Annotated in this window: 60 protein-coding genes and 1 tRNA gene (1 of these 61 running past the window's edge); 42 read left to right on the forward strand and 19 right to left on the reverse strand. The window is 42.7% G+C overall.

All coding sequences use genetic code 11. The annotated features are described in order from the left end of the window. Positions 1-544 precede the first annotated feature (544 nt). The 6 genes from B2Z67_RS05515 (at position 545) to B2Z67_RS05540 (ending at position 5389) form a co-directional block, all read left to right on the forward strand. The gene (locus B2Z67_RS05515; RefSeq protein ID WP_291528817.1) at positions 545-1018 is read left to right on the forward strand and encodes an arginine repressor; all 474 of its coding nucleotides are present in this window, start codon (positions 545-547) and stop codon (positions 1016-1018) included. A gap of 102 nt (positions 1019-1120) precedes the next feature. Then, the gene (locus B2Z67_RS05520; RefSeq protein ID WP_291528818.1) at positions 1121-1678 is read left to right on the forward strand and encodes a GNAT family N-acetyltransferase; all 558 of its coding nucleotides are present in this window, start codon (positions 1121-1123) and stop codon (positions 1676-1678) included. A gap of 99 nt (positions 1679-1777) precedes the next feature. Further along, positions 1778-2983, forward strand: coding sequence for an argininosuccinate synthase (locus tag B2Z67_RS05525; protein WP_291528819.1), 1206 nt, complete (start codon positions 1778-1780; stop codon positions 2981-2983). A gap of 107 nt (positions 2984-3090) precedes the next feature. Continuing rightward, positions 3091-3285, forward strand: a complete 195-nt coding sequence (locus tag B2Z67_RS05530) for a PspC domain-containing protein (RefSeq protein ID WP_291528820.1) — start codon at positions 3091-3093, stop codon at positions 3283-3285. A 7-nt stretch (positions 3286-3292) separates the two neighbouring features. Then, positions 3293-4261 (forward strand): N-acetyl-gamma-glutamyl-phosphate reductase, encoded by a 969-nt coding sequence (gene argC / locus B2Z67_RS05535; protein ID WP_291528821.1) that lies wholly within the window; start codon positions 3293-3295, stop codon positions 4259-4261. A gap of 6 nt (positions 4262-4267) precedes the next feature. Further along, entirely contained in the window at positions 4268-5389 is a 1122-nt protein-coding gene (locus tag B2Z67_RS05540; RefSeq protein WP_291528822.1) for an aspartate aminotransferase family protein, read from the forward strand. A gap of 70 nt (positions 5390-5459) precedes the next feature. On the opposite strand, the gene B2Z67_RS05545 is transcribed toward B2Z67_RS05540, so the two are convergent. Both B2Z67_RS05545 and B2Z67_RS05550 read right to left on the reverse strand, forming a co-directional pair. Continuing rightward, the gene (locus tag B2Z67_RS05545; protein WP_291528823.1) at positions 5460-5801 is read right to left on the reverse strand and encodes a hypothetical protein; all 342 of its coding nucleotides are present in this window, start codon (positions 5799-5801) and stop codon (positions 5460-5462) included. Between the two features lie 90 nt (positions 5802-5891). Further along, positions 5892-6128, reverse strand: coding sequence for a hypothetical protein (locus B2Z67_RS05550; RefSeq protein ID WP_291528824.1), 237 nt, complete (start codon positions 6126-6128; stop codon positions 5892-5894). Between the two features lie 168 nt (positions 6129-6296). On the opposite strand from B2Z67_RS05550, the gene proC reads away from it, so the two are divergent. The 3 genes from proC to B2Z67_RS05565 are packed head-to-tail and all read left to right on the forward strand — an operon-like array spanning position 6297 to position 9329. Then, complete coding sequence (gene proC, locus B2Z67_RS05555; protein WP_291528825.1) at positions 6297-7070, forward strand: pyrroline-5-carboxylate reductase; 774 nt, start codon at positions 6297-6299, stop codon at positions 7068-7070. A gap of 33 nt (positions 7071-7103) precedes the next feature. Then, a complete protein-coding gene (locus B2Z67_RS05560) occupies positions 7104-7658 on the forward strand; it encodes a helix-turn-helix domain-containing protein (RefSeq protein ID WP_291528826.1) in 555 nt (184 codons plus the stop codon). A 15-nt stretch (positions 7659-7673) separates the two neighbouring features. After that, positions 7674-9329, forward strand: a complete 1656-nt coding sequence (locus B2Z67_RS05565; RefSeq protein WP_291528827.1) for an AMP-binding protein — start codon at positions 7674-7676, stop codon at positions 9327-9329. Between the two features lie 228 nt (positions 9330-9557). On the opposite strand, the gene B2Z67_RS05570 is transcribed toward B2Z67_RS05565, so the two are convergent. Further along, the gene (locus B2Z67_RS05570) at positions 9558-12122 is read right to left on the reverse strand and encodes a glycoside hydrolase family 9 protein (RefSeq protein ID WP_291528828.1); all 2565 of its coding nucleotides are present in this window, start codon (positions 12120-12122) and stop codon (positions 9558-9560) included. Positions 12123-12661: 539 nt separating this feature from the next. Here B2Z67_RS05570 and B2Z67_RS05575 point away from each other — a divergent pair. The 3 genes from B2Z67_RS05575 (at position 12662) to B2Z67_RS05585 (ending at position 18051) form a co-directional block, all read left to right on the forward strand. Then, positions 12662-13927 carry an AGE family epimerase/isomerase gene (locus B2Z67_RS05575; RefSeq protein WP_291528829.1) on the forward strand — a complete coding sequence of 422 codons (1266 nt, stop codon included), beginning with the start codon at positions 12662-12664 and terminating at the stop codon, positions 13925-13927. A gap of 3 nt (positions 13928-13930) precedes the next feature. Next, on the forward strand, positions 13931-16150 hold the full coding sequence (locus B2Z67_RS05580) for a glycoside hydrolase family 3 C-terminal domain-containing protein (protein WP_291528830.1): 2220 nt from the start codon (positions 13931-13933) through the stop codon (positions 16148-16150). 149 nt (positions 16151-16299) lie between these two features. Next, a complete protein-coding gene (locus B2Z67_RS05585) occupies positions 16300-18051 on the forward strand; it encodes a glycoside hydrolase family 9 protein (protein ID WP_291528831.1) in 1752 nt (583 codons plus the stop codon). Between the two features lie 165 nt (positions 18052-18216). Here B2Z67_RS05585 and B2Z67_RS05590 read toward each other — a convergent pair whose 3' ends face one another. The 4 genes from B2Z67_RS05590 to B2Z67_RS05605 all read right to left on the reverse strand — a co-directional run bounded on the left by B2Z67_RS05590 (position 18217) and on the right by B2Z67_RS05605 (position 21949). After that, a complete protein-coding gene (locus tag B2Z67_RS05590; protein WP_291528832.1) occupies positions 18217-18672 on the reverse strand; it encodes a hypothetical protein in 456 nt (151 codons plus the stop codon). Positions 18673-18678: 6 nt separating this feature from the next. Then, positions 18679-19323, reverse strand: a complete 645-nt coding sequence (locus tag B2Z67_RS05595) for a hypothetical protein (protein ID WP_291528833.1) — start codon at positions 19321-19323, stop codon at positions 18679-18681. A gap of 84 nt (positions 19324-19407) precedes the next feature. Beyond that, a complete protein-coding gene (locus B2Z67_RS05600; RefSeq protein ID WP_291528834.1) occupies positions 19408-21084 on the reverse strand; it encodes a beta-N-acetylhexosaminidase in 1677 nt (558 codons plus the stop codon). A gap of 679 nt (positions 21085-21763) precedes the next feature. Beyond that, a complete protein-coding gene (locus B2Z67_RS05605; RefSeq protein WP_291528835.1) occupies positions 21764-21949 on the reverse strand; it encodes a hypothetical protein in 186 nt (61 codons plus the stop codon). Positions 21950-22431: 482 nt separating this feature from the next. Between B2Z67_RS05605 and B2Z67_RS05615 the strand changes: the two genes are divergently transcribed. From B2Z67_RS05615 to B2Z67_RS05625, 3 genes are read left to right on the forward strand one after another with little or no spacing between them, the layout of a single operon-like run. Further along, a complete protein-coding gene (locus B2Z67_RS05615; RefSeq protein WP_291528836.1) occupies positions 22432-23763 on the forward strand; it encodes a 6-bladed beta-propeller in 1332 nt (443 codons plus the stop codon). A gap of 21 nt (positions 23764-23784) precedes the next feature. Further along, positions 23785-25101, forward strand: coding sequence for a 6-bladed beta-propeller (locus tag B2Z67_RS05620; protein ID WP_291528837.1), 1317 nt, complete (start codon positions 23785-23787; stop codon positions 25099-25101). A 6-nt stretch (positions 25102-25107) separates the two neighbouring features. After that, positions 25108-26223 (forward strand): radical SAM peptide maturase, encoded by a 1116-nt coding sequence (locus B2Z67_RS05625; RefSeq protein ID WP_291528838.1) that lies wholly within the window; start codon positions 25108-25110, stop codon positions 26221-26223. A 49-nt stretch (positions 26224-26272) separates the two neighbouring features. Here B2Z67_RS05625 and B2Z67_RS05630 read toward each other — a convergent pair whose 3' ends face one another. Further along, positions 26273-26539 carry a hypothetical protein gene (locus B2Z67_RS05630; protein WP_291528839.1) on the reverse strand — a complete coding sequence of 89 codons (267 nt, stop codon included), beginning with the start codon at positions 26537-26539 and terminating at the stop codon, positions 26273-26275. Positions 26540-26573: 34 nt separating this feature from the next. Between B2Z67_RS05630 and B2Z67_RS05635 the strand changes: the two genes are divergently transcribed. The 17 genes from B2Z67_RS05635 to B2Z67_RS05715 all read left to right on the forward strand — a co-directional run bounded on the left by B2Z67_RS05635 (position 26574) and on the right by B2Z67_RS05715 (position 44733). Next, positions 26574-27809, forward strand: coding sequence for a TIGR04150 pseudo-rSAM protein (locus tag B2Z67_RS05635; protein WP_291528840.1), 1236 nt, complete (start codon positions 26574-26576; stop codon positions 27807-27809). Positions 27810-27826: 17 nt separating this feature from the next. Further along, positions 27827-30034, forward strand: coding sequence for a peptidase domain-containing ABC transporter (locus tag B2Z67_RS05640; protein WP_291528841.1), 2208 nt, complete (start codon positions 27827-27829; stop codon positions 30032-30034). Positions 30035-30072: 38 nt separating this feature from the next. Beyond that, on the forward strand, positions 30073-31383 hold the full coding sequence (locus B2Z67_RS05645; RefSeq protein ID WP_291528842.1) for an HlyD family secretion protein: 1311 nt from the start codon (positions 30073-30075) through the stop codon (positions 31381-31383). A 168-nt stretch (positions 31384-31551) separates the two neighbouring features. Further along, positions 31552-31758, forward strand: coding sequence for a helix-turn-helix domain-containing protein (locus B2Z67_RS05650; RefSeq protein WP_291528843.1), 207 nt, complete (start codon positions 31552-31554; stop codon positions 31756-31758). An 8-nt stretch (positions 31759-31766) separates the two neighbouring features. Further along, positions 31767-32096, forward strand: a complete 330-nt coding sequence (locus B2Z67_RS05655) for a HipA N-terminal domain-containing protein (RefSeq protein WP_414630786.1) — start codon at positions 31767-31769, stop codon at positions 32094-32096. After that, on the forward strand, positions 32093-33094 hold the full coding sequence (locus tag B2Z67_RS05660) for a type II toxin-antitoxin system HipA family toxin (RefSeq protein ID WP_291528845.1): 1002 nt from the start codon (positions 32093-32095) through the stop codon (positions 33092-33094). Before B2Z67_RS05655 ends, B2Z67_RS05660 begins: the two co-directional genes overlap by 4 nt. A 355-nt stretch (positions 33095-33449) precedes the next feature. Further along, positions 33450-34919, forward strand: a complete 1470-nt coding sequence (locus tag B2Z67_RS05665) for a site-specific integrase (RefSeq protein ID WP_291528846.1) — start codon at positions 33450-33452, stop codon at positions 34917-34919. Positions 34920-34932: 13 nt separating this feature from the next. Beyond that, complete coding sequence (locus B2Z67_RS05670; protein WP_291528847.1) at positions 34933-35688, forward strand: hypothetical protein; 756 nt, start codon at positions 34933-34935, stop codon at positions 35686-35688. Positions 35689-35841: 153 nt separating this feature from the next. Continuing rightward, positions 35842-36150, forward strand: coding sequence for a helix-turn-helix domain-containing protein (locus B2Z67_RS05675; RefSeq protein ID WP_291528848.1), 309 nt, complete (start codon positions 35842-35844; stop codon positions 36148-36150). A gap of 16 nt (positions 36151-36166) precedes the next feature. Next, on the forward strand, positions 36167-36436 hold the full coding sequence (locus tag B2Z67_RS05680; RefSeq protein ID WP_291528849.1) for a hypothetical protein: 270 nt from the start codon (positions 36167-36169) through the stop codon (positions 36434-36436). Then, positions 36433-36657, forward strand: coding sequence for a hypothetical protein (locus B2Z67_RS05685; RefSeq protein WP_291528850.1), 225 nt, complete (start codon positions 36433-36435; stop codon positions 36655-36657). Before B2Z67_RS05680 ends, B2Z67_RS05685 begins: the two co-directional genes overlap by 4 nt. Continuing rightward, positions 36650-37297: a DUF6291 domain-containing protein gene (locus tag B2Z67_RS05690; protein WP_291528851.1), complete on the forward strand. Its 648-nt coding sequence runs from the start codon at positions 36650-36652 to the stop codon at positions 37295-37297. The genes B2Z67_RS05685 and B2Z67_RS05690 overlap by 8 nt, the downstream gene beginning before the upstream one ends. After that, positions 37263-38675 (forward strand): replicative DNA helicase, encoded by a 1413-nt coding sequence (dnaB, locus tag B2Z67_RS05695; protein ID WP_291528852.1) that lies wholly within the window; start codon positions 37263-37265, stop codon positions 38673-38675. The genes B2Z67_RS05690 and dnaB overlap by 35 nt, the downstream gene beginning before the upstream one ends. Before the next feature lie 54 nt (positions 38676-38729). Further along, a complete protein-coding gene (locus tag B2Z67_RS05700) occupies positions 38730-39062 on the forward strand; it encodes a RusA family crossover junction endodeoxyribonuclease (protein ID WP_291528884.1) in 333 nt (110 codons plus the stop codon). Positions 39063-39078: 16 nt separating this feature from the next. Then, positions 39079-39453 carry a hypothetical protein gene (locus B2Z67_RS05705; protein WP_291528853.1) on the forward strand — a complete coding sequence of 125 codons (375 nt, stop codon included), beginning with the start codon at positions 39079-39081 and terminating at the stop codon, positions 39451-39453. A gap of 12 nt (positions 39454-39465) precedes the next feature. After that, positions 39466-44373: a tape measure protein gene (locus B2Z67_RS05710; RefSeq protein ID WP_291528854.1), complete on the forward strand. Its 4908-nt coding sequence runs from the start codon at positions 39466-39468 to the stop codon at positions 44371-44373. Between the two features lie 3 nt (positions 44374-44376). Further along, positions 44377-44733, forward strand: coding sequence for a hypothetical protein (locus B2Z67_RS05715; RefSeq protein WP_291528855.1), 357 nt, complete (start codon positions 44377-44379; stop codon positions 44731-44733). Positions 44734-45006: 273 nt separating this feature from the next. Here B2Z67_RS05715 and B2Z67_RS05720 read toward each other — a convergent pair whose 3' ends face one another. The 4 genes from B2Z67_RS05720 to B2Z67_RS05735 form a co-directional block, all read right to left on the reverse strand. Next, positions 45007-45855 carry a hypothetical protein gene (locus tag B2Z67_RS05720; RefSeq protein WP_291528856.1) on the reverse strand — a complete coding sequence of 283 codons (849 nt, stop codon included), beginning with the start codon at positions 45853-45855 and terminating at the stop codon, positions 45007-45009. Then, on the reverse strand, positions 45852-46403 hold the full coding sequence (locus B2Z67_RS05725; protein WP_291528857.1) for a hypothetical protein: 552 nt from the start codon (positions 46401-46403) through the stop codon (positions 45852-45854). Before B2Z67_RS05725 ends, B2Z67_RS05720 begins: the two co-directional genes overlap by 4 nt. Positions 46404-46507: 104 nt before the next feature. Next, on the reverse strand, positions 46508-47059 hold the full coding sequence (fic, locus tag B2Z67_RS05730) for a protein adenylyltransferase Fic (RefSeq protein ID WP_291528858.1): 552 nt from the start codon (positions 47057-47059) through the stop codon (positions 46508-46510). Positions 47060-47061: 2 nt separating this feature from the next. After that, positions 47062-47316, reverse strand: a complete 255-nt coding sequence (locus B2Z67_RS05735; RefSeq protein ID WP_032585193.1) for a helix-turn-helix domain-containing protein — start codon at positions 47314-47316, stop codon at positions 47062-47064. A gap of 168 nt (positions 47317-47484) precedes the next feature. Between B2Z67_RS05735 and B2Z67_RS05740 the strand changes: the two genes are divergently transcribed. The 7 genes from B2Z67_RS05740 (at position 47485) to B2Z67_RS05770 (ending at position 49423) form a co-directional block, all read left to right on the forward strand. Next, the gene (locus tag B2Z67_RS05740; RefSeq protein WP_291528859.1) at positions 47485-47649 is read left to right on the forward strand and encodes a 1-aminocyclopropane-1-carboxylate synthase; all 165 of its coding nucleotides are present in this window, start codon (positions 47485-47487) and stop codon (positions 47647-47649) included. Between the two features lie 19 nt (positions 47650-47668). Further along, on the forward strand, positions 47669-47992 hold the full coding sequence (locus B2Z67_RS05745; protein ID WP_291528860.1) for an SH3 beta-barrel fold-containing protein: 324 nt from the start codon (positions 47669-47671) through the stop codon (positions 47990-47992). A gap of 60 nt (positions 47993-48052) precedes the next feature. Next, on the forward strand, positions 48053-48334 hold the full coding sequence (locus B2Z67_RS05750) for a hypothetical protein (protein WP_291528861.1): 282 nt from the start codon (positions 48053-48055) through the stop codon (positions 48332-48334). A gap of 5 nt (positions 48335-48339) precedes the next feature. Continuing rightward, positions 48340-48477: a hypothetical protein gene (locus B2Z67_RS05755; protein WP_291528862.1), complete on the forward strand. Its 138-nt coding sequence runs from the start codon at positions 48340-48342 to the stop codon at positions 48475-48477. Continuing rightward, positions 48470-48745, forward strand: a complete 276-nt coding sequence (locus B2Z67_RS05760) for a hypothetical protein (RefSeq protein WP_291528863.1) — start codon at positions 48470-48472, stop codon at positions 48743-48745. The genes B2Z67_RS05755 and B2Z67_RS05760 overlap by 8 nt, the downstream gene beginning before the upstream one ends. A gap of 3 nt (positions 48746-48748) precedes the next feature. Continuing rightward, positions 48749-48958, forward strand: coding sequence for a hypothetical protein (locus B2Z67_RS05765; RefSeq protein ID WP_291528864.1), 210 nt, complete (start codon positions 48749-48751; stop codon positions 48956-48958). 66 nt (positions 48959-49024) lie between these two features. Further along, on the forward strand, positions 49025-49423 hold the full coding sequence (locus B2Z67_RS05770) for a hypothetical protein (RefSeq protein ID WP_291528865.1): 399 nt from the start codon (positions 49025-49027) through the stop codon (positions 49421-49423). Positions 49424-49909: 486 nt separating this feature from the next. Here B2Z67_RS05770 and B2Z67_RS05775 read toward each other — a convergent pair. The 7 genes from B2Z67_RS05775 to prmC form a co-directional block, all read right to left on the reverse strand. After that, positions 49910-49993, reverse strand: a tRNA-Leu gene (locus B2Z67_RS05775). A gap of 138 nt (positions 49994-50131) precedes the next feature. Continuing rightward, complete coding sequence (locus B2Z67_RS05780; RefSeq protein ID WP_291528866.1) at positions 50132-50590, reverse strand: hypothetical protein; 459 nt, start codon at positions 50588-50590, stop codon at positions 50132-50134. Between the two features lie 19 nt (positions 50591-50609). Then, positions 50610-51944, reverse strand: coding sequence for an argininosuccinate lyase (gene argH, locus B2Z67_RS05785; protein WP_291528867.1), 1335 nt, complete (start codon positions 51942-51944; stop codon positions 50610-50612). A 24-nt stretch (positions 51945-51968) separates the two neighbouring features. Further along, positions 51969-52379 carry an SRPBCC family protein gene (locus B2Z67_RS05790; protein ID WP_291528868.1) on the reverse strand — a complete coding sequence of 137 codons (411 nt, stop codon included), beginning with the start codon at positions 52377-52379 and terminating at the stop codon, positions 51969-51971. Positions 52380-52474: 95 nt separating this feature from the next. Further along, on the reverse strand, positions 52475-53113 hold the full coding sequence (gene pyrE, locus B2Z67_RS05795; RefSeq protein WP_291528869.1) for an orotate phosphoribosyltransferase: 639 nt from the start codon (positions 53111-53113) through the stop codon (positions 52475-52477). Between the two features lie 82 nt (positions 53114-53195). After that, entirely contained in the window at positions 53196-53675 is a 480-nt protein-coding gene (locus B2Z67_RS05800; protein ID WP_291528870.1) for a regulatory protein RecX, read from the reverse strand. Further along, on the reverse strand, positions 53672-54508 hold the full coding sequence (gene prmC, locus B2Z67_RS05805) for a peptide chain release factor N(5)-glutamine methyltransferase (RefSeq protein ID WP_291528871.1): 837 nt from the start codon (positions 54506-54508) through the stop codon (positions 53672-53674). The genes B2Z67_RS05800 and prmC overlap by 4 nt, the downstream gene beginning before the upstream one ends. A gap of 53 nt (positions 54509-54561) precedes the next feature. Between prmC and ribD the strand changes: the two genes are divergently transcribed. From ribD to B2Z67_RS05820, 3 genes are all read left to right on the forward strand, one after another. Beyond that, a complete protein-coding gene (gene ribD, locus B2Z67_RS05810; RefSeq protein ID WP_291528872.1) occupies positions 54562-55662 on the forward strand; it encodes a bifunctional diaminohydroxyphosphoribosylaminopyrimidine deaminase/5-amino-6-(5-phosphoribosylamino)uracil reductase RibD in 1101 nt (366 codons plus the stop codon). A gap of 81 nt (positions 55663-55743) precedes the next feature. Next, positions 55744-57093 carry a DUF6242 domain-containing protein gene (locus tag B2Z67_RS05815; protein WP_291528873.1) on the forward strand — a complete coding sequence of 450 codons (1350 nt, stop codon included), beginning with the start codon at positions 55744-55746 and terminating at the stop codon, positions 57091-57093. 56 nt (positions 57094-57149) lie between these two features. Next, positions 57150-57671: the 5' portion of a DUF6089 family protein gene (locus B2Z67_RS05820; RefSeq protein ID WP_291528874.1), read on the forward strand. The gene runs 174 nt beyond the window's last position; the window shows 522 of its 696 coding nt (coding positions 1-522); the start codon lies at positions 57150-57152; its stop codon lies off the right edge, out of view.

A 57671-nucleotide genomic window follows, 5' to 3' on the forward strand; every position in this document is an offset into this window, starting at 1 on the left:
AAGTTACTCCTGCTTATAGACTCCTGAATTATGAATAATACAGGCTGATTACTGCCTGCCTGACTACTGCAGGCTAAAGCATGAATTATTCAGGCTAACTCCTGCAGTATGAATAATACAGGCTAAAGAAAAAGAAAAAATTTCTGCTGATGTTACTGCTGTTGTCGTTGATGATGATATTGCCGTCAATCAAACACTAAGGCAATACTTTGAAATGGTGCTTAATCCCACCAAGAGGTAAAAGCCTTCATGGAGCATTGAAATCCGTCTCGTGAGACGGAAAAATTTGTCTCGTGAGACGAAATTATTCATCTCACGAGGCGAAGAAAATCATCTCACGAGACGGATTTTTTCGTCTCATGGGATGGATTTATTCTCAACCTGAGCATTTTTGTGATTTTCTATTGTCTGAACCACGAAGGCAATATCTATCTCTATACCGAAGACCGTTTGGAATAAAAATACTAAAAAGCAGCTCTTTTTGCATGTTATATTCAAAATAATACCTACTTTTGCACCGTTCTAAGAATAATTATACAAAAAGATGAAGAAGAAATCCAATCGGTTAGATGCGATTAAGATGATTATCTCGGGCAAGGACGTTAGTTCGCAAGATGAACTGTTGCACGCCTTGAGTAAAGAAGGTTTTGAGCTGACACAAGCCACCTTATCTCGCGATTTAAAACATTTGAAAGTTGCCAAAGCGGCGAACATGAACGGGAAATACGTATATGTATTGCCCAACAACATCATGTACAAGCGTACGAACGACCAGACTCCCAGTGAAATGCTGATGAACAGCGGCTTCGTCTCCCTGCAATTCTCGGGCAACATTGCCGTTATCCGTACACGACCGGGTTACGCCAGCAGTATGGCTTATGACATTGATAACCGTGAATGTCCGGCTATTCTGGGTACTATTGCCGGAGATGACACCATCATGTTGGTAGTTGACGAAGACGCTTCACCCAATGAAGTACGTGATTTCTTATCTCTGATTATCCCGAACATTAAATAAATAGAGAACGAAAATGGAGAATCCGGATTGCGTTATGTATCATAACCGCAATTGCATAATTATTCTTCACCTTTAAATTACTAAATCAATCAAAAGAAAAAAATGGATACCAAAAAAGTGGATGTGATGGTGGCTGACGCCTCTCACGAAATTTATGTGGATAAGATTTTGGATACCATCAGAGAAGCGGCCAAGGTACGTGGAACGGGCATCGCAGAGCGCACACATGAATATGTGGCGACGAAAATGAAAGAAGGAAAAGCGATTATCGCCTTGTGCGATGACGAATTTGCAGGTTTCACCTACATCGAAAGCTGGGGTAACAAGCAATACGTCGCTACTTCCGGTTTGATTGTGCATCCCGACTTCCGCAGTACAGGACTGGCAAAGCGCATAAAAATGGCATCTTTCCGTCTGGCGCGATTGCGATGGCCTAATGCCAAAGTATTCAGCCTCACCAGCGGAGCCGCCGTCATGAAGATGAATACGGAACTGGGATACGTCCCCGTCACTTTCAATGAACTGACTGACGACGAGGCCTTCTGGAAAGGCTGCGAAGGGTGCATCAATCATGATATACTCGTGGCTAAGGAACGCAAGTTCTGCATTTGCACCGCAATGCTCTACGACCCGGCTCTGCATGAAGATGATAAAATTTAAATAATTGTGAATTTTAAATTATGAATTATGAATTGACATGCGGCATAACAGCGCAGCCAATTCAAAATTCATAATTTACAATTCAAAATTCAAACAACTATGGAACAAAAGAAAAAAGTAGTAGTCGCATTTAGCGGCGGTCTTGATACCTCATTTACGGTAATGTACCTTGCCAAAGAAAAAGGGTACGAAGTGTATGCGGCTTGTGCAAATACCGGCGGCTTCAGCCCCGAACAGCTGAAAACCAACGAAGAGAATGCCTACAAGCTGGGTGCTAAAGCATACGTCACCATCGACGTGACACAGGAATATTATGAGAAGAGTCTGAAATACATGGTGTACGGCAATGTATTGCGCAACGGAACTTATCCTATTTCCGTAAGCTCCGAACGTATATTCCAGGCGCTTGCCATAGCCCGCTACGCAAATGAAATAGGTGCGGACGCCATTGCCCATGGTTCTACCGGTGCAGGCAACGACCAGATTCGTTTCGATATGACGTTCCTCGTATTGGCTCCCGGCGTTGAAATCATCACGCTGACCCGCGACATGGCGCTGACCCGTCAGGAAGAAATAGACTACTTGAACAAGCACGGCTTCTCTGCCGACTTCACCAAGCTGAAGTATTCCTATAACGTAGGTCTGTGGGGCACTTCCATCTGCGGCGGCGAAATTCTGGACTCTGCACAAGGCCTGCCCGAAACTGCTTACCTGAAGCACTGCACCAAAGAAGGCAGCGAGCAACTCCGCCTTACTTTCGAGAAAGGTGAACTGAAAGCCGTAAACGATGAAACGTTTGATGATCCCATCAAGGCCATTCAGAAAGTGGAAGAAATCGGAGCCGCTTACGGTATCGGTCGGGATATGCACATAGGTGATACGATTATCGGAATCAAAGGACGTGTAGGCTTCGAGGCTGCCGCTCCGATGCTGATTATCGGTGCGCACAAGTTCCTTGAGAAATATACGCTGAGCAAATGGCAGCAATACTGGAAAGACCAGGTTGCCAACTGGTACGGCATGTTCTTGCACGAAAGCCAATACCTGGAACCGGTGATGCGTGACATTGAAGCCATGCTGGAGTCTTCGCAACGCAACGTGAACGGTACGGCGATTCTGGAACTTCGCCCGTTAAGCTTCTCTACAGTGGGTATAGAATCAGAAGACGACCTTGTGAAAACCAAGTTCGGCGAATATGGTGAGATGCAGAAAGGCTGGACGGCAGAAGATGCCAAAGGCTTTATCAAGGTAACTTCTACTCCGCTGAGGGTATATTACAACAATCATAAAGACGAAGAAATCTGATTTTGAATTATGAATTATAAATTTTGAATTATGAATGGCTATGCAGCATGATTGCGCAGCCCAATTCATAATTCATAATTTATAATTCAAAATTAATTTATGCAGCTATGGATAATAACAAAAAACTTACGCGCTCGCGTAGCGACAAAATGTTGGCCGGTGTTTGTGGAGGACTGGCTGAATACTTCGGACTCGATTCGTCACTTGTACGTATCGGTTATGTTTTATTGAGCCTGTTTACCGCGTTTGCCGGCGTATTGGTATATATTATAATGTGGCTTATTGTACCGGAAAAAAGATAAGTAGATTATGATTAAAGTAGGAATCATCGGCGGAGCAGGATATACGGCAGGTGAATTGATACGCTTGCTGATTAATCATCCGGAAGCGGAAATCGTATTCATCAACAGCTCAAGCAATGCCGGTAACAAAATCACCGACGTACACGAAGGCTTGTACGGCGAAACAGACCTTGTCTTCACCGACGAGCTGCCTTTAGACGCAATCGACGTGTTATTCTTCTGTACCGCCCACGGTGACACGAAGAAGTTTATAGATAGTCATAACCTCCCGGAAAACCTGAAGATTATCGACCTTTCTATGGACTACCGCATCAAGAGTGACGACCACGAATTCATCTACGGTCTGCCGGAGTTGAACCGCCGCGCCACCTGCAATGCGAAATATGTAGCCAATCCCGGATGCTTTGCCACCTGTATCCAACTGGGCCTGCTGCCTCTTGCCAAACACCTGATGCTGAACGACAACATCATGGTGAACGCCATTACCGGCAGCACCGGTGCAGGCGTAAAGCCGGGTGCTACGAGCCACTTCAGTTGGCGCAACAACAATATGAGCGTTTACAAGGCTTTCGACCATCAACATGTGCCCGAAATCAAACAGTCGCTGGCGCAATTGCAGAACAGTTTCAATTCGGAGATTGATTTCATTCCTTACCGCGGTGACTTTGCGCGCGGTATCTTTGCCACCATTGTAGTGAAAACCAAAGTTGCATTGGATGAAATCCTCCGTATATACGAAGAATATTATGCCAAAGACTCCTTTGTGCATATTGTAGACAAGAATATCGACCTGAAACAAGTAGTGAACACCAACAAGTGCCTCCTCCATTTGGAGAAACACGGCGATAAACTGCTCATCATATCCTGCATAGACAACCTGCTGAAAGGCGCCAGCGGACAGGCGGTACATAATATGAACCTGATGTTTAATTTGGAAGAAACCGTAGGGCTACGGTTGAAACCTTCCGCATTCTGATAGAAAATGAAACTATTCGATGTATATCCTCTCTTTGACATCAACATCGTCAAAGGGAAAGGTTGCCACGTATGGGATGAGAACGGCACGGAGTATCTTGACCTTTACGGCGGCCATGCCGTCATCTCCATCGGCCATGCGCACCCGCATTACGCGGAGATGATAAGCAAACAAGTTGCTACGTTGGGATTCTATTCCAATTCGGTAATCAACAAGTTGCAAGAAGAAGTTGCCGAACGCCTGGGAAAGGTATGCGGTTATGACGATTACTCCTTCTTCCTGATTAACAGCGGCGCCGAAGCGAATGAGAATGCATTGAAACTGGCTTCATTCTACAACGGACGTACGCGCGTTATTTCTTTCAACAAATCATTCCATGGCCGTACTTCGCTTGCGGTAGAGGTAACCGATAATCCGAAAATCATTGCTCCCATCAACGCTTGCAAACACGTAACCTACCTGCCTTTGAACGATACGGAAGCCATGAAGGCTGAATTGGCAAAAGGAGATGTTTGCGCCGTGATTATTGAAGGTATTCAGGGCATAGGTGGTATTCACTTGCCTACGGACGAGTTCATGCATGCCTTGCGCGAAGCCTGTACTGCCCATAATACGGTGCTGATTTTGGATGAAATACAGAGCGGTTACGGACGTAGCGGTAAGTTCTTCGCCCACCAGTACAGCGGTATCAAGGCGGATATCATCACTGTTGCCAAAGGTATCGGCAACGGTTTCCCGTTGGCAGGTATGCTTATCAGTCCGATGTTTCCTGCAATATACGGGCAGTTGGGAACTACTTTCGGCGGTAATCACCTGGCATGTAGTGCAGCGCTTGCCGTACTGGATGTGATAGAGCAGGAAAACCTCATTGAGAATGCCGCCAAAGTAGGCGATTACCTGATGGCGGAACTGGAGAAACTTCCTCAGATAAAGGAAGTCCGCGGACGCGGCCTGATGATTGGCCTTGAGTTTGAAGAGCCGATAAAAGAATTGCGCCAAAGGCTTCTGAAAGAGCAGCATGTATTTACAGGGGTCAGCGGCACAAACGTAATCCGTCTGTTACCGCCCCTCAGCCTCAGCATGGAGGAGGCTGGTGTATTCCTTGAACGTTTCAGGAAAATACTATAAAGAATTTGATAGATACTATAATAAGAAACAACCCTGTCGGTACTTCAAAAGTCCTGCAGGGTTGTTTTTTTTAGTATAAGATACTTTCCAGAATCGATTGTGCCCATTCCGGCACATCATGTCCACCTTCCATAACCCGATTAGCAATACGAGCAGCATTGATCGTGGGTGACGCTGTACAAACAAAAAACAAACGGATAAAAAAACCAGCTTCAATTGCTCTACGGATATAGTCAATCTTATCTTCTATAGATAAAACTGTCTCAAAAATCAGACTTTTACGTTCTACCAAACATTTTTCTCTTAGTTCTTCGCAGTATTTAACTGACTGCATAACAGCCTCTTTTGAGTTCCAGTCTCCAAATTGTTCCTGAGCAATAATATCCGGATTGATATAAACGGAGTCTTCCATCCATTCATGATGGAGTATCTTTGAAGTTATAGACGTTTTACCGAAACCATTAGGACAGCTATTACAATAAGCACTGGTTTATGCACTAAATCAGTCATTACTATTTTTATTACTATTTTTAAATTCCCTGATATTCATCCCCTTACGAGCCTCTGCCTCCCGCTGTACACGAACAGCATCCCTAATTTCCTGAAAGAAAATTCTATGAGCCTCCTCTGACTTCTGCTTTGCTTCTTCTGCAACTTCTTTCATGAGTTGAGCCAACATTTCATCCGTAGGTTCCTCCATACTGGTCAGACGATAAGAATTCATTTCATTTTCAGACATAATCATAATATATTTGGTCGAACAAATATAATCATTCTACATGATATATAACAAAATCAAGTTACCTTTTTGTGCACCAACCCATAAAAAACATTCATATTTGTTCCTTATATAGACGAAAAAATATCTACCTTTGCTTTTCAATAACCCTTCTAATAACAAAATGATATGAAGATAGCAATTATCGGAGCAGGGAACATGGGTGGTTCCATTGCTCGCGGATTAGCAAAGGGAAGCATTGTCTCTGCTGCGGATATCACTGTGGCAGATCCTTCGAATGAAAGACTGGGTGAGTTACTCAAAGAATTCCCTGCCATACAAACTACTACAGTCAACCAAAATGCAGTTACAAACGCCGACTTAATTCTCTTCGCAGTGAAACCCTGGCTCATGAAGCAAGTGGTGCGCGAACTGAAATTGAAAAGCAAGCAAATACTCGTCTCCATCGCAGCCGGAATAGCCTTCGAAGAACTGGCACACTATGTTGCCGAACCGGAAATGACCATGTTCCGCCTTGTACCGAATACCGCCATCAGCGAACTTGCCAGCATGACCCTCATCGCCAGCCGGAACGCCACTCCTGGGCAGGAGCAACTGCTGGTGGATATCTTCAACGAGATGGGACTCTCCATGCTGGTTCCCGAAGAAAAGATAGCAGCCACTACCGCCCTCACTTCCTGCGGCATCGCTTACGTATTAAAATACATTCAGGCAGCCATGCAAGCCGGTATCGAAATGGGCATATACCCCAAAGATGCCATGAAGATGGTGGCGCAATCCGTGAAGGGAGCTGCCGAACTGATACTGAACAACGACACGCACCCCAGTGTGGAAATTGATAAAGTATGCACCCCGGGCGGCATCACCATCAAAGGCATTAATGAACTGGAACACAGTGGATACACCTCCGCTATTATCCATGCAATGAAGGCGAGCAAATAGCAAAATTATTATTAACGAAATAAAAACAATTACATGGACGAACAGATTAAACAAATTGCAGAACGTCTTCGCGGTCTACGCGATGTGCTGGAACTGACATCCGAGGACATTGCACGCGAATGTGATGTCTCTGCCGAAGAATATCGTCTTGCCGAGTCGGGAGAATATGATATTTCCGTGAGTATGCTGCAAAGAATCGCCCGCAGATATGGAGTGGCGCTTGATGCGTTGATGTTTGGCGAAGAGCCTAAAATGAGTACCTACTTCCTGACCCGCGCCGGTAAGGGAACGAGCATTGAGCGTACCAAAGCCTACAAATACCAGTCGCTTGCCGCAGGTTTCATCAATCGCAATGCCGACCCGTTTATCGTGACCGTTGAGCCTAAGCCCGACAGCGAACCGATACATTACAACAGCCACAACGGACAGGAGTTCAACCTCGTCCTCGAAGGCCGTATGATGGTTAGCATCGACGGAAAGGAACTCATACTCAACGAAGGAGACAGCCTGTACTTCAACTCCAAACTGCCCCACGGCATGAAAGCGTTGGACGGAAAAACAGTACGTTTCCTGGCAATTATCATGTAATTACTAAGAAGAATTATGGTAGAAAGATTCTTATCGCAAACCTCTTTCACATCGCAAGAGGACTTTAATAAAAACCTGAAGATAAATGTACCGGAGAACTTCAACTTCGGTTACGATGTAGTAGACGTCTGGGCTACTGAACAACCCGACAAACGCGCTTTGCTGTGGACAAATGACCAGGGCGACTTCCGCCAGTACTCATTCGCCGATATGAAATATTATTCGGACAAGACCGCCGCGTACTTCCAGAGCCTCGGCATAGGCCGCGGAGATATGGTGATGCTAATCCTGAAACGCCGTTTCGAGTTCTGGTTCAGCGTCATTGCCCTGCACAAACTGGGCGCTGTGGTTATTCCCGCCACACATTTGCTGACGAAGAAAGACATTACGTATCGTTGCAACGCAGCAGATATAAAGATGATTGTCTGTGCAGGCGAGCCGGTGATAACCGACCATATTGTTGCCGCCATGCCGGATTCGCCCACCGTGAAGACGCTTGTCAGCATAGGCCCCGACATCCCCGAAGGGTTTGGAGACTTCCACAAAGGTATTGAAAACGCCGCTCCTTTCATAAGACCGGAACTTGCAAATACAAATGAAGACATCTCCCTGATGTACTTCACCAGCGGAACCACCGGCGAACCCAAGATGGTTGCCCACGACTTCACCTATCCGTTGGGGCACATCGTTACCGCCAGCCTTTGGCACAACCTGACGGAAGACAGTCTGCACCTCACCATTGCCGACACCGGTTGGGGAAAGGCGGTGTGGGGCAAACTGTACGGACAGTGGATTGCCGGAGCAAACATATTTGTGTACGACCATGAGAAGTTTACGCCCGCCGCCATCCTGGAAAAGATACAGGATTTCCGCGTCACTTCCCTCTGTGCGCCGCCCACTATCTTCCGCTTCCTTATCCACGAAGACCTGACGAAGTATAACTTATCGTCCCTGAAGTATTGCACCATCGCAGGCGAGGCGCTGAACCCTGCCGTATTCGAGACTTTCAAGAAGCTGACGGGCATCAAACTGATGGAGGGCTTCGGACAAACCGAAACTACGCTCATTATCGCCACCATGCCCTGGATGGAGCCGAAGCCGGGCAGTATGGGATTGCCCAATCCGCAATTTGATGTAGACCTGATAGACAACGACGGTCGTTCGGTGGAAGCCGGAGAGCAAGGACAAATTGTGATTCGCACGGACAAGCGCAAGCCGTTGGGATTGTTCAAAGAGTATTACCGTGATGCGGAACGTACGTACGAAGCCTGGAACAACGACATCTATTACACCGGAGACGTTGCCTGGAAGGACGAAGACGGTTACCTTTGGTTCGTGGGGCGTGCCGATGATGTTATCAAGAGTTCCGGTTACCGCATCGGCCCGTTCGAGGTGGAAAGCGCCTTGATGACGCATGATGCCGTGATAGAGTGCGCCATTACCGGTGTGCCCGATGAAATCCGCGGTCAGGTGGTGAAGGCTACTATTGTGCTGGCGAAAGAATATAAGGACCAAGCCGGCGAAGTGCTTGCCAAGGAATTGCAGGAGCATGTGAAGAAGGTGACGGCGCCTTATAAATATCCGCGTGTGATAGAGTTTGTAGATGAGCTGCCGAAGACTATCAGCGGGAAGATTCGCCGGGTTGAAATCCGGAAGAATGATACGAAGTAAAAGAGGGATTGTTTTAAGAAAAAAGAACACGAATACAATACCTGTATTTCTGTTCATAAATCAGTCGTATAGTGAGCCCTATTCACTATACGACTGAATAGGGTTCAGTCGTATACTGATTGTACCCCCTCTCAGAAGGTGCTCTGGAGGGGGTAAAAGGGGTTTCGGATAAGGTTTTGAACAAGTATGGAATGCAGTGAATCATCTTGACAAAAAGTTACATCCTCCTCACTTCAGCAACTCTTGTGCCGCAAGCACCAGGAACATGTAGTGCGAAGAACCTCCCCCCATCACATACTCAGTCTGCTGCCACAAGAACGGGAACGTCAACAGCTCCGGAAAGTCTGGACGAATAAGCGCAGTGCCAGATATCACCCCACCGGGAATATACGACCAGTCCGCACGATTCAACCCATAGCCCACCGTAGCCGACTCTGCGCCTACGCCCGAAGCGAACGAAGCCTGGTTAGACCCCGGATGACATCCCAGAACAAAGTTGAGCGCGCTGAATACCGGTGCGCCTGAGAATATCTCCGGATAAGCCGTCGTCAGGAAGTAGTACTCGAAACCAAAGCGCTGTATATCCCAGCCTGCACCCCAGATGTGCGGACGGTAAGGAATGCCGTACGGAGTATCCTGCGTTTGCTTCACCACTTCCTTTTCGTATTCAACCAGCGCCTTGCGGAAAGCAGCGGAGAATGCCTTCGCCTTCTTGTTCTTCATCTGCGCAAACAGTTTCTCCACGCGTGCCGTGTACCACCCCGTTTGTCCTATCCGGCTGATGATAACTTCCCGGTTCTCAAGCAAAAAATCCATATACGCCTGTTCGCCCGTAGTGAGATACAACTCTACGGCAGCCTGTATTTTGGGGAACAAAGCCCAGTTCCGCCTCTGGTTTCCTCTGCTGTTAGTGTTGCTGACGTTCGCACCGACGGTAGCGTAAATCTCGCGGGCAATGTTGAGGCAATGTACGCTGAGCGTGTCGTTCATACCTTTCAGCACACGCGACACGGCAGCCAGTTGGGCGGCGGTCGAGAGTTCGCGCGCCGGATTGTCCTCGGTGAAAATCCAACGGTCGTCCTCGTTGCCGGTTATCCCGTCCGTCATGGCGGCGGCATCGCCCAGAAGTACGTACTGGCGCAGGTCGTTGCAGATGATACCCCTGTACAAACGTCCCAGTGCCAGGTAGCCGCTCACTACGCTGAGGGCGCCGTTCTCCACTTGTTGCAACAAGTCGTTTTTGCCGTCTGCCTGGTGGATTTCCGTTACGCGGTTTATCTGGTCGATGGAAGTCACGTCAAGGTCCGGGCGGAAGGCTTCGTACGTCAGCGCCAGAATATACGACTCTCCGGCTTGCGATTCAATGCGAAGGTCGAAGTCACCCGCATCGTGCCAGCCGCCTATGTTTACTCCCGGAACTATGTCGCCCGGTTTGAACTTGGACAAACCTTCCTTCTGGTCGTAACCGTCGATATGATTGTTCGAGGGTGCCATCCGCGCATCGTCCATGTGGCAGAGGTCGTGCCATACGCGGTACTTCTCGTTCACCCGCATGTGGCACATCTGCACCGGCAGGAAGTATTCGAGAACGGGTTGCCACACGCCTCTTGCGTACACATCATTGTCAATGCGGAAGATGGGGGACACGGATTCTCCGTACTTTATCTTGTAAAGGCCGGATTCGCGTACGTCGGTGAAGTTGACCTTCCGGTAGTTGTACCTCAGGAACTTACCCCATGCTTCGGGGCTGACGGTCTTGACAACGCTTTCCCGGTCTGCATCAATGCGGATAATCTGCGCCGTTTCCTGTCGGTCGTCGCGCACGTCCATTTCGATGATGGCTTCCTTGTCCTGTGCCGGGTGGTAGCCTATCTGGGAGGTTTGTACAACGGGTGGATAAATCCAGTCGGACACCACGTTCGGGGTGATAATCCACTTCACCGCATCTTTCGTAACGCCCGGCCGGATGTTGCTGCGGAGTACAAACCAGCCGTTGTTATGGTTCATGCGTCCGTCAAACAGTTGCAGGTCGTCGTTCAATGATTCGATGGTTAGTTTGCTGTAAGGGTCGTCGGGGCGTGAGGTGAATTTGCGACCTGTGGCGTAAGGCTCGCTGATGATGTCGTCCGCCACAATGGGGCTGTATCCTTTGCCTATCAACCGGTTGATGTCCGCCAGCGAACGGTTTGCCTGGTGAAAGTCTCCGGTGTGCAGGTGGTTGGGCTTGGTGGTCATCAGCGGGGAGTTGGGCTGCTGCGGGTAGATGCCGCTTTGTTTGTCCATTATCCAGGGCTTGCCGAACAGTGAGCCGGGGAAGAATTCGAGGTTGAAGCCCACTTTCCCGATAAACTCCCGGGGAATGGGGCGGTCGAGGTCTACGGTAACTTCGATGCTGTTTCCTTTTGCTTCTACCTTTACGGTATAATGAAAGTTAAGATCCGGGTAAATCATCGGGTTAAAGCCAGTGAGGTGGCGCGACGAGTCGGGGTAACAGAGTGAGGCGGTGATGCTGTTGTCGCCCAGTTCCCGTTTGAGTTGTTTCGGCACGGGCTGCCACTGTCCCGGTGTAGCTTCCAGGCGAATATCTCCGTTGGTGGCTATGCGGTGTCCGTTCATGATGACGCATACTCCCCCCTGGTGTCCTTCGGGGTAGATGTCGTCAAAGGCCATTACGTCGATTCCTTGGTTTTTGAAGTAACCGGCGGAGGTGAGTTGAAACTCCTGCGCATACGATGCATTGCTGCAGAAGAGCAGGGCGCAGGCTGATGCAAATAGAAAAATTCTTTTTCTCATGGTACCTTATTTTTAGAGTTAAGTAAATGTTCATAAGTAATGCGAATCAGGAGTTAGAGGAATTAAAGGAGTTATCAGCCCTCAAGCGGGCTTAGGAGTTAAAGCCGATACTCCCTTAATGCTTAATTCTGTATATCAGTAACCAGACTATCGGCTTTAACTCCCATAACTACTGAGCGAAGAGATAACTACTTTAACTACTGATTCACAAAAGAGAATGAAGGAACAGGTTACAAATCTACTTAAAATTCGCAAGGTGCAGATAGCCCGGAGGAATCTTTAGGGGGATGTAATCTTTCCGGTAACGTCCTGATTTGTTTTCTCTGCCGGAGGAAATCAAATGATTCCTCTTTCCGATACAATTAATGCCCTAAATAACGGGGGCATTGTAATTGTTGAATTGTGAATCTAATTAACTTTGCGGATGCTGACGAGTCGGTGTTTAGGTGAGAGTGACCCACTGGGGCGGGTGAGAGTGATTCACGGAAATGGGTGAGGGTGACTCCCTCCTGATTTTGATATAATTTTGATTAATACTTATGAAACATTATTTTCTTATTTCCCTGCTTATTCTAATCCAATCATGGATTTCTCTTCCTACAAAGGCTCAACCGGATGCCGTCAGGACATTGCATGACGAGATTACCGCAGACCTGAAAGACAACATCCTCCCCTTCTGGGAGAAACACAGCATAGACCCCTCCGGAGGTTTCTACGGAACCCTCATGCGCGACGGAACCCCAATAGCCGATGCCCCCAAAGGCGGAGTCTTGAACGCACGTATCCTCTGGACTTTCTCGGCCGCCTACCGCATCTGCGGAGACACCATCTACCGCAACCTCGCAGACAGAGCGCAACGCTATTTCATCGACCATTTCATCGACCCCCAATACGGCGGCGTCTACTGGCAGATAAAAGCAGACGGCACCCCCTTGAATACCGACAAACAAACCTACGGCTGCACCTACGCCATTTACGGACTTGCCGAACACTTCCGGGCAACCGGTAACATCGAGAGCCTGCAAAAAGCCATCGACATTTACCGTACCATGGAAAACAAAATAAAAGACCCGCTCAGAGACGGTTATATCGAATCCTTCAACCGCACATGGGGAACTCCGGAAAAGCTGGGATACGACGGAGACGGCACTGCCACCAAAACCATGAATACCCACATACATGTGCTCGAAGCATACACCTTATTGTATAAAGTGTGGCGCGACAGCACCCTGCGCCAACGTCTTGCCAAAGTAATAGACCTGCTCACCACCAAACTATACAACCCGCAGACGCACCACCTGATACTGTTCTGTGACTCCGATTGGAAAAACCTGGATGACATCGACTCCTACGGGCATGATATCGAAACATCCTGGTTGCTGACGGAAGCCGCAGAGGCGTTGGGCGATGCTTCAGTCATAGATAAATGCAGGAAAATCTCCTTAGAACTGGTGGATGCCGCCCTGCAGGAAGGCATCAACCCGACGGGATACATGATGTACGAAAGAAACAAAGACAGAATCCGCAGAGACGCTTCCTGGTGGTGTCAGGCGGAAACAGTAGTTGGATGCATGAATGCATGGCGACTGACCGGGAAGCAGTCTTATCTGGATAGCGCCATCCGCACCTGGGAGTTTATCAAGTTGCGAATGATAGACAGGGAGCATGGCGAATGGTACCGGACGGTATTGGAGGACGGCACTCCCCGCCGCCGTGAACCTAAGGCGAGCTTGTGGAACTGCCCTTACCACAACAGCCGTATGGGATTTGAAATTACAGGTTTTTTAAATGAAATAAATGAGTAGTATATGAAACGAATCAGTCTATTAACCGTCGCATCCGGCATCATTGTGCTGGCGGCATGTACCGCAGAGAAACCGGTGGAAAAGAAGTCTCTCTTGTTGCAACACGAAGATGAAATCACAGAGTTGATATCTCAAATGACACTGGAAGAGAAAGTAAACATGCTGCATGGCAAGAACATGTTCTCATCGGCAGGCGTAGAACGCCTGGGCATAGCAGACATGCAATATGCCGACGGCCCTTTCGGTATCCGCGAAGAAATGGAACCGCACTCATGGAACTCCCTGGGATTAACCACAGACTCCGCCACCTTCTACCCCACCGGCTCGGCACTGGCAGCCACCTGGAGCGAAGACCTGGCGTACCGGTATGGCGTAGGCATGGCAAAGGAAGCCCGGCTGAGGGGCAAGGACATGATATTAGGCCCTGCCATCAACATTCAGCGACTGCCCACCGGCGGACGTACGTACGAGTATCTGAGCGAAGACCCGCTGTTGAGCGCAGCGCTTTCCGTGAAATATACATTGGGAGCGCAAGACAACGGAGCGGCTGTCTGCCTGAAGCATTATGCGCTCAATAATCAGGAGGATGCCCGTGGAAGCGTCAACGTGAAGGTATCCCAACGGGCTATGCGCGAGATTTATCTTCCTCCGTTCGAAGCCGCCGTGAAAGAAGGAGACGCTTATGGAGTGATGGCGGCATATAATAAAGTAGAGGGAGACTGGTGTTCGGAAAATGATATGCTGCTGAACCGCATTCTCCGTGATGAATGGGGATTCCGCGGGATAGTTATCTCCGACTGGGGCGGCGTACACTCCACAGTGAAGGCGTTGCAGAACGGATTGAACGTGGAAATGCCGGGGTCGCGCTACTTTGGACAGGCATTGCTGGATTCTGTAAAGTCCGGTGCCGTATCCGACAGTATTATCGACATCAGGGTACGTGAGATTCTGCGTGTCCGCCTCACAGTGAAGCCTGTGCCCGAAGCAGAAGCCAACCAAGTAATGACCTCTCAGCCCGAACAGCAACAAATAGCTTATGACATAGCCAAGCGTTCCATTGTGTTGCTCAAGAATGAAAACAAACTGCTTCCCATCCAGGCAGAGAAAGTCAAGAGTATTGCCGTGATAGGAGACAATGCCGTGCGCACGCAAGCGTTGGGCGGAGTAGGCGCCGGAGTGAAAGCACTGTATGAAGTCACCCCGTTGGCAGGCATCACGAAGCAATTTGAAGGAAGTGGAATCACCATTAAATGGGCGCAAGGCTACGCCGAATATAGCAAGCGCGACCGCGAATCGCGCGTATCTCCCTATACAAACGCCGACCCCAAGTTGATGGACGAAGCCGTATCGCTTGCAAAGGAATCAGACCTGGTTATCTTCGTTGGTGGAAACAACCGGGAAGTAGAGACCGAAGGACGCGACCGCAATGCCATTACTTTACCCATGGGGCAGGACGAATTGCTGAAAGCACTCTCTGCCGTTAATCCGAACATTGTGACGGTAATCGTGTCCGGCGCTCCCGTGGACTTGCGTGTTGTGCAGGAGACGTCTCCCGCCATTCTCATGTCCTGGTTCAATGGCTCGGAGGGTGGTACTGCTTTGGCTGATGTCCTGTCGGGAGAAATTTCTCCTTCGGGGAAGTTGCCTTTCACTCTCCCAATCCGTCTGGAAGATTCTCCCGCTTATAGTCTGAATGTCTATCCGCAGGAAATGCCGCAGAGGCAAGGAGATATATTCACGAATCTTGTAAACAGAAGAAATGCGGCTCAGCTCGGTGGACCTGATGCGGAGTATGCGGAAGATATATTTGTGGGATACCGTTGGTTTGATACCAAGGAGGTTCCTGTGTTGTATCCTTTCGGTCACGGGTTGTCTTATAGCTACTTCAATTACTTGAATTTGGAGGTGGACATGGATGATGACAATCTCGTTGCTGAGGTGAAACTCCGTAATACGGGGAAATACGACGGAGAGGAAGTGGTACAGCTTTATGTCAGGCGTCCGGATTCCAAGATAGAGCGCCCGCTGCAAGAATTGAAAGGTTTCCAACGCATCCATCTGCAAGCAGGTGAAACAGGTTCTGTAAAGATACAGGTTCCTATGAAGCATCTGCGGCACTGGGATGAAGCAGCCTGGGATTGGCAACTGGAGCCGGGTACTGTAGAGATAATAGTAGGAAGTTCTTCGAAGGATGGAAGGATACAAATGGAGACAGAGATTTAATCATAACAATAAGGGCTTACCCGAAACATCAGGTACGTGAGCCGGATTTCTCCTGCATAAATACCGGATGAATTTGCGGGATGAACTCGTACACCGGATGTTCCGGGTAAACCAAAAGCAAGTAACTAACTCTTTAAAATATAGAATATATGAATGTAGCTGTATATTTGTTTGGTGTTTTGGGAGGAATGGCGACTCTGAACCATCCTTCGGAAGCCGTGTCTTCTTCGGAAGCCGTTCGTTTGAACCAACTGGGATATTATCCCAAGCAGGAAAAGGTAGCCGTGGTGAATGACGGCGTAGTGCAGGAATTTACTGTTGCGGATGCCGTTACGGGCAACAAAGTATATTCGGGTAAGCCCGGATATACCGCCTCGTCCCCATGGTCGAATAAGAAAAGAACGATATTGGACTTCAGTGAAGTCACAACACCGGGAACGTATGTATTGATAGCTGCCGGAGACACCGTTCCGTTCGAAATAAAGGAAAGAGTATTGTCTCCTTTGGCAGACGCCGCATTGAAGTCTTTCTATTATCAACGCACAGCCACTCCCATTGAAGAACGCTATGCGGGCAAGTGGAACAGGCCATCGGCTCATCCCGATAACCATGTACTGATACACCCCAGTGCTGCCGGCCCGGAGCGTGCAGCCGGAACAGTGATTTCTTCTCCCAAAGGCTGGTATGATGCCGGAGATTATAATAAGTATATCGTAAACTCAGCCTATTCCATCGGATTGATGCAGGCGGTTTACCGTTTATTTCCCGATTACTTTGCCGCCCAACAAGTGAATATTCCGGAGAGCGGTAACCATACTCCCGACTTGCTGGACGAGATGCATTATAACCTGAGCTGGATGCTTACCATGCAAGACCCGGCAGACGGCGGAGTCTATCACAAACTGACAACCCCTCAATTTGAAGGCTTCATAAAGCCCATCGAGTGCAAGCAACCCCGGTATGTTGTTCAAAAGTCGGTAACGGCAGCGCTGGACTATGCCGCTTCCATGGCACAGGCTTCCCGTTTGTTTGCTCCTTATGAGCAGGATTATCCCGGCTTCTCAAAGCAGGCTTTGGAATCTGCCGAACGAGCTTATGCCTGGGCAGAAGCACATCCGCAAGCGTTCTACAGGCAGAATACACTCAACAAGGAATATCAACCCGCCGTAGTCACCGGAGCTTATGGCGATGGTTCTGCCGGCGATGAATTCTTCTGGGCGGCTTCTGAACTCTATTTTGCCACAGGCAAGAATGCTTACCGCGAGATGGTGCTGAAGAATATTCCCAAGGAATACTCGCCCGCCGGTTGGGGAAATACGGCAGGACTGGGTGTATTTGCATGGATTCAGCCGGGAAAGGAACTGACCGGCGAAGACCTGAAGATGGTGGAAACACTGAAGAATATGCTTCTTGATTATGCTGAGAAGTCGGTGCAGAATGCCGGAAACTCTCCCTTCCATGCTCCTTATGGAAACGATGCCAAGGATTTCTACTGGGGATGTCTCTCCGAGAAGTGCGCTAATCAGGCCATTTCCTTAGTGTATGCTTATCAATTGACGGGAAAACACCTGTACCTGACGAATGCTTACCGCAACATGGACTATCTGCTGGGTAGAAATGCTACGGGTTACTGTTATGTAACGGGCTTCGGAACTAAGACTCCTTTGTACCCGCATCATCGTCTTGCTGCATCGGATGGTATAGAAGCGCCCATTCCGGGATTCCTGGTAGGAGGTCCTAACCCGGGACGGCAAGATCACGTTACCTATCCTTCCCAATTGCCCGATGAAGCCTATGCTGATGTAGAAGAGTCTTATGCATCCAATGAAATCGCCATTAATTGGAGCGCTTCCTTGGTGGCGCTGGCTGCTTCATTGGATGCTTTGAGTATTATGAAGTAAAACTTGGTTAGTGGTTAGTAGTAAGTAGTTAGTAGTAAGTAGTTAGTGGTTAGTAGTTAGTAGTTAGTAGTAAGTAACAAGTAGTTAAAGATTAACCGATAACTATCTATCTACTACTAACTACTTACTACTAACACGTCTTCTCAAGTACACTCCCTACAATTATCAGTAGACTACATTGCCGCCATCACCTTCGGATTCACCCTGATATCTGATGTCAAAGCGACCTTCCCGGATATTCCCGCCGCTGAAGGTACCACTGATGACGGAACCATCCATACGAGTGATGTGCGCCTCACCATCCGGTAGTCTCTCTTGATCGAAAACTACGTTTGTATATGTGCAGGTAGCTCCCTGTTGTGGGTTCACAAGTGTAAAGTGAAGATCGCTAAAACGATCGATTTGGGCTTCAATATCAATATAATGGTTCTCTTCATCGTTGCGAACACGAACTTCGGGGCTTCCAAAGCGTCCGGCAGTGTACACCCAACCGTCTATCAGGCAACCTAATGTGTTTTCGCCCGTAGTTGTTGCTTCCGGCATTAACGTAGGGTCAATGCTTTTATCTTCTTCGCAGGCATAGCAAAGAATCAACAGGAATACATATAATAGCTTTTTCATAATGTCTTAAAAATGATAGTTTATACCAAAGGATAGAGATAACTGACCGAAATGACCGGTACCCGTCTTCGGGTCTTCAACATTCCACTTCGTACCATGATACTTCACGGAGTAGCGTTCGGACTCGGAAGTCAACCAGTTCAACCGTGCGGAAATTCCCCAGTCCTCCGCCAGGTAGTATTCGCCCGAAAGAGCCAGGTTGGCAGCAAACTTATTCATGGAAACATCCCGTGGCTTATCGTACACGGTACTCTTGTCGCGGTAGAACTGATATCCCACACCTCCGGACAACTGAAGTTGAAAGTGTTCCCGCATCACGGACAAAGACATCTGAGGCGCCAGATAATTCATGTATATCTTGTCGGCTCCGGTATCGTGTGTGTTCTTATACATGCTTCCCTGATAGATGAAGCCTACACCAAACTTTAATTCCCTACCGGCAACCTGCCGGAGAAAACCGGCATCCCAAGTTATTCCTTTCCGTAGATCATCACAATACGCATCCGATCTGTCGGTGATTCCCATAAGATTTCCCGTATACCATGAGGGACCAACATGGACAAAAAAAGTTGAATTCTTATTGCTTCCGCTTTGAGCATGCAGTGAGGCGGTTAGCAATATCCCCGTAATCCAACAAAATAAGTACTTCATAATAGTTCGCATAATGTTTTTATTTCTATAAATGCGGATTAGATTCGAAGTACTGCATGGGGGAATCGTTTTATGATTGGTTAACTACCTTTTGCGTTCTATGTCCTGCGTACGGAAAAAAGCGTCGGAGTAACGTGCACCCCACAATTCGTAGCGTTCAAACTGAACTTCCACTTTGCGGGCGAAGTTTCTCCAGTCTTTCTTCTCCAAGGGCGACCAAACATTCTCCGCAAGCGCTGACATGCGGGGGAAAATAGCAAATTCCGCCTTCCAGGTAGTAGGTATGTATTCCGTCCACAGGCAACCTTGTGCTCCCCACACCAGCTCTTGTTGCTGTGCAGTCAACGAATCGGGGGCAATTTGAAATTCATATACTTTCTCTAAAGGTAACGGACCACGCGGGGCAATCTCCGTTTGTGTACGGCTCTCTTTCATGTTAAAATAAAGCCAGGCGGAGCAAGTGGATATCATACGGTGTCCTGTTTTCAATGCCTTCTTGCCAAATTCAGGACGCCGCCAGTTCATGATGATACAGTCTTCGGAAATTCCCCCTTCGAGTATTTCATCCCAACCGATAAGTGTTTTACCTTTCCCGTTCACCACTTCCTGCACGTAATGGATGAAATAACTCTGCAATGCTTTTTCATCTTTCAAACCCTTTTCGCGCATGAATAGCTGTGTCTCTTCCGACTCTTGCCACCAACGCTTGGCACATTCATCACCTCCCACGTGGATATACTGTCCGGGAAACAGGTCGCACAGTTCGGAAAATACATCTTTCAGGAAAGTGAAGACTTCCGGTTTGGGCGCCAGCACGTTATTGAATTTATTGAAGATACCCCATGTCAGCGCCGCCTTCTTCGGTTCGTCAGGAGTGGTACTGAATTGCGGATAGGTAGCAAGTACTGCCATGCAATGTCCGGGGATATCTATTTCGGGTATGATGGTAATGTGTCGTTGGGCGGCATAACGCACTATTTCGCGTACATCTTCATGGGTATAATAACCGCCGTAAGGTAACGGTTGGTATTTTCCGGGGTAAAGCCCGAAGATTTCTCCTTCACGGACAGAACCTTTCTCTGTCAGTTCCGGCCGGCATTTCATTTCAATACGCCATGCCTGGTCGTCCGTCAGATGCCAGTGGAAATAGTTAAGTTTGTGCAATGCCAGATAATCAATGTACTTTTTGATGAAGTCCACGGGAAAGAAGTGGCGCACTACATCCAGATGCATACCCCGGTATGCAAAGCGGGGATAATCGGTAATTTTCACTTCCGGAAGAACCGGTAATACTCCTGCGCGGGTAGGAAGCATCTGTATCAATGTTTGTATTCCGTAGAAAACGCCTGCGGCATCATTTCCTTCAATGCGTACGCCGTGCGTTTGGCTGACTTCCAGTTGGTAACCGCCTGAAAGCTCATCGCTATTCCGGTTATCGCTATTCCGGTTGACTAACAAAATGCCGGGAAGTTCATCTGAAGAGGCTACGGAGGAAGTCTTTTTCCGTTTATCCCGCTTTGTCTTTTCCATTTGCAGAGGAATACCCAGATAACGGGACATGTAATCAGCCAAATAGTCAGCCGAAGTTTGCAGATTTTCATCTGACACCCGGACGAGGGTATTCCGTCCAATCGGATAAGTCCCTTCTCCGGTCACCGTGATTTGCACCGGCTCCGGAATGATGTTAAATTGTGTCTCCTGTGCCTGTGCGGCAAGTGAGGACATTGCAATAGCTGCAACCATAATTTTCCTGGATAACATAGATGATGAATTAATAGCTGCAAACTTACATAAAATCCAGCGTATTTTATGCCGGTTGAATAAAGAATGATATTTTTCTAATCCTGAAACACACATCTGTATCTACAATCCCCTGTCTTCTTTCCGTATCGCTGCATGTCTGCCGGATAGAGATACTGTTTCAACTTCATCTTCCTCGCGCGCGTGTATGTGCGCGCACGCATATCCCGGAGTTTATACTTTTACTTGCATACCTACACTAACACTCTGTATCCCCTTATTCATCGGCATTAGAGTAGTGGTGGCAGCAACTTTTTCGGAGTGTATGCAGACTTTTTACTTACACCGTATTTTGTCCTGATTTTGGTTGACTTGTTAAGCTTAATCATCCTGCTATAAAGCCTTTAGAGAAGTACTTTAGTGGCTCGCGCAGAACACTTGTGTTCTGCAAATGTAATGCTTGTGTTCCATAAATGTAATGCTTGCGTTCTATAAATGTAACGCTTGTATTCTGCAAATGTAATGCTTGTACTCCTAAAAGTGCAAAGATACAATAGGATACGGAATGCTTGTACCCATCAACTGTAATGCTTGTACCCCTCAACCGGGGGCAAAACATCTCGGAAAGTCTGTTTAATAGGTCGTTTTTTTGATGGAATACGCCTGATTACTCCCATCTATCTGATTCTTTTGTCTCCTTCTATATATTCTTGAGTTGATACTTGCCTTTTAATACTTGCTTTTCTTCTTCACCTAAAGAGTTGATATATCCTTTCCAACCGGGGCAGAAGTTAATATGCCAACGCCAAAACCTCCCAATCAGTGATTTGGGGTTTTTGTCATACTTTGCCCGTATAGCGCAATTCTCACAATTATGTTGTCCCATTATATGTTATTTTTAAATTATGCAGTTGTGATGATTCTGTTCTTTCGCACAGTATTCCACAAAAGTAATCATTAAAGTTGGAAGTCTTTCGTCTCACGAGATAGATTTTTTCATCTCATGGGACGGATTTTTTCGTCTCGTGAGACGGATTCTTTCGTCTCATGGGATGGATTTTTTCGTCTCGTGGGATGAATCATGCGTGTTTTCGTAGTTGTTTGCTACTGATAGTCAACTCATCAATTGACCGTGTATCAGTATTGGAAAATCAGATGAAGGAACTCAAAGAGTACATCGAAGAAGTATTTGCAGGCTATAACGACATCAACTTCTCTCTATTTTGTAGAAAAAATAGTTTTTGTTTTGCATATAATAATTTATTTCTTAATTTTGGCAAAACAAAAGCAAGATGCAATGAAAAAGGGCTTGTTAGTATATGTAGAAATATCTAAATAATGAATATAACAATTAAACTATATTGATCTATGAAATACAATTATTGCGTAATATTCTGTGTTTGTTTTATGTTTTGTGGTTGTAGTACTAACAAAAAACAAAAAATGTCCGTTAAAGAAACAGATACTGTTTCTACAATACATCTTTCTGATAATGTAATAGAAGTTTCTCAATTACCCCTTAGCGAGGCCGTTGCAAAGGTAGAGACTGTTCCTTTGGAAATGACAGATGAGTCTATAGTTGCAAGTATTGATAAAATTCATGTTACTGATAGTGATATTTGGATAAAGCATTATAAAGATGAACGTATTCTTCGCTTTTCTCGTTCTGGAAAATTTTTGAATTTAGTAGGGAAAATAGGGCAAGGGCCTGACGAATATATCAGATTGTTTGATTTTAATGTTGATGAGAAGCAGAAGGAAGTTTATATAATATCCATTCTAAATGGAGTGAAGGTCTATGATTTTGAAGGAAACTATAAACGAAGAATGAACAATGTTAGGATAGATGATTTGATTCTCGCCCATAGCGGACAATTTGTGTTTTTTGATCAATCGGTCTTCATAAGTCAAAATCTATGTATGCAAAAACCGATCTCTAATCCTAAAGATTCACTGTGGTCTATTGCCCTTTCAGACAGTGCATTTCACAAGGAAAAAATATTCAAAAATCCGGCTCATATAGGAAAAGAAGAGTTGTTGGTAGAACACCGTAGTAAACCGGAGTCTTTTGATATCGTTAATTATTGGACTGAAAACTACTTAACGGCTATTGATACATACAATAATGAACTGACGCTGAAATATCCTGATACGGATACTGTCTATCTGTATGATGCAAAACAGAAAGATTTTATTCCTCAATATTCTATTTTCACGAAAGAAGAGAAAGGTGATTATGAACTCACGCATTTGTGGATAAAGGATCGAAAGGCTTTTAGTTATTTTACAATAACCAATTATTATCCGACCAAAGATTACATCTATCTGATAGCCAATAAGGGGGAAGATATTTACACGTACTGTTATAATAAAAAAGATGGAACAGTAAGATGCCAAATCCAAGAAAGCAAAATTGTTGAACGCAAGCTACCTTGGTTTTCTCAACCACATCTTTATCTGCCTCGTCCATTCATTTTGAAGGATGATTTGATAGGAGGTAATTTTACTGTCGATCACCGTTCATACGGCAAATATTGGATAGATGTATTAGAACCGAATGACGAAGAATATGAAATGAAAATAGAAGAAGTAAAAACGTTATCGGTGAAAGACAATTTATGGAGAGAGAGGTTTGTTGGTGCTATCGAAAATATGGATGAAGACAGTAATCCCATATTGGTAATTGCAACGCTAAAATAATGAATAAATAGTTTAATGATTATGAGAAACTTTTTCTTATTGATTGGTATCTTATCAATAATAGGATGCAGTTCTAATAAAAAACAAAGTGTACAGAATGAGATTCAGGATTGTATGTCTGTAATAAATCTTTCAGGAGACATTTCAAAGGTCTCTTCTTTGTTCTTGAGTGATGCCGCTGCAAAAGTAGAGGTTATTCCGCTGGAGGTGACAGATGAATCCATGTTGGGAGATATCTCCCATTTGCATGTTACAGATCAGGATATATGGGTACATCAATATAAAGACAGTTATATCTATCGTTTTTCGCGTACCGGAAAGTTTCTGAATAAAGTAGGTAAAATAGGGCAAGGACCGGAAGAATACATAAGAATTCATGATTTCTTTGTAGATGATAATAGCAAAGAACTATATCTGCAAACAACGACTCCCGCCGGTCTCAAGGTTTATGGCTATAATGGACAGTTCAAACGAATTGCTTCTCGAAGATCTTTGGATGATGTGTGTAATACTGTATATATTCAAAGTGTCCTGTATGATAATAAGTTTTTTCTTGCGCAGAACTTGGCTTTCCTTAATAAACCCATGCCTAAAGATTCTATGTGGTCTTTTGCTTTGGTCGACAGTACCTATCAGAAGAAAAAAACATTCAAAAATCCTGCGCATATAGGACGAGAAGAAGAAATTCTGCAGCATAGAGTTGATTTTTCTAAATTTGTCAACTATTGGAAGGAGTCTTTTACCAGCATAGATACATATAATAACCAATTGACACTTAAATTTCCGGATACTGATACGATTTATCAATACAATAGTGCTAATGATGAACTGGTGCCTCAATATGCTATCTTCACTACTGAAGAGAAAGGTGATTACGGGGCTACACATGCTTTTGTGCGGGAAAGAAGTAGTCTTGACTATTTCTGTATACGCCATTATTATCCAACTAAATATTTTATCTATTTGTTAGGTAGTAAAGGGGAAGACATTTATACTTATTGTTACGACCGGCGGGACGGAAGTGTAAGAGTGAAACGGTTGAAATCTGAAATTACGGAGAGGCCATCTCAACATGGAATTTTTCATACTTTGAAAGATGCTGATAATTTTGTCTTGGACAATGACTTATGTGGAGGAGCCTTCAATGTAGATTTTCGTTCGCAAGGCAAGTACTGGATAGACGTGCTTGAGCCGGGTAGTACGGACGATTGGATTAACATTGACGAGGTAAAAGATTCTAAGGTGAAAGACGATGCTCAAAAACAAAGATTTGTCAGTACATTGGAGAATGTGGAGGAAGAAGCTAATCCTATATTGATAATTGCAACACTAAAATAAAGAGAAATGGATAAATCCCTTTTAATAACCACTGGACATCAACATCGATATATATATTCGGACGCTTTACGTTGTTTTCTTTATGTGCCGGAAAAGATGGTAGCATTGATAGAGCGGAAAGATGTGATGGCGACTGATAAAGATGATTATTATGTGCGCAAGTTGCATTTTTTAGAAAAGCACGGTTTCTTTGAAAAAAGAGAGACCGTATTCCAGACCAATTATCCTGAAGAATTGGTGAAACGAAACATTGCAGGCTTACGCCAACTACTGATAGAAGTGACGGATAGATGTAATTTAGAATGCGAGTATTGTGGTTATGGTAAGTTTTACTCTAACTATGATAAACGGGAAAACAATGATCAGTCTTTTGATAATGTGAAACTTCTGATTGATTATTTAGTCCCATTATGGTGTTCTGATTACAATACGTCCCATGGGAATGTGGTAACTATCGGATTTTATGGTGGAGAACCATTGTTGAACATGAAATTGGTGAAAGAAACAATAAACTATGTAGAGAGTTTGAAGTTGTCCAATTTAACTTTTAGTTATAATACAACAACTAATGCTATGTTGCTGAACCGCTATATGGATTACTTGGTAGAAAAAGACTTTCATCTTCTTGTCAGTTTGGACGGTGGAGAACATCAATCTGGTTATCGTGTGGATAAGCATGGAAAGCCATCGTTCTCGCGTGTAATAGAAAATGTAAGGAAGTTGAAAGAAACTTATCCTGATTATTTTGAGAAAAGAGTTAATTTCAACTCTGTTTTGCATAATTTGAATTCAGCGGAGGAGTGCTATTCTTTCATTTACGGATTATTTGGTAAAAGTCCTCGCATTGCGCAGTTGAATATAACTGGTCTTATACCGGAACGGAGTGAAGAGTTTTCAAAAATGTTTAATGATAGGGTGAATAGTTTTGATGCCGCACTCCTACATGAAGATTTGAAAGAAGCTTTTATTATGGAAGACAGTCATTCCGTGAACTATCACTCCATGTTGATGAGGTATATTGGTAATCGGTATGCTAACTATTTGGATTTGTTTGATACTTGTTGGGAAGACCGATATATTCCGACTGGAACATGTCGTCCTTTTGAGCGAAAATTGTTCTAAACTGTTAGAGGAAAGATTCTACCTTGTGAAAGGATTGGGCAGGAACATGTTATTGGTTATTTAAAAGACGGGAAGTTAGATTTTGATTGCGCTGCTGTAGCTGAATATTATAGCTCAATGTATGGGAAAGTTGTAAAGAGCTGTCGCCATTGTTATTTGAAGAGAAGTTGTGGTCAATGCTTATTCCTGTTGAAAGAAAAGGATGGTCAATTGGTGTGCCCTGGCATACAGACTGAAACCAAACTGAAAAAAGAATTTGCGAGATTCTTAACATACGCTGAAAATAACCCTGCTCATTATGAGAAGCTTTTGTCATCCATTGTAGTAGATTAATTGAAGAATTGAATATTATGAAATATTTATTTTATTTAGAACCCTATACTTTTTTGCTGTGTGGAGACTACAGGACAGTGGTTTACAACACCTTAAATGGAGCTTACTTGGTTTGTCCTGAGTACCCAGCTGTGCAGTCTGTCATTGAACAATGGAAGGACGCTATGAATGGATATAGTACATTGTTGAGCGAACAGATGCTGAAGGATGATACTGTGAAGCATCTTGTTGAATCTGTAAGAAATTCTTTTTCCGGTGATTGTGTAGAGTATGGAAACGAACAATCGAAACCGTATCTTTTTCAGCCTACCTTATTTCTGAATACAGATATACGTGTAAAAGAGGAAGAACAAAAAACATCTTTGGGTAATGGTGTTATAGAGAATCTTCATGAAGTGACTCTCTTTTTTTCCTCGTCATGTATGCAGGATTGTGCGGCATGTTCTTCTTATTATCGGCAGATTAATCACTGTACAGTTTGTCATGAAGGTGTGTTGAAGATAGAAGACTATACCCGTCTGTTACGTCAACTTCAAATATGCGGTATCCAGCGAGTGAATTTACTGGCAGGAGGCAATCCTTTTCAAAACAGTTATGTACGTAACTTATCATTGGATTTTGCCAAATCTACTTTCAAAAAGCATCTGTACTTGCAATACAATTTCTTGAATGATGAATACATAGAGTTTGCACAACAAACAAACTCTATATTAGAAGTATCGGTTCACCCGGAAGATTTGGATCGTCGGTTGATTGATAACATGCAGAAATATCACAATGATATAGTACGGTGGAATTTGATCGTATCTGCAGAAGCTGATATGGAACAACTGGATAACTTGAACTTACCGGAGGATGTTTCCGTTCAAGTCCGGCCTTTTTATACCGGAAGCAACTATGCCTTTTTCCATGATTTTGTTTTCTCTGATTTGGAAGATATACTCGCTGTGCCTATTGATAGAAAGACAATATTCAGGCATAAGGTTTTGAATGATAACTTTTTTGGCAAGTTGACAATCCTTCCTTCCGGAGAAGTTTATGCGAATGTAAATTGCCCTGCACTTGGGAATATACAAGAATCTTCCCTGAAGGAGCTTGTATATAAAGAATTGACGGAACGGGATGTCTGGCTTAGAGTGCGGAGTAAAGCAACACCTTGCAAGCAATGTATTAATAAAGATCTGTGTCCTTCCATATCCAATTATGAGTTAGTGATGGATAAGAACAATCTTTGCAAGATACAGCCGGAATAAATAATTTTATAGAAAATATGCGTTTTTCTTTTCCATATTGTCGTCAGTTGGACGCAATGGATTGTGGTCCGGCTTGTTTGAGGATGATAGCCTTGTATTATGGTAAAAGCTATTCTTTGCAGACTTTGCGTGCCCGGGCTTTTATTTCCCGAAGTGGTGTTTCCATGTTGGGTATCAGCGATGCGGCAGAATCCATTGGTTTCAGGACATCAGGAGTGTGCGTTTCTTTTGAACAATTAGTGGAAGATGTTCCTTTGCCTTGTATTTTGCATTGGAATCAGAATCATTTTGTAGTTTGTTACGGTATCAAGAAGAAACGAGGACAGTATTGGTTTAAAATAGCAGATCCGGGAAGTCAGTTGGTTACTTATAATGAACAAGAACTGAAACGGTGTTGGTTGGCTACTAAATCTGAAGGAGAAGAAAAAGGAACTGTTCTTGCTTTAGAAACCACTCCTGATTTTTATAATAGTGAGGGCGAACCGGAACTGAAAGAGAGAAAACTGCGTTTCTTTCTTCGTTATCTGGCTCCTTATAGAAGAGAATTGCTTCAATTAATATTGGGCATGTTAGTGGTGAGCTTTCTTCAACTTTTATTGCCGTTCTTGACGCAGGCATTGGTAGATGTGGGTATCAGTAATGGAAATCTTGGTTTTATTACATTGATTTTGATTGCACAGATTATAATTTCCGTCTCACAACTTTCTGTAGAATTTATCCGTAGTTGGATATTGCTGCATGTAAATACGCGTATTTCCATCTCTCTGATTTCTGATTTTCTGGCAAAGTTGATGAAACTGCCGCTCCACTTCTTTGATACTAAAATGGTGGGAGACATCATACAGCGTATTGGCGACCATGACCGTATAAAGACCTTTCTGACAGGTTCTTCAATAAGTACTCTGTTTTCTTTTGTCAATTTCTTCATTTTTTCCATAGTACTGGCCTATTATAATTTGATGGTCTTGGGTATCTTTCTTTTGGGTAATAGTCTGTATATAGTTTGGATCCTTGCTTTTATGAAGTATCGCCGTGAACTGGATATCCGCCGTTTTGCGCAAGCTGCCGGTGAGCAGAGCAGTTTAATACAGATGGTGACCGCCATGCAAGAGATAAAACTGAATAATTGTGAAACGCAAAAGCGTTGGCAGTGGGAGCGAATTCAGGTGAAACTCTTCAAAATCAGTGTGAAAGGCTTGGCTCTTGGGCAGGTGCAACAGGTTGGTTCGGTGTTCTTTAATCAGACCACCAATATCGTAATATCATTTATTGCAGCAAAAGCGGTTGTAGAGGGACAAATGACGTTGGGTATGATGATGTCTCTTACTTATATCATAGGCCAGCTCAGTGCGCCGGTTGCTTCTTTTATTGGCTTTGCACAGCAATTCCAAGATGCTAAAATCAGTCTGGAGCGTTTGAATGAGGTACATGGAAAGCCGGATGAAGAGCAGAATATTACTTCCAAATTGTCAGTTCTACCTGATAAACGAGATTTAAAGATAGAGAACTTGTGTTTTAGTTACGATGGAGCAAACAGGGATTACGTATTGGATAAAGTGTCTTTGGTAGTTCCCGAACATAAAGTTACAGCCATTGTAGGGGCAAGCGGTAGCGGAAAAACTACATTGATAAAACTGATGCTTGGCTTTTATGTTCCCAATAAAGGAGCGGTGAAAATAGGTGATACCCCATTGGAGAATATAAATCCACATTTGTGGCGGGCGAAAACGGGAGCTGTGATGCAGGATGGTTTTATCTTTTCGGAAACCATAGCGCAGAATATTGCAGTTGGAGAAGAACAGATAGATATTGAACGTCTGCGTCATGCAGTGACGGTTGCTAATATCCGTGATTTCATAGACTCTCTTCCACTGGGGTATAGCACTAAAATCGGTATGGAAGGAAATGGTATCAGTCAAGGGCAGAAGCAACGTTTGCTGATAGCCCGTGCAGTTTATAAGAATCCGGAGTTTCTTTTCTTCGATGAAGCTACCAATGCATTGGATGCGAATAATGAGAAAGAAATTATGGAACATCTGCATGAGTTTTATAAAGGGAAAACGGTGGTGGTAGTGGCACATCGTCTGAGTACGGTGAGGGATGCGGATAAGATAGTGGTACTGGATAAAGGGTGTATTGCGGAAGAAGGAATGCATAAAGAACTGACTGAACGGAAGGGACTGTATTATCAATTGGTAAAGAATCAGTTGGAACTGGGAAGTTAAACAATTTCTATTGATTTTGGAATTAATAGCTTAAGATTTTGGAAGAAGAAAAGAAATACAAAGAAATTGAACTTCGTAGCGGAGAAGTGCAGGAGGTGATGAATCACATTTCGCCTTGGGTGGTGAGATGGGGAATAACGGTACTGTTTGTGATTCTGTTGGCTTTACTGGTAGGATGTTGGGTGTTCAGGTATCCGGATGTTTTGCAGGCCGAGGTTACATTGACTACAGAGGAACCGCCGGCGTTTATACTGGCACGCTCAACGGGCAAGATTGATACGCTATATGTGAGTAATGGCGATACAGTGCAAGCCGGTGAGCGTTTGGGAGTAATAAAGAGTGCTTCCGCCACGGAAGATGTACTTTGGTTGGTTAACCGCATGAAGGAGTGGCGTGCCATTGGTTACGATTTGAAAAAAGGAACGGAATACTTTATTGGTAAACGTATACAATTGGGAGAATTACAGTCCGGATACGCTTCTTTTATAATTTCCCTCTCGGACTATATCCGTTTTGTTGAACAGGATTACTATGCGAAGAAACTGGATGCGGGAGAGAAAAGGTTGGAAGGGCAACGTTCTTATCTTACCTTGGTGGAACGGGAGCGTACACTCACTGAACAGGAGATGGAGTTAGCCCGGAATATGTATGCTCGCGATTCAATTCTTTTTCAAGGTGATGCTATGATTGCGGCTGAATTTGAGGAATCGGGTAGCCGTTACTTACAGAGTCTTCGCACCCGGGAAACTTCGAGTATGAATTTGTTGCAGGCGGAAATGCAATTGGAACAGCAAAAAGAGAATCTGCTGGATATTGGCAAACAGGCTTATGATGAGGAACAGAAACAACGGATTGCGCTGAAGAATTCGGTTGAACAGCTTGAAGCGCAATTGAGTTCCTGGGAGCAGAATTACTTGTTTTGTAGCCCTGTTTGCGGAAAGATAACTTTTATGACGGTTTGGAGCCGTAATCAGAATGTACAGTCGGGAGAGACGGTGTTTGTAGTTCGTCCGTCCGAAGATTCGAAAGTGGTAGGGAAAGCTAAGCTACCCTTGCAAGGCTCGGGAAAAGTATATGCAGGACAGAAAGTACACATCCGGATGAATAACTATCCTGACCAGGAATTCGGTTATGTGAAGGGAAGTGTGGAGAGTATCTCTCCGGCTCCTACGGAGGATGGAATGTATATTGTGGAGATTGCTCTGCCCGAAGGTTTGCGTACTAATTATAACAAGGTGCTTCCCGCTTCGCGTGAACTGAAAGGTACGGCGGATATTATATTGGCAGACAGGAATGTGCTGGAACGTTTGTTGGCGCCAATCAGAAAAATAATGGAATACGAAGATTAAAGAATACCGATATAAGCAATACCTATAATCCCAATCTATTGTGATTATAGCTAAAATCTTATTGCTTGAAATACAAACGGTCTCTAAAATCACGATATACTGTGATTTTAATTGGATTTATCAAATAATACGCTTACATTTGCTCCCAAATCCCAATATGTTGTGATTATGGAGAATGTCGGAAATATCATCAAGGAGCGCCGGAAAGCTCTTTCTATCACCCAAAGAGAGCTTGCCGCTTTAGCCGGAGTGGGGATAAATACACTCACAAAGATAGAAAGGGGCGAAGCCAATCCATCATTGAAAGTAATGATGAATATATTACATACGCTCGGATTGGAGATAGACGTAAAAATTAAGTCCAACAACTTGTAAAAGCATCGATGATGAGGAAAGCGACTATATATTTTAATGGCATATTAGCCGGAGAATTGACTGAAACTTCCGATAGAAAATACCTGTTCAGGTATGATGATGATTATTTCAATGATTCGGCAAAACCTGCTATTAGTTTGACCCTACCGAAAAGTCAGCAAGAATATCATTCCGATTATCTGTTTCCGTTCTTTTTTAATATGTTGTCGGAAGGAAGCAATAGAATGACCCAAGCAAGACTGTTGCACATTGATGAAGAAGACCATTTTGGGATTTTATTAGCCACTGCCCAAAAAGATACAGCAGGGGCAATAACCGTTAAGCCAATTTCCAAATGAAAGAAATAAAGTTTTGTCCTTCCACATTATCCGCCGGATACCATACTTATAGTCCGCCGGCATTGAGAAGAGTTTTTGATAAACAAAAAGTTTCCCATATACTCCCCTATGAATCTATCGAAAAGAATGAAGATGACGCAAAGCTCTTTATGGATAACAAAAAGCGGATTTCCATATCCGGGGTTCAAAGCAAATATTCAATGGTTGTCGAGGATGGAGAGTTACGTCTAACTCCAGAAGGAGAACAGGGGAAGTATATATTGAAGCCCAAACCTGCGGAAATAAGAAATCCACAGGAATGCGCCGCTAACGAAAACCTCACCATGCAAATAGCCGAACAGGTTTTTAAGTTGGAAACAGCTACCAACGGTTTAGCCTTTTTTCAAAGTGGGGAAATCGCATATATAACAAAACGGTTTGACATTGCCCCCGATGGGAGTAAATACAAGGTGGAAGATTTTGCTTCATTGGCAGGAATTACCTCCGATAATGCCGGAGCCAATTTCAAATATAACTATAGTTATGAAGAAGTAGCGGAACTGATAAAGAAGTATCTACCGGCTTGGCGGGTGGAACTGTTGAAATATTATCGTTTAATTTTGTTCAATTTCCTCTTTTCTAACGGAGATGCCCATTTGAAAAACTTTTCGGTGATAGATATAGGGAATAACGACTTTCGTCTCACCCCTGCATACGATTTATTAAATACGAGGATTCATGTGGATGATTCCGACTTTGCTTTGGATAAAGGGCTGTTTAAGATTGACAGACCCGAATATTTCAAAGGGGGAAAAGCTAACGGGGAAACCTTTAGGCAATTTGGTTTGATGATAGATTTGCCGGAAAAAGTAGTTGAAAAGGAATTGGTTACTTTTACAGCCAAGCTACCCTTAATAGATGAACTGATAGATAACTCTTTCCTGTCTGGGAAAGTGAAAAGGCAATATCGGATGCTCTATCAAACAAGGCGGAACAGGCTTGCTGATATGAAATTCTAACCTGCATTATTCATACTACAGGAGTTGTCAGTTTGTCACTTTGTATTTTTAGTTGGCTGNNGGCTGAGAATGCGTTATTTCTGTGGCGCAAAAGTGGTGCAATTTGACAAAACAAAAACTGCAAGCATTTAATAATCAAACGCTTGCAGTTTCGCTTTGTACTCGAAGCGGGACTAATAATATTGCTTTTCGTTATACTCAATTTAATAGTTAATAATCTATTATACAGTGATATACAAATAAATAAAGAGCAATACAAAGGTAATTGAATATAATAGAATAACAAATAATTGCCCGTAAATTTGCCCGTAAATTTATATCTCGCTATATTTGCCATAGATAAAACTTGAAAATTATGGCAACTTACAGATTTGAGTTAAACGACAAGCCCTCGAGGAATGGCAAGTATGCCGTTTTCCTCCGTGTGACTGTAAGCGGAAAAAGGAAAAAGCTAAAAACGAGCATTGAGATAAATAGAAAATCTGATTGGAACCCTACCCCTAAAGGATCTAACTGGGTTAGACCTTCAGAGCCGAACTCCAAAGCGTGGAATGATCAGCTATCTAATATTATTGAAAAGGCTAGAGTCTCCTATGAACAACTTGCCAATAGCGGAACAGTAACTTCTGAAAGAGTAGTGAGCAGGATAAATGCGGAAGCTGAAATGTTCTCTTTTATAGCTTATGCAGAAGAATATTCAAAAAGCATTTATGAATCAGGAGAGTACCGAACATACACAAAGTATATCACACTCCTGAATAAGCTAAGATTCTTTATCAATGGAGTAAGGCCCGAAAGTATCCTTGCTATCCCCCGGAATGGGAAAGACCTGGAAGAATACCTCAAGAAACTAAAAAAGGATCTGCTTTTTAGTGAAATCACTTTATCTTTCCTGAATAGGTTCAAAACCTATCTAAAAAAGATACCGAACACGAAGAATTCCGAATTGACTTTGCACCAGAACACCATCAGTAAACAGTTTGACAATTTCAAAAGCCTCTACAACAAAGGTCGAATAGAGCTAAGAGAAAAAGGGTTATCAATAAAAAACAACCCCTTTGATGACTTTGAGTGCGAAACAATTGATACCAACAAAGAGAAGTTGACCTGGGAGGAGATCGAACTGCTGAAAGCATTGAAGTTGGAAGAGAATAGTTTGATATGGCATTCTCGAAATTGTTTCTTGTTGGCTTTTTATTGCGCTGGCATGCGAGCAGGTGACTTAATCCAATTAAGGGGAACGAATATCATACACGAGAACGGTGATTGGCGTATAAGTTACCGCATGGACAAAACAGCAACTACGAAAGAATTATTGCTACTTCCTGAAGCCTTGGGAGTTATTTCGAAATATGTAGACCTACAAAATCGGACATCTGATTATGTGTTTCCACTATTAGACAACAATGCCAATTTTGCGAAGGCTGCCACTTGGGAGGATAAAGAACGGCTTCCGTACGAGGTCAAGAAACACCTTCTGCAGCAAGTCAATAGCAAAAACAGCCTATTGAATAAGTATCTAAACAAAATGGCAACCATGGCAGGAATCACAAAGAAAGTGAGTATGCACACAGCCCGACATTCGTTTGCCAATATCGCCCGACAGAAGAAAGCCAATGTGTACGATATTAGTAAGGCTCTGGGACATTCAAGCCTAAAGATAACCGAGTCTTATCTTTCAAGGTTTGACACGACAAGCCAGGACGCAACGATGAAGCAGGTTTTTGAAGCGAATAGTACTGATGAAGCTAAGCTAATAAAACAGCTCCAAGGACTTGACTCGGAGACTTTAAGAGATCTCCTCAAAAAAGTAATTAAACAATAATATAGAAACAGATATGACATTTACGAAAAATCAAGAAGTAGAATTTGAGGTTTTATGTAGTAGATACGGATATACATCTATACTCAACGACAAAAAAACATTCATGTTATTCAGTCTTTTTACAAGCAAAGATGACTGGAAGGATTTAGTTATCGGTAACAATCTAAAAATCGCTCTATTCATTAAGTTCCTAAAAAGTTGTGCAGGAAATGGTATACAGCTAATCGGCACGGTGAGTAATCCGGAAAAAGGAGAAGTGAAAGGAACTGTTAAGAAGTTCGTCTTAGATGACGAGCTTCTGCTGGATAACATTTATCTGTTGGCTAACACTTTACTTGAAGCCAACTCAGACGGATTTTATCAATACGAATTCGGCTGGGAGTACAAAGATAAAATTCAATATAAAGAAGGGATTGCCCCGGTCTATGAAATCCAGGAGGATCCTTTCTATACAGAGCCATACACCGATGAAGAATTGAATACAATAACAGCTTACGAATTAAGCAAAGAGAAAAAAAATGTCCTATCCCCAAATGCATTAATCGGAAAGCGGCTCAGTTTCATATACAATGCTTTATCTCAAAAAAACATATTTGGTAATAGCGCAAGAGGTGAAAAGACAAAAGAATACTGTTTTTTCTACGACTACCTTGTTATAATAGGAAAAACGAATAACATAGGAGCTGAGTATTCAGGAAGTGTCGGAAAGGAAAAATACACTAATGTAAAGAACTGGATAAACGCATATCAAAACCATACCGGAAAATAGCAGTATTGATTTGGGTAAATATTTAGGGTAAAAAAGTAGGGTATACCCCCGAAATTTTACCCTATTTTCTTTTTCCACAGAATCCAAAGAAATTCATTCCCTTTGCATCAGAGAATCAATAACAGATAATTATTATTCAAAAATATGATGCAAATGGCAAATGAGAGTAATGCAGCCACTCCGCTGACAATGGCAGTAGTCCCACAGTCATTTCTTGATGGATTGATAGGCGAAGTAAGAGAAGTAAAGAACCTTCTTCGGAAAAAATCAGAAGAAGAAGTAAACAACCAATGGGTGGAGTCTGCTCAAGCAAGAAAAATGCTCGGAGTATCTGCCAAGACATGGCAAACCTATCGAGATGAAAGAAGAATTCCCTTCAGCCAGTTCGGACGAAAAATCTACGTAAAGAGAGCTGACTTGGAAAAGTTCATGGCAGATCATTATATCTCTGCTGACAAATGAGAAAGGAGTTACCCTTATGACTAAGCAAAAGAACAACTCCAAATTTCTTAGGAACGATTACATTGGCAAATGTACTGATCCCTCACGACTTATCCAATCAGTCAGAAAGTTATTTTCATCCGGTGGCAAGTTTACCGCTAAAGAACTCAACTCTTTGGCTGGGACGAATGATGCCCGAAAGATTATCTCTGTTCTTCGCAATAAAGAAGGCTGGAAGATAGAGGACTGCCAGTTGTCCGATGGGCGCAAGCTCTATTGGTTAGCAGGGAAAGGAGGTGAAGAATGAACGATGCAGACTATAAGCTTTATCAGGAAATCATGAATGCTCTTTCATATAGAAGCTTTGTAAAAGTAAATACAGCAGTTGCTAATTATGTCTTTTCATTAAAAGAACCGAACATAAGAGGTAGCCGGAAAGATACTTTTGAAAAATTGCGCCCAATATTAAATAGATGGAGAGATGAGTTTCGGAGACTGAAAAAAGAAATGGAGGAGGAAAATGGATAAGAATAGTATTCTATTGTACGCATCCGACTATGAGGCTATCAAGGATTTATCTTTAGAAGATAAAGGGATGCTATTCGATGCTATTTTTGAATATTCATCAACTGGGAGCGTTAATGAATTACCGCCTATCGTTCTTTTAGCCTTCAAGTTTTTTCGGATACACATAGACGAAAACAATAAAAAGTGGAATGAAATCAAAGCCAAACGGAAAGAGGCTGGAAGTAAAGGAGGGGGAGCAAAAGCTAAGCAAAATGTAGCAAACGTAGCAAATGCTAAAAGTGCTAAGCAAAATGTAGCAAACGTAGCTGTTAATGTAAATGATAATGTAAATGATAATATCTCTCTCTATCGAGAGAGTATGAGAGAGGGAAATTTCAATTCTCAATCAATAAAACAGCAGCTATTATCTGACGAGAGTTGGAAAGAATCTGCTTGTATGCAATCTACATTAGGGGTATCTTTCATGTCGATGTTTCCCGAACAGATAGACAAGTTCATCGCCTATATTGTCTCAATCGGAGAAGAGCAAACGATATCCAACCTGTCTGACGCTAAAAGGAGGTTTACCTATTGGTGGCAAAATCACGGAAGAAAGGAGGTACAAAGTGAAAACAAGCAAGAATATATCATCCCCGATTAAAGGTATGCCTAATGCGCCGGAAGCGGAACAAGCCCTCATAGGAGCACTTCTTGGATTCGGTGGAGGAAAAGTGTTTGATGCTATATCACCGGACGTGAACAAGGAAATGTTCTACGACAGCCGGTATTCCGGAATTTACGAGGCTGTACAGAACCTCATAGCCAAAAATAAACCTTGTGACATCGTTTCGGTAACGTCTGAAATACGTTCTCTGGGAAAGATAGAGGAAATACCTCCTCACTTCATAGCCGACACATCGAGCCACGGATATGATTCATCCCATGCTGTAGAACATGCCCTCATGGTAAAGCAAAAATATCTCCAGCGAAAAGCTATCGAGTTATCGCATATTCTCCAGCAACAGGCTTACGATGACACGGAAGATATCGGCGACGTTCTTTTCAAGGCCGGGAATGGGTTAGAGCAATTACAGCAAGACCTGATCGGGAAAGATGAGGCTCAATCGTTCAAAGATATCGCCGTGTCGGCTATGAAGGGCATAGAAAGGAAAATGGGGTTATTCGCAAGCGGTAAGCAAACCGGAATAACGACAGGATTGCAGGATTTGAATAATCGTACTTCCGGATGGCGTGGCGGGGAATTGGTAGTATTGGCAGCTCGTCCGGCAATGGGAAAAACGGCTATCTCCCTCCACTTCACCAAGTCAGCGGCAAAACAAGGGATACCGGTAGTTGTGTTCTCCCTTGAAATGGATTCTAACAGTCTGTTTGAGCGCCTGATTGCTTCTGAATCCAACGTTCACCCCAATAAGCTAAAGTCCGGTGATATCAACCAGGAAGAACTGCAAGACATTTATCATGCGGCCGGAAACACCCTGTATAATCTACCTATCTCGATAGATGATAATGCCTCCATAAACATGGGATATATTCGCTCTATATGTCGTCTACTGCATAGACAGGGTAAATGTGGAATGGTGATAATTGACTACCTGCAGCTTATTGCAGAGAGTTCAAACGGGCAACGGAACCGTGAGCAAGAAATATCCCGCATGAGTAGAGAGACAAAAATCATCGCTAAAGAACTGAATGTTCCCGTTATATTGCTATCTCAACTAAATCGGGAAGTCGACAAACGCCAGGATAAAAAGCCGATTCTTGCCGATCTCCGTGAAAGTGGGGCCATTGAACAAGACGCAGATATGGTTATTTTCGTTCACAGGCCGGAATATTACGGCATCAGCCTTAAAGACTCGTCAGGACATGAGATTGAGAACTACGGTGAACTAATCATCGCCAAGCATCGAAACGGTGAAGTAGGGATGGTTAAATTCAAGCATAACGGCACATTAACGAAAATATTCGATTATGATATGAGAGGCTATGTAGATGTTGTACCTGATAATAACCCCTTTTAACGCATGGAAACAGAAACTATATACGGTCAAGTGATTGCCAAGGCCAACAGCTACATGGCAGTGCCAGGAAAGAACGGTACCAAACGGATCATCAAAGACGAAAAGATACGGGCTTATGAAAAGTCTTTCATTCAGCAATGCAAAACGTATCGAAATAAGTGCATTTCAAGCCGTTTCCGGCTATTTGTTCGTGTCTGGCATAGTTCGCCTCGTTTCGACTTGGATAATAGCCTAAAAACGCTCTTAGACTGTCTCCAGTCGGTTAACGCAATTACAGATGATAATCTATGCTTTCAGATTGAGGCGGAGAAGCACATAGACAAGTATCACCCCCGAATTGAATTCGCAATACTGGAGGTGAATGAACAGAAAAATATTTTTCAATAATCAAAAATTAAAAATCATGAAGAATAACATTTTAAGTTTATCTGATGGTGTGATAGGTAGTATATTCAGAGAACTATATTCAGAATATGAAAAGAATCTGCGGAACATGTTCAACGATTCCACTACGGAAATATCAATAACACCCCGACAAGTAGTAGAAGTACTACACCGTCGTGGATTGAGTGAATATGCCACTCAGATTTATATCGCTTTCTATGGTTTCTATTTAGGCTTTCAGCATAAATCTTCCAAGGAAGTGTATAGTGAAGTCAACGGATTGATTGCAGCTTACCGGATGGCTGATGAACTTGGAACTGATGTATCAGAGATTAATCCACAGAAGGCATTGGAATATTATCAGAATTGTAATTGTAAGGAGTTTAGCAAATAGGAGGTAGATAATATGGCTAAGCTTGTATTTCGTGTAGCCGCTGACTGGGAAGAGGTTATACGGTTAAGAAATGAAATATCGAAGTTGAAACAAGAGTTAAAGGGGATGGATAGTTCTCAATCTCCCGCTACTTTCAAGACTCTTAGTAACCAGTTAAAGGCGTCCACTCAAAAGATGGATGATCTTGTGTCAAAAGCTGCACAAGCCGGAGCAGTGATGGAAAATGACTTTAGGAAAGGGATATACACCGCTTCGCAGTCAGTAAATGGGTTCACGGAAAAGATTATTGCTCAAAAGGCTGTAGTCAAAGATGTAGAAGCTGACGTAAGAAGGCTCGGAGAGTCCTATCGTGTTTCTTTAAGAAGAAATCCAATGTCTTCCGCTGGGAAGCTTGATGAATGGGTAGCAGCAAAAAAAGCTCTTGACGAAGAAAAGGCTACTTTGTTCGGATTAACCCAACAACAGGCAGAAGCCCGTCTTTCCGTGAAGAAGCTTCGTGATGAATATGCTTTGTTTAAGGATGAAAGTAAGGATAGCAAAGAATCCATCGGGGATATAGCTGGAGAAATGAAAGCTTGGATTGCCGGCATAGCTGGTGGCATAGGCGTAAAGGAGTTCATCAGTCAGATGATAAAGGTACGTGGAGAGTTCCAAGCTGCCGACACCGCTATTCAAACTCTGTTAGGAAGTAAAGAGAAAGCCGATGCACTCATGGAAAAAGTCCGTGAGTATGCAAAGATTTCACCACTGGAATTCTCGGATGTGACACAAGCTACACAGATGATGCTTGGTTTCAATATCGAAGCGGAAAAAGTCCCACGATATCTTTCTGCCATCGGTGATGTGTCTATGGGAGATAGTCAGAAATTCAATTCTCTAACACTTGCTTTTTCTCAAATGTCTTCTGCCGGTAAGTTGGTGGGGCAAGATTTTAACCAGATGATTAACGCCGGGTTCAACCCGTTGCAGGTTATATCGGAGAAGACTGGAAAATCATTTGCTACGCTTAAAGAAGAGATGTCCAAAGGGGCTATTTCCGCTGAAATGGTGCAACAGGCTTTCATTGATGCTACGAACGCAGGAGGTAAGTTTTACCAGATGTCAGAGAATGCATCCAAGACTATAAACGGGCAACTCTCTATGATGCAAGACGCTATGGATGCTGCATTCAATGAGCTGGGTGAGAAGTCAGAAGGAATGATTATGTCCGGGATACAGGTAACAACATCTTTGATTCAAAATTACGAAACGATAGGCAAGGTGTTAGCTGGGTTAATTGTTACTTATGGGGCATATAGAGCGGCTTTAATTTTAAATATTACTTTAACAAGGGGATGGGCGGTTGCGGCTCGTGCTGATGCAGTAGCAAAAGGAATACAAACCATTGCAACAAAAGCGCAAACGGCGGCTCAATTAGCATTAAATGCAGCGATGAAGGCTAATCCTTTTGTTTTGTTAGCGACAGTGGCAATAGGTGCAGCATCTGCAATGTGGGCAATGTATGATAGCACTACGGCTGCTGAAAAAGCTACTAAAAAATTTAATGAAGAACAAGAACGATTTAACAAAACCATTGACGAGCGTAAACAAAAGATTGATGAACTTATCCGCATCATTCAAGATGAAACGGAAACAGTTTACGCTCAAATTAAAGCGTATAAGGAATTACAGAAGTTGTCTCCTGCATTAACGGAAGCATATTCACAACAAGAATTAGCTACGCTTGCTACTGCTGATTCCCAGAAAATATTGAATAAAGAAACAGAACAGCTTAACTATGAACATACTATAGAACAAATTGCTAAGTATAAAAAATTAGTTGAGAATTTGAGTGGAGTTAATGACTGGAATGATGTTGATTTATTTACGAGGAAAGAACACCCTACAGGATCAATTAATGATGCATTGAAACAAGATATGGATAGCCTGGAAAAATGGCAAAATGCCCTGAATGAATACAATCGTCTAAAAAAAGAAGCAGAAGAGAATGCCAAACCGGTTGAAGTTAAGCTATTAGAGGCTCAGACAGACCTAAATCAGATACAGAAAGAGTTTGATAGAGCCAAGAAAAAGCTTGATGAAGAACATGCTAAATTGAAAGATAATCCATTCTATGTTATCCCCTTCCATATCCAAATAGAAGTCGATAACCTCGATAGTAAACTCAAAAAAGCGAAAGATTTTATTGCTACATTATTAGGAACTAAGTCTGAGTCAAAAGCTGAAACCAAAGATTATGATTATTGGGATAAACAGAAAAAAGAAGCGGATAAAGCTCTGAAAGATATTGATTCTACCCAAAAGAAGTTAATGGATGCCGGCAAGTTCAATGGCATAGATACTAGTGTGGTAGAAAGCTATAAGAAGAACAGCAAGCTGTTAAAAGAGGCAGAAAAGGAGCTGGGTGTTTATGACTCATCATCCAAACAAAAGAACCAAGCAGCCAGTGAAACCAAAAAACTCCGCAAACAACAAGAACAAATAGCAGAAGAACATCTCTCCCTCCGCCGCAAGAACCAGCAGGATGAAATCAACCTAATGGAAGAAGGTTCTGAAAAGAAGCTCGCCCAGATAGAGTTAGACTATCAGAAAGAGATTGACGCCATCAAGAAGCTGGAAGAAGATTGGAGTAAGGCTAATGGTGGAAAGCTAACGGATAAACAATCGGAGACTATATCTAATGCACACAACAATGCGGAATCCGAACGGATGAAAGGCATTGCTGATATTGGCAAAAAGGAAGAGGAGCATTTGAAGGAACTGTTAGAAAAGTACCGTGATTTTGATGCCCAAAGAACAGCAATCGAAGAACAAGGCAATGCTGATATTGCAGCCTTACAATCAAAGCGAACGGATGCCAACGCAAAAGAAATAGATCGGGCCATTGAAGTTGCCAAGAAGAAAATCAAAGAAGGTATTCAGCAGGTGAACGACACACAAGCTACAGAAGAAACAAAAGATAATAGTTTCATAAAAAAACTGTTTGGTGATGTATCTGAAATGGCTTTTGATGATTTGCAAGAACTTATTGTACAGGCAAAACAACTCCGTGAATACCTTTCCGACAATGGAGATTCTAAAGGGATAACCTTTATCTCTCCCGAGCAACTGAAAGCCATTGAGAAAAGCCCGGCGGAACTGGAGAAACTAAAGAAAGCACTTGATGGACTACTGAAAGGTAACAAGTCAAATACATGGGATGATATCATGGAAGGCTTCACCAAGGGCTTTGCAAAATTGAAATCCACCAAAGGGTTCAAGGAAGTTTCCGAAGGCTTGCAAGATATTGGGCAGGCCGCTTCTGATGCTTCATCCATGCTTTCCGGAGTTGCCGGTAGTCTTGCATCTATGTTTGAAGAGATGGGGGATACCGGGGCGGCTGATGCAATGACAGGCGTACAGGATGCTATGAACTCAATCTCTAATATCGGGCAGGGTTTCGCCAAAGGTGGTATTGTTGGAGGTATTGCCGCCGCAGTAGGAGAAGCTGCCAACTTCATAGGCAAGGCTTTTGCTGCCAATGCACGGCATAAAGCTGCTTTGAAAGAGATAATGAATGAAACCATGGCACAACAAAGAGAGTACAACTTGCTTCTCATGCAACAGAATTTAGAGTATGAGAAAGCCACTACAATCTTTGGAACAGATGCATACGGCAAGGCTGCTAACGCCGTAACGGTTATGAAAGATGCCATAGCAGACCTGAATGTAGAATTACAGGGAACGTCCGATCAAAAGAAGAGTCAGTCTAAGGATGCTCTCTTTAGAAAGTTCTTTGGTGTTGTCAATCCACAAGAAGAACTCAAGAAAGCTTATGCCGGACTTGCCGATATTGAGATAAAGACCGGGCACAAGAAAACCGGGCTATTCGGCTGGGGAAAAGGAAAGGATATCTACTCTTCCATTCTTGACGTGTATCCTGAACTAATAGATGCTAACGGAAAGTTTGATAAGAGCCTGGCGGAAACAATCCTCAACACCCGTACAATGTCCGATGAGAGTAAAGCAGCTTTGCAGAACATGATAGACTTGGCACAACAGGCGGAAGACGCATACAATCAACTCAATGACTATCTTACAGACATTTTCGGAGACCTTGGCAATACAATGAGTGATGCACTTGTCGACGCTTTCGAGAACGGAACTGACGCTGCACAAGCCTTTACTGATTCTGTTTCTGATATGCTTGAAACGTTGGCTAAGCAGATGATTTACTCTGTTACCATTGCCCCGTTATTGGAAAAGGCTCAAAAAGATATGATGGATACCATGCAGGATACCGGACTGACGGATGATCAGAAGTTCAGCAAATGGACGGGGATTCTTAACGGTCTCGTAGATGATGCAGTAGAGCAGCAGGGAGTAGCTAACCGCTTGTATGGTGACTTCCAGCAGATGGCCAAGGAGAAAGGCATTGATATATTCCAACCTGATGATTCATCTTCACAGAATGCAACCAAGGGAGGATTTCAGGTTATGTCACAAGATACCGGTAGCGAACTGAACGGTAGATTTGCTGCCTTGCAGATAGCAGGAGAAGAAATAAAGAACCAAGCAGTAAAGCAGGTTGATTTATTATCTTCCATCAATGAAAAGATGTCGACACTTTACACAGCGCCTGATGTAGAGGACACCGGGGCGGTAGTAAGTCCCACATTTTACGTTGATGAATTACGTGAAGTATTTGCTTCAGGGTTCACTCAACGTGATATTTTCTCCGAGCAGATAGTAGAGCAGCTTGTTTCTATGAAAGGGGAATTATCAGGCTTGAAAGGTATTGTTGATGACATGCGTGATCTTCAGGCAAACACAAATTTGAATTGTCAATTCATGGTTGATAACACGACTGTTCTTGCCAAGAATAGCCGTAATATGCTTGCAGATACAAATGAAATTAAACGAAACTCACAAAAATGGTAATATATGAGACTAACAGTTGTAGAACAAGATGGAGTCCGGGTTACCCAGGAACAACCTGATAATGTTGTTATTGAAATGAACGGTACTTCTATCACCTTGACAGAAGAGAATACAGAGTTACTTCGGGTTATGCTTTATGAAGCTTATCGTTCCAAACGATGGAAGTGCAGTCGTGCAGAGAAATCAGCAAGAAACAAGGCTCTTTGGGCGCTCGCTAAAGCACAAGGTAAAAGGAAACCGGATGTCCAGACAGAGGAAGCCTATAAACGGATGAAAGAGCAAGCAGCAGAAGAAATTTCTAATATTGAGATTATTATACCTGATTTTCAGGAGATGGGAATATCTGATTTTCTGAAATAATGAGTATATTTGATGTGTAATTTTAAAAACTTAGCTGAGTCAGAAAAAGAAATCAAACAACCCAGAGGGTACAGGTCAAAAGACCGACCTTTGAACAAGCCAGAAACAACTCATTCGGTCAAATGCTGAAAGGCATGGAAAAAGGAAGGTTGGCTCCTCGTGGAAGTGCGAACCGGTATGCACGTAACATTTCCGGCGATAAGTCCAAAAGCCTTGCTTCAGGATGATAAAAAATGCCCTACCTCGTAATATCCACGGAGTAGGGCGTAATTCTCATTTTACATCTGGATTGAAAAGGTATTCTTCACAACCTGCCTCTTTAATTAAATCAATCCATTTTTGGTCTTTAGTCCAATATTTATCTCCCTTTCTCACATAAGCTAGTATAAACAGATCGTTTAAATCATTTCTCCCCCAGACCGTTTCTCCTGTTTCTAATTTTTTATAGAATAAATCCATGACACAAATCAGTAATTCATAGTTTCTAAGAGGTAGTCTTCTTAAGTTGTATCTGTTGTTTGTCTCCTGTTTGGCAAGATAGTTTAAATAATCAATGATAATATGTAAAGAATATCTTTCCTTATGTTTTTGGTTATTCTTTATCTTAGACTTACAAACAGAAGCAAGTTCATCCATTGACACCTTAATATCCTTTAATCCTTGCTTGGTTGCTAAAATATATTGATAAAATTCATCTTCTTTATCCTTCGCAATTATCGCTCCTCTAGCAATACGTGAGGAAGCCTCCAACAAACTATAAATCTCTCTGATAGTATTAGGTTTGAACTTTCTTTTATTACATGACTTTATCAAATATCTTATAGGTTGCTCATAAATCATATTTTTTTGCGCTTCAAGTATTCTTCTACACGCATTCCGTACTCTCAGAGGGTTATTCTTTAGCACACCAGTATGACAAAGCTCCCACAAAGGGACATATGTGGGAGCCAACTTTTCTTTTAACTCTAAGAATAAAGCCTCATTATCCCCTAGATCGTACCAAATATTGGTATCTACAACTATTCTTGGTACAAAAGACGCTTTACGTTTGTTTTTTCTTCTTCGGCGCAATTCCTTTTTATGGCGTGCCCATTCTTTATGGTTTTCTCTGATTCGTTTCATTTTAAATGTTCCAAAATTTTGTATTCATCATCAATATATAGTTTCTTAAATAAATCACGATAAACACTTGTTTTTTCCACTAAAAAATTGTTATGAGCAATATATTCACTTTTAAACAGGTCAAAAACAGCCTTCCCGCATATTACGGCTTCGACTTGTGCTTGTTGGGTCATAACTTCATAACAAGGAGAATGAGTTTTCTTATGTTTCCAATAAGAATGACACATTGCCTCTACCTGATAGTCTTCTATCCCAATATTGATAGCATCTAAAATGCTATCCAACATATTCATATCGCATCTACACCCTTCTGAGCAAGATACGACATACAAATAATTCCCTTTTCTGATACTATAAATCAAGGCGTCTTTTAATTCCATGAATAAAAACAACGCATCCTTACGGGAAAAAAGAATTCCCTTTGTTGTATCTAAATAGCTTTCTAAATCCTTCTTTTCTTGTTTAGTAAAAGTTTCTTGATAATTACATTCAGGATTAATAATATCTCCTACTGTAAATTCTCTATTATCTACTCTAAATAAATACATATCACATTCATTTTACGTTTATAAGACTATTTCTCCACATTCTATTCCATCCAGTAACCGAACTAAGTCCGATATATATTGATGTTACTTTAGCAACGTTTCGATTACTCAGGTTCATAACCTTCATAGTAATAAGATTGGGTAATGCCCTTGAATATTACTTCCCGGTCATTTATCCGGTCGGTAAGTGCCTGATTCAACAACGTACGCAGTTCTAAATCATTGATAGGGCTTCGCTCCATCGCTTGCAAATACAGGTGCTTGTCTACATTGCGCCAATCAACAACCTTTGCCAGATTCTTCTTTAATATCATATCCAACCAAATGCGCATAGTTCTACCGTTTCCTTCCATAAAAGGATGCGCTATGTTCATTTCGACGTACTTCGCTACTATTTCATCGAATGTTGTTTCGGGCATCTTTTCTATTACTGGCAGCATAACATCAAGATACATACAATTAGCAAATCGGAAATTCCCTTTTGCTATATTCAAAGTACGTATCTTTCCGGCAAAGATATACAGTCCGTCAAACAGATATCGGTGTATATCACATAGTCCCTTTATTGTTCCTACTTCGATACTGTCTATATCTCCCGTCTCAAACAAGGCATGAGCTTTTACAAGGCTTAGTTTATCTATTTCGTTTGTATTCATACTCACTCAGCTTTTAATGTTATTGACTTACCACAATGAGGGCAGGTAAGGGAAACGGTATCGCTCTTTGGTCGCTCGAATAGTTCTGTTACCGGACAGCCTATTGCATCGGCTATTCTCAAAAGAATTTCCGTAGATGGGTTACCGTTTACATGAGTGCTAAGAGTAAAACGGGAAATACCCATTTTTTCAGCTACTTCATTAATTGATGTGCCATGTTCTTTGATGGCTTCTTTAATTCTTAGTTGCTCAATCATACTTCATAGATTTTGTTTCTGCAAAGATACATTAATATTAAAGATGTGGTATTATCGTATCACTAATTAAAGTTAAAAGATATATGATAATTGCACTATTGTTTGTTTATGTGGTATGAAAATACCACCTTTGTAGCATCAAAGTTAAACCAATAGATATTAAGCCTTATGACAAAAGAAGAATTAAACCAGATGTGCAGAGAATACCAACAAGTATTATCAATGAATGAAGAAGAAGTATTCGCTATGTACGAAGAGAGCAAATCAGAGTGTATCGCTTCTTTTGAGGCTGAGATTGACTTTTGGGAAAACCATTTAGGATATAAGTACTAACAATTAATACATAAAGAGTATGAGCACAACTTTTAAGAATCAAATGAGTGAGTTAATGAAACAAGCCTGGATGCTTGTTAAGGTGTATGGCTTTTCTATGGCTGAGGCTATGAAGCAAAGCTGGAAAGCTATGAAACTAAAGGCGGCCTTAAAGAAAGGCATCGTGAAGTTCTTCTATCAGAAGCTAAACGGTGAAATCCGTACTGCGTGGGGTACATTGAAAGAAGGCCTGATTCCTGAAACAAAGGACACAGGGCGAAAAAAGAATGAAAGCCTCATCACTTACTATGATAACGAGAAAGCCTCTTACAGGTCGTTTAAAGTAGCTAATTTAATCGGATAATTAATCCGGCGGGATACGTGAAAGTCTCTTTCATCGTATCCCTGCCACAAAAACAGTAAGATGATGTTAGAGATTAACGAACAGTTGGCGGCAATGATAATAACCGCAACGAACTTATATTCACAAGTAAAAGAGCACATCAAAGCTAAAGGGTATAAGGATGACGAGTTTCCCGGCAACGTATTGGAGGATATGAGTGATAAGGTCTGTAAAATGATAACCGACTTAGGGGATGTTGTCGGACGTGACATTATCAATCAAGCCTTGGATGAAGAAGAAAAGAGAAGTAATAGCCCTTATCCTAAAGGGTATGTATCTGAGGATGCAAGTAAATGCCTTTAGAAGAAATGAAACTTTATATTGTCATGCTGGTAGTGGGTATCATCCTGCTACTGGCTACTAACAGTGAATTTTGTTTGAGTAATATAATCGGGCTGGTAATGGTGTATACTGCCGGCCGTAAACTGAACATGTTTTATGAATAGAGAATTGAAATTAAATGATGATTGCGCTAATAATGTAGAAAGTGTTAAGATAAGCGAGAAAACTAAAGCATTGCTGCTTTACCGTGCCCGTCTTAGTGATATTTATGAGAACGTTGTAAAGGTGGTATATCACCGTTATAGCACAGACATGGATGAAACATTTCCCGGATTTTGGGATGTCTATAACAAATTCGATGTAGAACTGATGAAAGTTATAAGTCACTTTATTGAAGTCACATCTGTAGAAAGTAATTATAAGGAGATTTAAGCCATGCAGACAGTAGAATTAAAGCTGATAGTAGAAACATTATCAAAGTGCGGAAACGATTTCGCAGATCAATACGAAGTATTCAAAGAACATGCAGGGATGAAGCTACAAGATGAGTATGATAAGTTCTTTTGCGGGCTGTCTGACTGTTTTGAAGTGTTAGGCGTTATCATTGGTACTGCCGAAGTAGCGAGTATCAGAAAGAGAGTTTAAACAGTGTGCCCGGTACCAACAATACCGGGCTTATTTCATATATTTACGGACTAATACATAGTAATTATGAATAAAGAAGAAACACTTTACCTGCCTATCAAACAGGTCTATTTTGATGAGATTATTGCCGGCACAAAGAAAGTTGAATACAGAGAAATTAAAGAGGGTATTACTGCAAACCGCTATTTGTTGAAAGATGAAAAGGGTAAATACATACTCAATCCCGAAATTACAGAACCGGATAAAGACTATTTCATTGATGACTACAATAACGGTAACTTCCCATTCATGCCGAGGAGGTACAAGTTTCTGGCATTGGCAGTCGGATATGCAAAAGAACGTGATACTGCCATAGTAGAAGTCGTCGGGTATTCTTTTGAACCTCACTTGATCCGTTGTAACCTATATGCGTTCTGGACGATAGTCTATCATTTGGGCAAAGTTATCGAGGTACATAGAAAGTGACTCTTCTGTTTAAAGCGTTATTAAATCAATTAAATCAGGTGTTCATGTGTGCATGTGCGCCTGCATACGCAAAAGGGAAAATGTAACGTAGCATTCTATACGCATACAACCGCAAAGATACCCGAATTATCCGAGGCCTACACGTGCGTACACACACGTGCGCAAAGAGAACTAAAGAATCTGATTCGTTAAAACACGTGTGCGTGGAATTGAGAAATCAAGCGATAAACAAGCGTAACTGAAACGTCGCTTTCATCTGTAGAAACTCTCCCCAGCAGAAACTGGATAGTGTAAATGTACTATTGAGTGGAAGAATAGCCGAGGCGGCGTTCCGTAGCGTAGCCCCTACCTATTGGAAGGTTTTTCCTCAGTCATAACACGCGTGAAGAATGGGTTAATTTCAATTTTTGCCCGTAATATGCCCGTAATAAAAACATAAAATCCCTGTAAGCTTTTAATTTACAGGGATTTACAAAGGATGCATTGTACTCGAAGCGGGACTTGAACCCGCACAGCCGCAATGGCCAAAGGATTTTAAGTCCTTCGTGTCTACCATTCCACCATTCGAGCATCCTGTAGAGGAGAGCGGAAAACGAGACTCGAANNTACCAACTGAGCTATTTCCGCAGGTTTTTTTGGAGAACGGGTGCAAAGATAAGGAGTTTCTCCGTTACAGCCAAGTTTTTTACAAGGAAAAGTTGAACTTTATCAGTTGCTAACCTGCAAAGTGTTATCGGAAACAACTGTAACCTTGTAAATCCTCAAAGACTCTTTCCCTTTGCCATCATTGCGACTTCCATTAGCACTAAGCCCAAAGGTCGCATGACATTTAGGACATTGGGCAGTACCAAAACCGTCTTCCTGAACTTCTACCGAAACATGGCGACTGGCTTCTACCGGACAAGCGGCATCATAAGCAATATATTCACCACCCGCTGAAAAAACGGATTGACCGATTAATAATCCGGCATAACCAACCGGTAGTCCATTGATATTTTTATCTACTTTCAGAAATTGACCAGGAGTCTTAATCTTATAATAACGTGCCTGAGAAAGATCGCATGAAAAGTAGAAAGATACAGAAGGAATGTTCGATTCATAAGAATCTTCACAACCGGAGACGCAGAGCCAGCCAATCATCCCCATAATAATAGAACATTTCCGCATACTACCACGTATTACTTATCTATCGTCCGAGCAAATTCTTTTCGGCAATTTCCATCCCCTGAAAGTTAAATCCGTCCACAACTTGTTGCATCAGTATGGAGATTTCATCATTGCAGAGATTACCTATACTTCCTTCGTGCGTGTGATGCACTTCTTTGTTATGCGAAAATTGCCCTTTTTCAATATCCAGTCCCACTTTTTTATATGCATCACGGAAAGGCATGCCTTCACGTACCAGACGATTTACTTCTTCTACACTGAAAATAAGCAGGTATTTGTTGTCGTCAAGGATATGCTCATTCACTTTGATTTCATTCATGATATAAGTAGTCATATCCAGACAATCTTTCAGTTCCTGAAAGGCGGGCAGGAAGACTTCCTTAATAATCTGCAAGTCGCGGAAATAGCCGGACGGCAGGTTATTGGCAATCATCATGATTTGCTGTGGCAGAGATTGCAGCTTGTTACATTTAGCACGTGTCAGTTCAAACACATCAGGGTTCTTCTTATGAGGCATGATGCTTGAACCGGTAGTGCAATCGTCCGGTAACTTAACGAAACTGAAGTTTTGACTATTGAACATGCAAGCGTCAAATGCCAGCTTGGATATGGTGCCAGCAATGCTTGCCAGAGCAAAAGCAACGTTACGTTCCATTTTGCCACGTCCCATTTGTGCGTAGACTACATTATAGTTTAAGGAGTCAAAACCCAATAACTCGGTCGTCATCGTACGATTCAACGGAAATGAAGAGCCGTATCCGGCAGCCGATCCTAACGGATTGCGGTTACACATCTTGAATGCCGCCTGCAAGAAAAGCATATCGTCGACGAGGCTTTCGGCATACGCCCCAAACCATAAACCGAAAGAAGAGGGCATAGCTATCTGTAAATGGGTATAGCCCGGTATTAGTACATGTTTATAACGTTCACTTTGGCATACCAACACATGAAACAGTTGCTCTACTGCTTCGGCAATTTCTCTTATCTGCGTACGCGTGAAGAGTTTTAAATCAAGCAATACCTGGTCATTGCGGGAACGGCCGCTATGTATTTTTTTTCCTATATCACCTAATTTGCGGGTCAGCATCAACTCTACTTGAGAGTGTACATCTTCCACTCCTTCTTCTATCGCAAATTCGCCTTTTTCAGCCGTCGCATAGATGTTTTTTAGTTCATTAAGCAGCAAAACCAGTTCTTCTTTCGTCAACAGCCCGATACTTTCAAGCATTGTTATGTGGGCCATAGAACCCAGTACGTCATGCTTTGCCAGATAAAGGTCCATTTCACGGTCACGTCCCACCGTAAAACGCTCTATATCTTTATTCACTTGGACGGATTTCTCCCAAAGTTTCATTTATTTAGTGATTAGTGATTAATGTTAATATGGTATAATTGATAACATATCCGCCATCTTCTCCAGTCCTTCCTGCAAAGGTTTCTGTACCATAGCTTTCATAAAAGGATTTAATTCCATACCGATGGTTAACTTCATCTTACATTCGTTTTCGGTTACCGGTACTAATTGTATCCACAAGTTAAATGGCAACGGTGAAGTGGTGGTAGCGAATTTAATGCTTTTGCAAGGTTCTTTCTCTACAATATTCAACGTTATCTTACCCACCGGGGCAACCTCTACCGTCAGACTCTCCGAATCAAAACTCAAGTTCTTCACTTTATCCTCCGGTAAGCTTTCTTTGAACTTCTCCAGATTATTCAAGTCGGAAAGTTTCTCATAAACGGCTTCCTGAGGGGCAGATATGGTCTTTACGCTACTTTCAAATTTAGTCATATTTTAAATCCTATTTAAAAGACAAAAAGAACTATCCGGACAGAATTATCCGAATGGCCCTTTCATCCTATTTTTATCTACAGAAAAAACAACTATTATTTTCCTGCATCCCAATGTGCAGGATCTTTACGCCACTCGTTCAGAGTCTTTATGTCGTCTTCTTCAATATATCCCGTACGAAGCGCAACATCCAAAACCGCCTCATAGTTTGTTAATGTCACCAAAGGTACTTTTGCGTCCTTGAATGCTTTTTCCGCAACCGGAAATCCATAAGTATAAGCAGCTACCATACCGATAACTTCGCATCCGTCGCGACGAATAGCTTCTACCGCTTTCAGACTGCTTCCGCCTGTGGAAATCAAATCTTCAACAACTACAACTTTCATACCCGGACGAAGTTCGCCTTCAATCAGGTTTTCCAATCCGTGGTCTTTCGGAGTGGCACGTACATACACGAATGGCAGGTTCAGCGCATCGGCAACCAATGCTCCTTGTGGTATCGCTCCTGTAGCTACACCGGCAATAGCATCAACCTGCCCGAAACGTTCTGATATTAAACGGGTGATTTCAATCTTGACAAAATTACGCAAAGAAGGATAGGAGAGGGTTTTACGATTGTCGCAATAAAAAGGAGATTTCCAGCCTGAAGCCCATGTAAACGGGTTTGCCGGTTGTAGTTTAATCGCTTTTATCTTCAGCAATTTCTCTGCGAACAGTTTTTCTAAAGTTCTCATAACTAAATTAGCTATTTTATAGTAAATATGGCACAAAAATACGGAAACAGAATGAGAATAAAAAAAAGAATTACGGAATTTTTCAGTCAAAGAAGTCTTTTTCGTCGGAAAGTTGTACACACTGGCGGATATCTTTCATTTCGAAACCACGGCTCAAGGCGAAACGTATCAATTTAACGTTTAGTTCATATTCGTTTTCCGCATGGATGCTTTTCCGTTTTGTATTTAATAAGCCTGTTAAGATAGAAAGGTATTCTTCATCGTCAATTTCATTTAGAAAGTGTCGACATACATTATAAGGAATTTTCTTGAGTTGAAGCGCTTGGGCAATCTTGACCTTTCCCCATTTGGCAAAACGATACTTATCATTGACAAAAGCACGGCAAAAGCGTTCTTCATCAATATACTTCTCTACTTCAAGATGCGTTAAAATACGGTTGACAGCATCATAAGGCAATCCCCAACGTTGTAGCTTTTCGGATATTTCAGAACGGCAATGTTCTGCCAGAGAACAATATGCCGCAACTCTACTTAAGGCTTCCGCCTCTGTTATATTTGTCATTTTACAGCAATTACAAATCGATTGTTATGTGAAATGTCTTTTTGGAGACGAATATCCCGGTATTTCAATTCATGTAACAGGGATACAATATCTTCTCCAAAAGCACGGTTAATCTCAAAATAAAGTTTTCCGCCGGATACCAACATCTCAGTTCCTAATGCGGCTATACAACGGTAAAAACGCAAAGGGTCTGTATCAGGAACAAATAACGCCAAAGAAGGTTCCCAATCCAATACATTTCTTTCCATATCTTGTCTTTCAGCCTCCTTTATATAAGGAGGATTGCTTACAATTACATCATAATGCTCTGTTGCATCGGGAATATAAGTTAAGACATCACGTTGCTCAAAACGGACGGATGCCTGTAAGGCTACGCTATTAGCAATTGCTACGGAGAGCGCACTGTCGGATACATCCCAGGCGGTTACCTGCGCTTCGGATAATTCTTTTGCCAGAGTAACGGCAATACAACCGCTACCGGTGCCAATGTCCAAAATAGAGGGGGCGGAAGAAAGTTCCCCCAGCATAAGTTCCACCAATTCTTCTGTTTCCGGACGGGGGATAAGTACTTCGGGTGTTACACGAAAAGTTCTTCCCAGGAAATGGGCAGTCCCCATGATATATTGTATTGGCTCAAAATTGCATAAGCGGTCAAGAATGCTCTTTAATTCTTGTTCTTCATTTAATGATAAAGTTATATCTTTGCCCAGATAATAATCCACAGACTGTTGCCCCAATACCTCACAGCAGATGAGCCTGGACAAATTACCGGCTTCCTGCGGAGGGTAGCAACCTTGCAATTGTTGACGGATATAAGAAGCGGAAATATTCATAATGGACTTTTTGGAGTGCAAAAATAAGAATTATCCGAGAATAAGGAAATAGTATGGAAGAAGAAAAATACATGTGGCGCTGTATACAGTTAGCGCAGAACGGACTTTGCAGTGTGGCTCCCAACCCGATGGTTGGAGCGGTCATTGTATGTGATGGCAAAATTATCGGCGAAGGGTATCATGTGCGTTACGGAGAAGCCCATGCTGAAGTTAACGCTATCCGTTCCGTAAAAGATGCATCGCTGCTGAAACGTTCTACGATTTACGTCACTTTGGAACCGTGTTCTCATTATGGAAAGACACCGCCATGTGCTGACCTGATTATTGAAAAACAGATTCCCCGTATTGTGATTGGTTGCCGGGACCCTTTTCCCGAAGTGGCAGGAAGGGGTATACAGAAGCTTAAAGATGTAGGCAGGGACGTTTCAGTTGGAATTCTGGAAGAGGAATGCCGGTGTCTGATCAGACGTTTTGTTACCTTCCACACTTTTCACCGGCCTTATATAACCTTAAAATGGGCAGAATCCGCGGATGGATTCATTGACTTGTGTCGCAACAGTGGAAGCCCTGTCATGCTTTCCACACCACTGACATCTATGTTGGTTCACAAAAAACGGTCGGAACACGCCGCAATTCTTGTAGGTACACACACGGCGGAACTGGATAACCCTTCCCTGACTGTGCGCAACTGGTACGGCGCTTCTCCGGTACGCATCGTGTTAGACCGGAAACAACGCCTGCTTCCTACCCTGCACTTGTTTGACGGAAACGTACCGACCTTTGTTTTTACAGCACAACCTCACGCAGGACTTCCTAATGTGGAATACCTCCGGATAGATTTTCAGCAGGATATATTACCGCAAATAATGCAGATTTTGTATGAGCGTGGCTTGCAATCGCTTTTAGTAGAAGGGGGGAGTACTCTGTTGCAATCATTCATTGATTCCGATTTATGGGATGAAGTGTTTATTGAAAAAAGCCCGGTATTGTTGGCTTCCGGTGTTAAAGCACCTAAAATGAGCGATAAAATTAGTTATGTCGGCGAACGGTCTTTCGGAAGGAGTTTTCTGCATTACAGAGCAACGAAACAGTGTGAATTGCTTCATATTGATGCTTCTTTATCTGAAAAAACGGGTGGATTATCTATAATTTAATATAAAACTTCCCTGTAATGCTGATTATAGAGAAAAATGTTCCTATTTTTGCAACTTGTAAATAAACACTATTTTTAGAAAATGAGAATAAAGTTTTTATCCGTGATCATGGGTATTCTTCTTGTGTCAGTTGCCGTTAGTTCGTGCCTTGACTCAGATAATAATTATGAATACAGCTCTGATGCAACGATACGTTCTTTTGTCCTTGACACAATTTATGGCAAAGATTACAAGTTTACGATTGACCAACTAAGAAACTACATCTATAATGTCGACTCTCTTCCTGTTGGTGCTGATAGTATTATAGACCGCATATTGATTAAGACAATTGAACACTCCGGATTAGCAATAACTTCCGGTTTGAACGATACAATATTCAATATGGCGGATTCTGTAAACCTGAGTGAACCCATCCAACTGAAAGTGCATGCGCTTGATGGCATTACCATTCGTATTTATACAATCCAGGTAAATGTTCACAAGCAGGATCCGGATTCTCTAATCTGGCATGAGATGGAATCATTACCCGTGTCTCCTGTCACCGGAAAGCCAAGATCTGTCATTCTGAACGAAGATTTATATGTCTATACATCTCCGACAACAGCTTACCGTAGCTCTATATCAAATCCGTCGGTACTTCAATGGGATCATGTTACTGTTAACGGACTTCCCGCTGACGCCAAACTAACTTCCCTTATTAACTTCGATAACCAATTATATCTCACTACAGAGAGTGGAAAGGCATTGTATTCTGCCAATGGAACTGACTGGCAGGAAATGGACATGCAGGGAATGCAAATGGTTACATTCGTTGCAGGTATTCCTGAAGACAATGTAACGGGAAGTCCCAAAGCGCTTGCAGGCATTTTTGTCAAAGAGGGTAATAACCATTTCTGCACAAAAAGTATTGAAGGAACGGAATGGGTAAAAGGAGAAGAACCTATTCCTGCCAATTTCCCAATAGAAGATATATATTCCACGGTTTTCACTAATGCAAATGGAATTGAACAGGTTGTAGTAGTGGGTAATACGCCTGAAGCAAGCGATGTAACAGCTCCTTGGTTCACAATGGATGGACTAAGTTGGGTTGACATGAGCGAAGGTGCAGCGATTCCTTGTCCGGGTATGCGTAATCCGTCAATTATGTATTATGGAGACATGTTCTATGTGATGGGAGGTGAGTTTGATACTATCTACTCCTCTATCGTAGGTCTTGCATGGTATAAATCAGAAGGGAAGTTCCGTTATCCAATAGTAAAAGTAGTGGAGAATGGTGAAAATGATACGGAGATTATCAAAGAAGAGAATGTGTTTGAAGGTAAGGGAGACTATTCTCTGACCATTGATAACGAACACTATATTCGGATTGTATGGAACACCGGTGAAGTATGGTGTGCCCGTCTGAATAAGCTGGGATTCGAAAGGCAATAATAAAATAGTCAATTTCCCGTTTCCTTATATAATATAAGGAGTAACAAGAAAACGGTATGACTATTACAAGAAATATAAGGATAGGGTTTTGCTTACTCATGTTCCCGTTCTGCTGCATTACTGCGCAGGAAGAATATACATGGGAAATGGGAGGAGCCATTGGTGGTAGTTTTTATATGGGTGATGCCAATAACAGTAGCCCTTTTAAAGACACCGGAATAGCGGGAGGTTTTGTTGCCCGGTATTTATTGAATCCTCGCATGGCAATAAAAAGCAATTTGGTAGCCGGAGTCATTTCCGGTGATACGAGAAGCTTTAAAAACATGTATCCTAATGAAGAATACGCCGCTTTTAAACGGGTCGTTTTTGATTTAGGAGCACAGTTTGAATATAATTTTTTTGGATATGGTATCGGTAATTCGTACCGGGGTGACCGTCGGTTTACACCTTATGTGTTAGGGGGATTGGGTTTTACATTTGCCCCGAAATGCTCAGCGACGGTCTTCACAGTAAATCTCCCTGTGGGAGTAGGTGTGAAGTATAAAGTAGCCCCGCGTATCAATATAGGATGCGAGTTT

Origin of the sequence: Bacteroides sp. UBA939 (assembly GCF_002293435.1) — a bacterium.
Lineage (GTDB): Bacteria > Bacteroidota > Bacteroidia > Bacteroidales > Bacteroidaceae > Bacteroides.

Bases quoted from the DNA above. Each gene is read 5' to 3' on its own strand.
- B2Z67_RS05515 (WP_291528817.1), top strand. From the start codon at position 545: ATGAAGAAGAAATCCAATCGGTTAGATGCGATTAAGATGATTATCTCG.
- B2Z67_RS05520 (WP_291528818.1), top strand. From the start codon at position 1,121: ATGGATACCAAAAAAGTGGATGTGATGGTGGCTGACGCCTCTCACGAA.
- B2Z67_RS05525 (WP_291528819.1), top strand. From the start codon at position 1,778: ATGGAACAAAAGAAAAAAGTAGTAGTCGCATTTAGCGGCGGTCTTGAT.
- B2Z67_RS05530 (WP_291528820.1), top strand. From the start codon at position 3,091: ATGGATAATAACAAAAAACTTACGCGCTCGCGTAGCGACAAAATGTTG.
- argC (WP_291528821.1), top strand. From the start codon at position 3,293: ATGATTAAAGTAGGAATCATCGGCGGAGCAGGATATACGGCAGGTGAA.
- B2Z67_RS05540 (WP_291528822.1), top strand. From the start codon at position 4,268: ATGAAACTATTCGATGTATATCCTCTCTTTGACATCAACATCGTCAAA.
- B2Z67_RS05545 (WP_291528823.1), bottom strand. From the start codon at position 5,801: ATGGAAGACTCCGTTTATATCAATCCGGATATTATTGCTCAGGAACAA.
- B2Z67_RS05550 (WP_291528824.1), bottom strand. From the start codon at position 6,128: ATGTCTGAAAATGAAATGAATTCTTATCGTCTGACCAGTATGGAGGAA.
- proC (WP_291528825.1), top strand. From the start codon at position 6,297: ATGAAGATAGCAATTATCGGAGCAGGGAACATGGGTGGTTCCATTGCT.
- B2Z67_RS05560 (WP_291528826.1), top strand. From the start codon at position 7,104: ATGGACGAACAGATTAAACAAATTGCAGAACGTCTTCGCGGTCTACGC.
- B2Z67_RS05565 (WP_291528827.1), top strand. From the start codon at position 7,674: ATGGTAGAAAGATTCTTATCGCAAACCTCTTTCACATCGCAAGAGGAC.
- B2Z67_RS05570 (WP_291528828.1), bottom strand. From the start codon at position 12,122: ATGAGAAAAAGAATTTTTCTATTTGCATCAGCCTGCGCCCTGCTCTTC.
- B2Z67_RS05575 (WP_291528829.1), top strand. From the start codon at position 12,662: ATGAAACATTATTTTCTTATTTCCCTGCTTATTCTAATCCAATCATGG.
- B2Z67_RS05580 (WP_291528830.1), top strand. From the start codon at position 13,931: ATGAAACGAATCAGTCTATTAACCGTCGCATCCGGCATCATTGTGCTG.
- B2Z67_RS05585 (WP_291528831.1), top strand. From the start codon at position 16,300: ATGAATGTAGCTGTATATTTGTTTGGTGTTTTGGGAGGAATGGCGACT.
- B2Z67_RS05590 (WP_291528832.1), bottom strand. From the start codon at position 18,672: ATGAAAAAGCTATTATATGTATTCCTGTTGATTCTTTGCTATGCCTGC.
- B2Z67_RS05595 (WP_291528833.1), bottom strand. From the start codon at position 19,323: ATGAAGTACTTATTTTGTTGGATTACGGGGATATTGCTAACCGCCTCA.
- B2Z67_RS05600 (WP_291528834.1), bottom strand. From the start codon at position 21,084: ATGTTATCCAGGAAAATTATGGTTGCAGCTATTGCAATGTCCTCACTT.
- B2Z67_RS05605 (WP_291528835.1), bottom strand. From the start codon at position 21,949: ATGGGACAACATAATTGTGAGAATTGCGCTATACGGGCAAAGTATGAC.
- B2Z67_RS05615 (WP_291528836.1), top strand. From the start codon at position 22,432: ATGAAATACAATTATTGCGTAATATTCTGTGTTTGTTTTATGTTTTGT.
- B2Z67_RS05620 (WP_291528837.1), top strand. From the start codon at position 23,785: ATGAGAAACTTTTTCTTATTGATTGGTATCTTATCAATAATAGGATGC.
- B2Z67_RS05625 (WP_291528838.1), top strand. From the start codon at position 25,108: ATGGATAAATCCCTTTTAATAACCACTGGACATCAACATCGATATATA.
- B2Z67_RS05630 (WP_291528839.1), bottom strand. From the start codon at position 26,539: ATGACAAAAGCTTCTCATAATGAGCAGGGTTATTTTCAGCGTATGTTA.
- B2Z67_RS05635 (WP_291528840.1), top strand. From the start codon at position 26,574: ATGAAATATTTATTTTATTTAGAACCCTATACTTTTTTGCTGTGTGGA.
- B2Z67_RS05640 (WP_291528841.1), top strand. From the start codon at position 27,827: ATGCGTTTTTCTTTTCCATATTGTCGTCAGTTGGACGCAATGGATTGT.
- B2Z67_RS05650 (WP_291528843.1), top strand. From the start codon at position 31,552: ATGGAGAATGTCGGAAATATCATCAAGGAGCGCCGGAAAGCTCTTTCT.
- B2Z67_RS05655 (WP_414630786.1), top strand. From the start codon at position 31,767: ATGATGAGGAAAGCGACTATATATTTTAATGGCATATTAGCCGGAGAA.
- B2Z67_RS05660 (WP_291528845.1), top strand. From the start codon at position 32,093: ATGAAAGAAATAAAGTTTTGTCCTTCCACATTATCCGCCGGATACCAT.
- B2Z67_RS05665 (WP_291528846.1), top strand. From the start codon at position 33,450: ATGGCAACTTACAGATTTGAGTTAAACGACAAGCCCTCGAGGAATGGC.
- B2Z67_RS05670 (WP_291528847.1), top strand. From the start codon at position 34,933: ATGACATTTACGAAAAATCAAGAAGTAGAATTTGAGGTTTTATGTAGT.
- B2Z67_RS05675 (WP_291528848.1), top strand. From the start codon at position 35,842: ATGGCAAATGAGAGTAATGCAGCCACTCCGCTGACAATGGCAGTAGTC.
- B2Z67_RS05680 (WP_291528849.1), top strand. From the start codon at position 36,167: ATGACTAAGCAAAAGAACAACTCCAAATTTCTTAGGAACGATTACATT.
- B2Z67_RS05685 (WP_291528850.1), top strand. From the start codon at position 36,433: ATGAACGATGCAGACTATAAGCTTTATCAGGAAATCATGAATGCTCTT.
- B2Z67_RS05690 (WP_291528851.1), top strand. From the start codon at position 36,650: ATGGATAAGAATAGTATTCTATTGTACGCATCCGACTATGAGGCTATC.
- B2Z67_RS05700 (WP_291528884.1), top strand. From the start codon at position 38,730: ATGGCAGTGCCAGGAAAGAACGGTACCAAACGGATCATCAAAGACGAA.
- B2Z67_RS05705 (WP_291528853.1), top strand. From the start codon at position 39,079: ATGAAGAATAACATTTTAAGTTTATCTGATGGTGTGATAGGTAGTATA.
- B2Z67_RS05710 (WP_291528854.1), top strand. From the start codon at position 39,466: ATGGCTAAGCTTGTATTTCGTGTAGCCGCTGACTGGGAAGAGGTTATA.
- B2Z67_RS05715 (WP_291528855.1), top strand. From the start codon at position 44,377: ATGAGACTAACAGTTGTAGAACAAGATGGAGTCCGGGTTACCCAGGAA.
- B2Z67_RS05720 (WP_291528856.1), bottom strand. From the start codon at position 45,855: ATGAAACGAATCAGAGAAAACCATAAAGAATGGGCACGCCATAAAAAG.
- B2Z67_RS05725 (WP_291528857.1), bottom strand. From the start codon at position 46,403: ATGTATTTATTTAGAGTAGATAATAGAGAATTTACAGTAGGAGATATT.
- fic (WP_291528858.1), bottom strand. From the start codon at position 47,059: ATGAATACAAACGAAATAGATAAACTAAGCCTTGTAAAAGCTCATGCC.
- B2Z67_RS05735 (WP_032585193.1), bottom strand. From the start codon at position 47,316: ATGATTGAGCAACTAAGAATTAAAGAAGCCATCAAAGAACATGGCACA.
- B2Z67_RS05740 (WP_291528859.1), top strand. From the start codon at position 47,485: ATGACAAAAGAAGAATTAAACCAGATGTGCAGAGAATACCAACAAGTA.
- B2Z67_RS05745 (WP_291528860.1), top strand. From the start codon at position 47,669: ATGAGCACAACTTTTAAGAATCAAATGAGTGAGTTAATGAAACAAGCC.
- B2Z67_RS05750 (WP_291528861.1), top strand. From the start codon at position 48,053: ATGATGTTAGAGATTAACGAACAGTTGGCGGCAATGATAATAACCGCA.
- B2Z67_RS05755 (WP_291528862.1), top strand. From the start codon at position 48,340: ATGAAACTTTATATTGTCATGCTGGTAGTGGGTATCATCCTGCTACTG.
- B2Z67_RS05760 (WP_291528863.1), top strand. From the start codon at position 48,470: ATGAATAGAGAATTGAAATTAAATGATGATTGCGCTAATAATGTAGAA.
- B2Z67_RS05765 (WP_291528864.1), top strand. From the start codon at position 48,749: ATGCAGACAGTAGAATTAAAGCTGATAGTAGAAACATTATCAAAGTGC.
- B2Z67_RS05770 (WP_291528865.1), top strand. From the start codon at position 49,025: ATGAATAAAGAAGAAACACTTTACCTGCCTATCAAACAGGTCTATTTT.
- B2Z67_RS05780 (WP_291528866.1), bottom strand. From the start codon at position 50,590: ATGCGGAAATGTTCTATTATTATGGGGATGATTGGCTGGCTCTGCGTC.
- argH (WP_291528867.1), bottom strand. From the start codon at position 51,944: ATGAAACTTTGGGAGAAATCCGTCCAAGTGAATAAAGATATAGAGCGT.
- B2Z67_RS05790 (WP_291528868.1), bottom strand. From the start codon at position 52,379: ATGACTAAATTTGAAAGTAGCGTAAAGACCATATCTGCCCCTCAGGAA.
- pyrE (WP_291528869.1), bottom strand. From the start codon at position 53,113: ATGAGAACTTTAGAAAAACTGTTCGCAGAGAAATTGCTGAAGATAAAA.
- B2Z67_RS05800 (WP_291528870.1), bottom strand. From the start codon at position 53,675: ATGACAAATATAACAGAGGCGGAAGCCTTAAGTAGAGTTGCGGCATAT.
- prmC (WP_291528871.1), bottom strand. From the start codon at position 54,508: ATGAATATTTCCGCTTCTTATATCCGTCAACAATTGCAAGGTTGCTAC.
- ribD (WP_291528872.1), top strand. From the start codon at position 54,562: ATGGAAGAAGAAAAATACATGTGGCGCTGTATACAGTTAGCGCAGAAC.
- B2Z67_RS05815 (WP_291528873.1), top strand. From the start codon at position 55,744: ATGAGAATAAAGTTTTTATCCGTGATCATGGGTATTCTTCTTGTGTCA.